The sequence below is a fragment of the Pseudomonas sichuanensis genome, assembly GCF_024749065.1.
GTDB classification, from domain to species: domain Bacteria; phylum Pseudomonadota; class Gammaproteobacteria; order Pseudomonadales; family Pseudomonadaceae; genus Aquipseudomonas; species Aquipseudomonas sichuanensis.
On sequence record NZ_CP087185.1, the window covers coordinates 5,932,746 to 5,989,564 of the forward strand.

The window sequence follows — 56,819 nt, forward strand, 5'->3', positions numbered from 1 at the left end:
CAACCGTGGCACGTCATCGACGTCTTCATCGCGCAGGGTGAACGACACCCAGAACGGCTTGCCATCGCGCGGCAGCTGCGCGTGGATGGCTTGCACTTCCGCGATCGAACTCTGGGTTTCCGCCAGCCACAGGTCGACATGCTCCGCCAGGCCTTCAAGCAACGGCGTCAGCACTGCGGCGACCTGTTGCGGCTGGAACAGGTCCGGGCGATAGGAACCGAACAGCGGCGGCAAGGAACCGGCAACCCGCACCTTACCCCCGGCAGCATCGGCAGCCGCCCGTGCCAATTGCCCTGCGGTTTGTGCCAGGGCGTAACCTTCTTTGGCAAAGCGCGCTTCGCCGATATGAAAGGGCACCACCGCATAGCTGTTGCTGGTGATCACTTCGGCACCCGCCGCGATGTAGGCGGCATGGACGGCCACCACGGCCTCCGGCGCTTCGCTCAGCGCCAGCGCCGACCACTCCGGCTGACGAAACGGCGCACCCCGGCGCTGCAATTCCCGCCCCATGCCGCCATCCAGAATAACCAACGACCGTTCGCCCATATGCCATTCACTTATATTGATATGAATAAAATTCACTAGTTAGTACATGCTTATAACTATTAAATATCAAACATCCTTTATTCAAGCACTTTTTCAGGTATCTCCATGCGTATACCAACCTTGCTGGGCGCCGGTCTCCTTGCCCTGAGCGCTGCCACTCAAGCCTTCGCAGGCGCCACGCTGGAACGTGTGGAAACCCGCAAGGAACTGGTCAATGTGCTGATGGAGAGCTACCCGCCGTTCTCTTTCCTCAACGAGCAGAATCAACTCGACGGCTTCGATGTGGACGTGGCCAAGGCAGTCGCCGAAAAACTGGGCGTGAAGCTGCGCCTGGAAACACCCTCCTGGGACGTGATCGCTGCTGGCCGCTGGAGCGGCCGCTACGACATCTGCATCTGCTCGATGACACCGAGCAAGGCGCGCGCCGAAGTGTTCGACTTCCCGGTGGAGTACTACGCCTCGCCGGCGGTGATCGTGGTCAATGCCAAGGACGAGCGCATCCACTCGGCCAAGGACCTGGACGGCCGCAAGGTCGGCCTGACCAGTGCCTCCAGCTACGAGAGCTACCTGAACAAGAACCTGGTGATCGAAGGCGCCGAAGACCGCAAGATCGACTACCCCTTCGACTTCGTCCAGGCCGCCCCGTACGACACCGACAACGTTGCCTTCCAGGACCTCGGCCTGGGCGCCGGCGTGCGCCTGGATGCAATCCTGACCAACCTGGTGACCGCGCAACCCCGCCTGGACCAGGACAAGCGTTTCAAGCTGGCCGGAGCGCCGTTGTATGAAGAGCCAAACTCGGTGGCCATCGAAAAAGGCGACCCAGAATGGGATGCCAAGGTGCGCCAGGTGTTCGCCGAGCTGAAAGCCGAGGGTACGCTGGCGAAGCTTTCGCAGAAGTGGATCGGCGCCGACATCAGTAAATGAGTGCACATCAAACTGCTCCCAAACCCGTCGCCACAACGACGGGCTCGCGCCTGCTGGGCTTTCGCAGCCGGCTGTACCTGACGTGGCTGGTATTGTTGCTGCTGTTCGTGGGCTTTTTCTTAAACTTTGATCTGAAATTTTCGATCATCGTGGAGAAATTCCCCAACCTTGCAGGCTTCCGGCTTGGCCCCAACGGCTTTTTGCAAGGCGCCGCGCTGACCCTGTTCCTGTGCATCTGCTCGATGTTCACCTCGGTGCTGCTGGGCTTTGCCGCCGCCTTGGCAAGGCTGTCCAGCAGTGCGGTGCTGTTTGGCGTGGCGAGTTTCTACACCTCGTTCTTTCGCGGCACACCGCTGTTGATCCAGATTCTGCTGATCTACCTGGGCCTGCCACAGCTGGGCCTGGTGCCGGGCGCCATCGCCGCCGGGATCATCGCGCTGTCGCTGAACTACGGCGCCTACCTGAGCGAGATCTTCCGCGCCGGCATCATCGGCGTCGCCGTCGGCCAGCGCCAGGCGGCCCTGGCCCTGGGCATGCGCCCGGCAGCGATCTTCTGGCACATCACCCTGCCCCAGGCCATGCGCACCATCATCCCGCCGAGCGCCAACCAGTTCATCTCGATGCTCAAGGACTCGTCGCTGATTTCGGTGATGGGGGTCTGGGAAGTGATGTTCCTGGCCCAATCCTACGGCCGCTCGAGCTATCGCTACCTGGAGATGCTGACCACCGCGGCGGTGATCTACTGGGTGCTGTCGATCCTGCTGGAGCTGGTGCAGGCCCGGCTGGAGCGGCATTTCGGCAAGGGTTACCAACGCTGAACGGCAGGCGAAAAAAAGGGGAGCATTCGCTCCCCAGAGGTTAACCGCTTGTAGATGAAGGCTTATCTCAGCCTTCGATCTCGATCAGGATCTCGCCCGGGGTGACCCGGTCGCCCTTGGCCACATGGATGGCCACGACCTTGCCGGCGATCGCCGCCTGCACTTCGGTCTCCATCTTCATGGCTTCGGTGATCAGCACCGCTTGACCGGCCTTGACCACGTCACCTTCCTTGACCAGCACATCGACGATGTTGCCCGGCATGGTGGTGCTGACGTGGCCAGGGGCGCTGGCCTGCTTGCGCTTGCTGCTGCCACCGCCGACGAACTCGTTGAGTGGCTCGAACACCACTTCTTCCGGCATGCCGTCGATGGACAGGTAGAAGTGACGCTTGCCTTCGGCCTTGACGCCCACGCCGGTGATATCGACGCGGTAGGTTTCGCCGTGCACGTCGATGACGAACTCGGTCGGCACGCCCTCACCGCCCACCGAGCCCACCGCGCCGGCTTCCGGAATCGGCAGCAGGGCTTCGGGGGTGAGGGTGCCGGCTTCGCGCTCTTCGAGGAACTTGCGCCCGATATCCGGGAACATGGCGAAGGTCAGCACGTCTTCTTCACTGCGCGCCAGGGCGCCGATGTCACTGCGCAGCTTGGCCATTTCCGGCTTGAGCAGGTCGGCCGGGCGCACGTCGATCACTTCTTCGCTGCCGATGGCCTGGCGGCGCAGCTGCTCGTTGACCACGCCCGGGGCCTTGCCGTAGCCGCCCTGCAGGTACAGCTTCACTTCGTTGGTGATGGTCTTGTAGCGCTCGCCGGCCAGCACGTTGAAGAACGCCTGGGTGCCAACGATCTGCGAGGTCGGGGTGACCAGCGGCGGGAAGCCGAGGTCTTCGCGCACCCGTGGGATCTCTGCCAGCACTTCGCCCATGCGGTTGAGCGCACCTTGCTCCTTGAGCTGGTTGGCCAGGTTGGAAATCATCCCGCCCGGGACCTGGTTGACCTGCACGCGGGTATCCACGGCGGTGAACTCGCTCTCGAACTGGTGGTACTTCTTGCGCACGGCATAGAAATACAGGCCGATTTCCTGCAGCAGCTCCAGGTCCAGGCCGGTGTCGAACTCGCTGCCCTTGAGCGCGGCGACCATCGATTCGGTGCCCGGGTGGCTGGTGCCCCAGGCGAAGCTGGAAATGGCGGTATCGATGTGATCGACACCGTTTTCAACGGCCTTGAGCTGGCACATTGCGGCCAGGCCGGCGGTGTCGTGGGAGTGAATGAACACCGGCAGCGACTGCTCGGCCTTGAGTGCCTTGACCAGCTCGCCGGTGGCGAACGGGGTCAGCAGGCCGGCCATGTCCTTGATCGCCACCGAGTCGCAACCCATGGCTTCCATCTGCTGGGCCTGCTTCACGAAGGCATCGATGGTGTGCACGGGGCTGGTGGTGTAGGCGATGGTGCCCTGGGCGTGCTTGCCGGCGGCCTTGACCGCCTCGATGGCCACGCGCAGGTTACGCACGTCGTTCATGGCGTCGAAGATGCGGAACACGTCGATACCGTTGACCGCAGCCTTGGCGACGAAGGCTTTGACCACGTCGTCGCTGTAATGGCGGTAGCCCAGCAGGTTCTGGCCGCGCAGGAGCATCTGCAGGCGGGTGTTGGGCAGCGCGCTGCGCAGCTTGCGCAGGCGCTCCCACGGGTCTTCTTTCAAGAAGCGCACACAGGCGTCGAAGGTGGCGCCGCCCCAGACTTCCAGCGACCAGTAGCCGACTTTGTCGAGCTTGTCGCAGATCGGCAGCATGTCTTCGGTGCGCATGCGGGTGGCCAGCAGGGACTGGTGGGCGTCGCGCAGGATCGTGTCGGTAACAAAGATTTTCTTGGACATTATTCTCTCCTCGTAGCGACAAGCTTCAAGCTACAAGCCGCAAGAAAAAGCCGATCCGCTTTTACTTGCAGCTTGCCGCTGACAGCTTGCAGCTGCATTCAAAGGCCTGCGTGGGCGGCGATGGCAGCGGCGATGGCCAGGGCCAGCTCTTCGGGTTTGCGCTTGATCGAGTAGTTGGTCAGTTCGGGGTGGCTTTCGACGAAGCTGGTGTTGAACTGGCCGCTACGGAATTCGGGGTTGCGCAGGATTTCCTGGTAATACGCGGCGGTGGTCTTCACCCCCTGCACACGCATGTCGTCCAGAGCCCGCAGGCCGCGGTCCATGGCTTCTTCCCAACTCAGCGCCCAGACCACCAGTTTCAGGCACATGGAGTCGTAGAACGGTGGAATGGTGTAGCCGGTGTAGATCGCCGTGTCAGTGCGCACGCCCGGGCCGCCGGGGGCGTAGTAACGGGTGATCTTGCCGAAGCTGGGCAGGAAGTTGTTCTTCGGGTCTTCGGCGTTGATGCGGAACTGCAGGGCGAAGCCGCGGTGCTGGATGTCTTCCTGCTTGATCGACAGCGGCAGGCCCGAGGCGATGCGGATCTGCTCGCGGACGATATCGATGCCGGTGATTTCCTCGGTGATGGTGTGTTCCACCTGCACCCGGGTGTTCATTTCCATGAAGTACACCTCGCCCTCGGCGAGCAGGAACTCCACGGTACCGGCGTTCTCGTAGTTCACCGCCTTGGCCGCGCGCACGGCCAGGTCGCCGATGTAGGCGCGCTGCTCGGGGGTGAGCTGCGGGCTGGGGGCGATTTCGATGAGCTTCTGGTTGCGGCGCTGGATCGAGCAGTCGCGCTCGAACAGGTGCACCACGTTGCCGAAGCTGTCACCGAGGATCTGCGCCTCGATGTGCTTGGGGTTGACGATGCATTTTTCCAGGAACACTTCTGCCGAGCCGAAGGCCTTGGTGGCTTCGGAAATGACCCGGGGGAAGTTCTGTTCCAGCTCTTCACGGCTGTTGCAGCGGCGAATGCCGCGCCCGCCACCGCCGGAAGTGGCCTTGAGCATCACCGGATAACCGATGCGGTCGCCTTCCTGCAGAGCTTCGTGGATGTCGGCAACGTTGCCTTCAGTGCCCGGGGTCACCGGCACACCGGCCTGGATCATGGTGCGGCGCGCTTCGGTCTTGTCGCCCATGCGGCGAATCACGTCAGCGGCCGGGCCGATGAACTTGACCCCGCGTTCGGCGCAGATCTCCGCCAGCTCGGCGTTTTCCGACAGGAAACCGTAGCCCGGGTGCAGGGCATCACAGCCGGTTTCCACAGCCAGGTTGACCAGCTTGCGCGGGTTCAGATAACCGGCCAGGGGCTCGGCACCAATGCTGTAGGCCTCATCGGCGCGCTTGACGTGCAAGGCGTGACGGTCGGCGTCGGAGTAGATCGCCACAGAGCGAATGCCCATCTCGGCGCAGGCGCGCACGATTCGAACTGCGATTTCACCCCGGTTGGCGATCAGGATTTTTTTTATCACTGGAGTCTTCCCAAAGCCGTAGGAACAGACGATCCGGTTTCACCGGTCGGCGCGTGACCAGACGTCGCTGGCCAGTCGCACAATCACCCTAGCGTTGTAGGTCGATAAACAAAAATCAATATTTGTTAGGGCCAGTATTAGCAAAGGCTTATAGTTCGGTAACAAGGTTTTGCCAAAACAGGTGAAAAGATGCGTAAGTCATTGATGCGTATGACATTGCGTCAGTTGCAGATCTTCAATGAAGTGTGTGATTTGCGCTCCTACAGCCGGGCGGCCGAGGAAATGGCGCTGACGCAACCCGCCGTAAGTCTACAAATACGTCAGCTCGAAGAACTGGTGGGCCAGCCGCTGTTCGAGTACGTCGGCAAGAAGCTCTACCTGACCGAGGCCGCCGAAGCGTTGCAACGCGCCAGCCGGGATATCTTCGGGCGCCTGGAGAACCTCGACATGCAGCTGTCGGACATGCAGGGCTCACTGCAGGGTCAGCTGAAACTGGCGATCGAATCCAGCGCCAAGTACTTCGTGCCACACCTGTTCGCCGCCTTCAAGCAGCGTCACCCGGAGGTCAACCTGACCTTGACGGTGGTCAACCGGGCTCAGGCGATCAGGCGCCTGTCGGACAACCGCGACGACCTGATCATCATGTCCATGGTGCCCCAGGACATGGGGCTGGAGTTCCTGCCCTTCCTCAACAACCCGATCGTCGCCGTGGCGCCGCCGGACCACCCGCTGTGCAAGCTCGAGAGCCTGCGCCTGCAGGACCTTGAACCTCATACCCTGCTGGTCCGCGAGCAAGGCTCGGGCACGCGCAAGGCCTGCGAGGAGTTCTTCAAGGACAAGCGCGTGCACTTCACCCAGACCCTGGAGGTCGCCTCCACCGATTCGCAGCGCGAATGCGTGGTGGCGGGCCTGGGCATAGCCCTGCTGACCCGCCATGCGGTCAACCTGGAACTGGCCACCGGCCTGCTCAAGGAGCTGCCGGTGGAGGAGCTGCCGCTGTACCGCAGCTGGTGCATCGTGCAGGCCAAAGCCAAGCGCCAGTCACCGGTGGCCTTGGCGTTCCAGGCATTCATCCGCAGCGAACGTGCGCAGATCAGCGCGCTTGTTGAGCGTTTTTCGGGGAAGTTGCCGCCGATACCTGCCACACCGTGATGTCCTGCAGCTCGGGGTAGTCGGCCAGCGAGCGCAGCAGTTCGCGGCGGTCGCAGTAGCTTTCGATCGCGCGGCGGAACTCCATGCGGCGCTGGTCCTTTTCCTGCTGCTTGCGAGCCTTGGCGTTGGGTTGGTACGAACCGTCGTGTTCACGTGCCATTGCCTGTCTCCCAGATAGGATGGGGGGGAGTTTCAGACTGGCGCTGCAGGTTTACCGTTTGGCGGTGGAAGGGTGACAGATTCGTGAATCTTCGCTGTCTTTACCGACCATATCGCAGGCTTTGACCGCTCCCACAGGCCTGGGCGCATATCCTGTGGGGGCGGCTTTAGCCGCGAAGCAAGCGACAGGGTGCATGGCACCGGCTTCGCCGGTGTTCGCGGCTGAAGCCGCTCCCACAGAGCCGGCGTCGCTTCAGAAGTTGGCGATGAGACCCGTGCCGGTCAGTCGTCTGTAGCCTTGATCGACTTGGGCGACAAACGCAGGCTGCGCAAGCTGCGCTTCACGCTCTTGAGGTGGTTGACCAGGCTCGGGCCACGGGCCATGGCCACGCCCATGGCCAGCACGTCGATCACTACCAGGTGAGCAATGCGCGACGTCAGCGGGGTGTAGATTTCGGTGTCTTCGTGCACGTCGATCGCCAGGTTGACCGTCGACAGCTCGGCCAGCGGTGTCTGGCTGGGGCACAGGGTGATCAGGTTGGCACCGCTCTCGCGCACCAGGTTGGCGGTGATCAGCAGGTCCTTGGAGCGCCCCGACTGCGAGATGCACACCGCCACGTCACCCGGCTTCAAGGTAACCGCCGACATCGCCTGCATGTGCGGGTCGGAATAGGCCGCCGCAGTGAGCAGCAGACGGAAGAACTTGTGCTGGGCGTCGGCGGCCACCGCGCCGGACGCGCCAAAACCATAGAACTCCACGCGCTGCGCCTGGGCCATGGCACTCACCGCTTGCTGCAGGGCTTGCGGGTCGAGGTGCTCACGCACTTCCATCAGGGTGTGCAAGGTGGTGTCGAAGATCTTCAGGCTGTAGTCGGCAACCGAGTCGTCTTCATGGATGGCGAACTGGCCGAAACTGGCCCCGGCGGCCAGGCTCTGCGCCAGCTTGAGCTTGAGGTCCTGGAAACCCGAACAACCGATCGCCCGGCAGAATCGCACGATGGTCGGCTCGCTGATCCCCACGTTGTGCGCCAGGTCGGCCATCGAACTGTGCATGACGGCAGCCGGATCGAGCAGCACGTGGTCGGCCACTTTGAGTTCCGATTTGCGCAACAGGTGGCGCGATTGGGCGATATGTTGCAACAGATTCACGGTCTGGACTCGGTTATGATCGGCTGGCCGGGATGTAGCTTTCTTGTAGTTATACTACATGCTCGCCAACCCGCCCAGTTAAACGAACGTGGAGAGTGGTGGTTTGACTATACCTTGCGACATCCTGGTCTTCGGCGGCACCGGCGATCTGGCCCTGCACAAGCTGCTTCCGGCGCTCTACCACCTGTATCGCGAGGCCCGCCTGCACAATGCCGTGCGGATCATCTCACTGGCCCGCCGCCCGTTGCCGCGCAACGACTACGTCAAGCTCGCCGAACGCCACTGCCGCGCACAGATCGCCCGCCAGGACTTCGACGAGGAGGTCTGGCAGCGCTTCTCGGCGCGCCTGGACTACTTCCCCATGGACGCCGCGCAAAGTGCCGACTTCGGCCGCCTGGCGCGCTACCTGGGCGAGCCCGGCGGGCTGACACGCATCTACTACCTGGCCACCGCGCCCCAGCTGTTCGTGCCCATCGCCAACCACCTGCGCATCGCCGGCCTGGCCGACAACGAGGCGCGCATCGTGCTGGAAAAGCCCATCGGCCATTCGCTGGAGTCGGCCACCGCGATCAACGAAGCGATCGGCGAAGTGTTCGACGAGTCCCAGGTGTTCCGCATCGACCACTACCTGGGCAAGGAAACGGTGCAGAACCTCATGGCCCTGCGCTTCGCCAATGCCCTGCTGGAGCCGGTATGGCGCAACAGCCAGGTGGACCATGTGCAGATCAGCGTCTGCGAAACCCTCGGCGTGGAGAGCCGCGGCGCCTACTACGACCGCGCCGGCGCCACCCGCGACATGTTGCAGAACCACCTGCTGCAGCTGCTGTGCCTGGTAGCCATGGAGCCGCCGGCGCAGTTCGACGCCGAAGCCGTGCGGGACGAGAAGGTGAAGATCCTGCGCGCCCTCAAACCGATCACTGGCCAGGACGTGCAGGACAAGACAGTGCGCGGCCAGTATGGCGCCGGCAAGATCGGCGGCCAGGAAGTACCCGCCTACTACTTCGAGAAAGATGTCGACAACGACAGCGACACCGAGACCTTCGTCGCCGTCCAGGCGCACGTCGACAACTGGCGCTGGGCTGGGGTGCCGTTTTACCTGCGCACCGGCAAACGCATGGCGCGGCGCTCGTCGCAGATCGTCATCCAGTTCAAGCCGGTGCCCCACGAGCTGTTCAGCGGCGGCCAGGTCAACCAGTTGCTGATCCAGCTACAACCGGACGAGCACATCAGCCTGCGCATGATGACCAAGAGCCCCGGCAAAGGCATGCGCCTGGCGCCCGTCGAGCTCGACCTCAACCTCGCCCAGGCGTTCGCCCAGACCCGCCGCTGGGACGCCTACGAGCGCTTGCTGCTGGATGTAATGGAAGGTGACTCCACGCTGTTCATGCGCCGAGACGAGGTGGAGGCCGCCTGGGCCTGGATCGACCCGATCCTGCAGGGCTGGGAAGAACACTTCCAGGCACCACGCCCTTACCCCGCTGGCAGCAACGGACCGGAGCAGGCCAATAGCCTGCTCGCGCGCCATGGCCAGGCCTGGCACCTGTAACGGCGCTGCAATCGCCTGGACAACGGCAGCGCCGCTCCCAGGCTAGCGCAACAGGTCGGCGGTCGGACGCTCAAGCAATACCTGGAACGAGGCCGCGTCCACCGGCCGGCTGATCAGGTAGCCCTGCACCTCGTCGCAACCCTGCTCGCGCAGGAACTGCAACTGCTCGCGGGTTTCCACACCCTCGGCCACCACTTGCAGTTGCAGGCTCTTGGCCATGGCAATGATCGCCCGGGTGATCGCCGCATCCTGGTTGCCGTCGTGCAGGCCACGGATGAATGCCTGGTCGATCTTCACGTAGTCCACCGGGAAGCGTTTCAGGTAGCTGAGCGATGAATAGCCGGTGCCGAAGTCGTCGATCGCCAATTTCACCCCCAGTTCATGGAGCTGCTCGAAAGTGGCGATGATGTGCTCGACGCTGTCCAGCAACTGGCTTTCGGTGAGTTCCAACTCCAGCAGGTGCGGCGCCAGCCCCGACTCCTGCAGCACCTGGCGCACCAGGCTGACCAGCTTGCCCTGACGCAGCTGGTACACCGACAGGTTGACCGAGACCCGCACTTCCAGCCCCTGGCGCAACCACTCACAGGCCTGCCAGCAGGCCTGGCGCAACACGAACTCGCCCATCGGCGCGATCAGCCCGGTCTCTTCCGCCAAACCGATGAATTCGCCCGGCGGCACCATGCCCCACTCCGGGTGCTGCCAACGCACCAGCGCCTCGGCAGCATGCAACTGGCCGGTGCGCAGGCACAACTTGGGCTGGTAGTAGACCAGCAGCTGGCCTTCGTCGATGGCCTTGCGCAGTTGGTTTTCAAGTTGCAGGCGCTCCAAGGTGCTGGCGCGCAGGCTCTCGGTGTAGAACTGGAAATTGTCGCCGCCCAGATGCTTGGCGTGCTGCTTGGCCATGTCGGCCTGGCTGACCAGCGCATTGAGGTCGAAGGTGGCATCCGACAGCACGCTGATACCCACCGACGCGCTGATCACTACTTCATGCCCACCCAAGCGCTGCGGCACCCGCAGCTTGTCGAGCAGACGCGTTGTGACCCGCACCAGGCTGGAAAGGTTGGTGTAACCGTCGAACAGGATGGCGAACTCGTCACCCGACAGCCGCGCCACGGTATCGGCCTCCGGTACCGCGTTGGCGATCCGCTGGGCCGTCTTCTTGAGCAACTGGTCGGCCAGCTCATGGCCGAGGCTCTCGTTGAGCAGCTTGAAGCGATCCAGGTCGACGTGCAGCAAGGCCAGGCTGCGCCCATTCAAGCGGATGCGCTGGGTGGCCTCGTGCAGGCGCAGGCGGAACAACGCCCGGTTGGCAAGCCCGGTCAGATCGTCGTAGTGCGCCAGGTAGCGCAGGCGCTCCTCTGACTCGCGGCGGGCCGATAGATCGGTGTAGAAGCCGACGATGTTGGCGATGCGACCGCGCGCATCACGCACGCTGTTGAGCTGCAACCACTGCGGGTAGAGCTCGCCGTTCTTGCGCGCTTCGACCAGTTCGCCCTGCCAGCGCCCCTGTTGCTCCAACGCCTGATCGATGGCCTGGCTGTGCCGCCGCGCATCGCGGCTGCAGGGCAGTTCCAGGGCGTTGCGAGCGATCAGTTCGGCACGGCCGTAGCCGGTAACGTCGCAGAACGCCTGGTTGACCGCCAACAACTGAAAGCTTGCGTCGAGGATCGCGATGCCTTCGCTGGCGGCCTCGAATACCGTGGCGGCCAGGCGTTGCTGTTCTTCCTGCTCCTTGTGCGCCGAGATGTCACGACGGGTGCCGAGCATGCGCACGACCTTGCCGTCGACATCGCGCTCTACCGCCCGGCCGCGGTCCTCGATCCAGCACCAGTGGCCCTGCGCATGGCGTACCCGGTACTCGACCCGGTAGTCCTCGGTGCGCCCCTTGAGATGCTCGACCAAGGTGCGCCGCAGCAGCGGCAGGTCATCGGGGTGCAGCCGGGGCTTGAGGTCGGCGCGGACCGAGCGGACCTGGTCGCCATCGAGGCCGAACAGGGCGTGCAACTGGGTGTGATGAACCTCGTCGCTTTCCAGGTTCCAGTCCCAAAGGCCCAGCTCGCTGGCCTGCAGCGCCAGGGCCAGGCGTTGCTCGCTCTTGCTCAGCGCCTGGTTGGCCAGGTCCAGCTCATGGCTGCGCTGGGCCACGCGCTGTTCGAGGCCGTCGTGGGCCAGGCGCAACTCGTCCTCGGCCTGGCGGCGTTGGCGAACTTCGGTGCTGAGCTGGTGGTTGAGGTCCTCGGCGTGGCGTTGGGTGCTTTGCAGGTGCTCGATCAATGCCTGGTTCTGGAAGCGCCGCAGCAGGCCGCGCTCGATCAGCCGATTGACCTGCCAGGCCACCACCATCAGGGCGCCCAGCAGGATCAGCCCCAGCCAACCCCAGCCACGCTGGTGGCCGGCGTCATAAGCGAACAGGAAAAGGGTCGGCGGCAACAGGCAGGGCAAGGCGAAACTCAGAAATGCCGGCAGGCTGACGGCATAAGCAACGCTGGCCGACAACGCCGCAGTGCCCAGCAGGCCGAACACCCAGGCCTGTTGCACGAAGTTGTCCACAGGCACCAGGGCAATCGCCGCGCTGGCCAGCGTCAGCCCGCTGAAGGCGGACCCGGCGAGGAACATGCGTCGCCAGTTTGGCCTGGCCTGGCGCGAGGGGGTCGCCGCCTCGAACGCCGCCACCTGGATCACCCGCAGGGCGACCAGCGCCAGCAGCCAGGCCAGCCATACGCTCACCAGCAGATAGCGCGCAGGGCTCCACAACAGCCAGGCGCAGAGCGTACCGGTCAGCAGCATGAACAGCGTGGGCAACAGGGAGCCCTGATACAGCAGGCGGGTGCGCTCGATAGACAGCTGAGTGGCGAATTGCCTGCGAACGCTCCGTGTCGTCTCTGGCGATGCTCCGATCGCCATGCAATCCTGGGTCATAGGGCTGGTTTCTTGTTGTGTTTTTGTTATGGCAGACCACAAATGTGCAGGGAGAATACACAAGCGCCGCGCCGGACCAAACTGCTCCAGGTCATGATTTTGAAATTGTCCCGCCCGTCCAAATGCGACCGCTCAACCACGCAGGCTGGCGAGCCATGCCGATGAACGGTAAATCGCCCGCCTGGTGATTTGCGTCGGCGGCGTTTGCCCCTGCCCCCTGCCCGGCCCTAGAATGGCCGGATGCGCAATGATGACCTCTCCCTCCTGCTGAACTCCCTCAACGACGCTCAACGCCAGGCCGTAGCGGCCCAGGTCGGGCGGCAATTGGTCCTGGCCGGTGCCGGCTCGGGCAAGACCCGGGTGCTGGTGCACCGTATCGCCTGGCTGATCCAGGTCGTAGGGGCCTCCCCACATTCGATCCTGTCGGTGACCTTCACCAACAAGGCGGCGGCGGAAATGCGCCAGCGGATCGAGCAACTGCTGGGCATCAACCCGGCCGGCATGTGGGTCGGCACGTTCCACGGCCTGGCCCACCGCCTGTTGCGAGCGCACTGGCAGGAAGCGGGGCTGGTGCAGAACTTCCAGATTCTCGACAGCGACGACCAGCAGCGCCTGATCAAGCGGGTGATCCGCGAGCTCGGCTTCGACGAGCAGAAGTGGCCGGCGCGCCAGGTCCAGTGGTTCATCAACGGCCAGAAGGACGAGGGCTTGCGCCCACGCCACATCCAGGCGGGCGGCGACCTCTACCTGACCACCATGCGCGACATCTATAGCGCCTACGAACAGGCCTGCGAGCGCGCCGGGGTCATCGACTTCGCCGAGCTGCTGCTGCGCGCCCTCGACCTGTGGCGTGACCAGCCGGGCCTGCTCGAGCACTACCAGCGCCGCTTCCGGCACATCCTGGTGGACGAGTTCCAGGACACCAACGCCGTGCAGTACGCCTGGTTGCGCCTGCTCGGCGCCGGTGGCGACAGCCTGATGGCGGTGGGCGACGACGACCAGTCGATCTACGGCTGGCGCGGCGCGAAAATCGAGAACATCCACCAGTACACCAGCGACTTCCCTGACGCCGAGATGATCCGCCTGGAGCAGAACTACCGCTCCACCGGTGGCATCCTCAAGGCCGCCAACGCCCTGATCGCCAACAACAGCGGGCGCCTGGGCAAGGAGCTGTGGACCGACATGGGCGAGGGCGAGCCGATCACCCTCTACGCCGCGTACAACGAGCACGACGAAGCGCGCTACGTGGTCGAGACCATCGAAGGCCTGATCAAGCAGGGCAATGCGCGCAACGAAATCGCCATCCTGTACCGCTCCAACGCCCAGTCACGGGTGCTGGAAGAGGCCCTGCTGCGCGAACGTATTCCCTACCGCATCTACGGCGGCCAGCGCTTCTTCGAACGCGCCGAGATCAAGAACGCCATGGCCTACCTGCGCCTGCTCGAGGGCCGCGGCAACGACGCCGCCCTGGAACGGGTGATCAACGTGCCGCCGCGCGGCATCGGTGAAAAAACCGTCGAGGCCATCCGCGACCATGCCCGCCACAGCCAGGTGTCGATGTGGGAAGCGATGTGCCAGCTGCTCGCCGGCAAAGCGCTGAAGGGCCGCGCCGCCAGCGCCCTGGGCGCGTTCATCGAGCTGATCGAGCAGCTTGCCGCCAAGGTGCTGGACATGCCGCTGCACCTGATGACCCAGACGGTCATCGAGCAGTCCGGCTTGATCATCTATCACCAGGAAGAAAAAGGCGAAAAGGGCCAGGCACGGGTAGAAAACCTTGAAGAACTGGTCAGCGCCGCACGCAACTTCGAGACCAGCGACGAAGATGCCGACCTGACGCCGTTGTCGGCGTTTCTCGGCCACGCTTCGCTGGAGGCCGGCGACACCCAGGCCGACGAGCACGAGGACAGCGTCCAGCTGATGACCCTGCACAGTGCCAAGGGCCTGGAATTCCCCTACGTGTTCCTGGTGGGCATGGAAGAAGGGTTGTTCCCGCACAAGATGAGCCTGGAAGAGCCTGGCCGTCTGGAAGAGGAACGCCGCCTGGCTTACGTGGGCATCACCCGGGCCATGCGCCAGCTGATCATGACCTACGCCGAGACCCGTCGCCTGTACGGCAGCGAAACCTACAACAAGGTGTCGCGTTTCGTACGCGAAATTCCGGCCGGTCTGGTTCAGGAAGTACGCCTGTCGAACTCGGTCAGCCGCCCGTTCGGCGGCGCCAAGGCCCCGGCCAGCAACCTGTTCGCCAACGCCAGCATTCCCGAGACCGCCTTCAACCTCGGCCAGCGCGTGCAGCACGCGGTGTTCGGTGAGGGCGTGATCCTCAACTTCGAGGGCGCAGGCGCGCAGGCAAGGGTGCAGGTGAACTTCGCTGAAGGCAGCAAGTGGTTGATGCTGGGGTATGCGAAGCTCGAGGCTATCTGAGCCAGATCGCGGGGCAATCCAACTCCCATGAAAGCTCGTGGGAGCGGGCTTGCCCCGCGATGATCTAGCAGGCTTGGAACATCGAAACTCGATACCTGTCAGGCAAAAGCTCGAAACATCTTGTCGCTAGCCATGTCCACAGCTTCATGTGCACCATGACGCGCGTGCAATCCACAAAATGGGAACCCCCAACTTATGCAACGTTTTCTTAGCATCGCTCTGGCGCTCTGCGTCGGCTTGACGCTGAGCCTCGACGCCAACGCCAAGCGCTTCGGCGGCGGCAAGAGCTCGGGCGCAGCGCCCATGCACCAGACTCGCCAGGCCGCACCGACCACACCTGCCGCCGCACCGACCGCTCCAGGCCGTGCACCGGCCGCCGCCAGCGGCGCTTCGCGCTGGCTGGGCCCTCTGGCCGGCCTCGCCGCCGGTGGCCTGCTGGCTTCCATGTTCATGGGTGACGGTTTCCAGGGCATGCAGATCATGGACTTCCTGATCATGGGCCTGATCGCCTTCCTGGTGTTCCGCTTCATCGCCGCGCGCCGTCGCCAGCAACAGCCGCAACACGCTGCTGCCGGCCACGCCCCGTACCAGCGCGAAGCCCAGCCGCAGGCCGCCCCGCAGTCGATCTTCGGCGGTTCCGCCGCGCCAGCCGCTGCCGCGCCGACCATCAACGCCCCGGCCTGGTTCAACGAAGCCAGCTTCCTCGCCGCCGCCCGTTCGCACTTCCAGTCGCTGCAGCAGCACTGGGACGCCAACGAGATGGACAAGATCGCCGAGTTCGTCACCCCGCAAATGCTCGACTTCCTCAAGCGTGAGCGCGCCGAACAGGGTGAAGGCTTCCAGTCCACCTATATCGACGACCTCGATGTACAGCTGGAAGGCGTCGACGACCGCGCCGACAAGACCATCGCCACTCTGACCTTCCGTGGCGTGTCGAAGACCTCGCGCTTCGACCAGGGCGAGGCTTTCAACGAGAGCTGGCACATGGAACGCGCCCAGGGCGAAAACCAGCCTTGGATGCTCGCCGGTATCCGCCAAAACGGTTAACCCGCGCACGTTGCACAAAAAACCCCGGGCCTGTCCCGGGGTTTTTGCTTTTGCCGGAGTCGGCTACTAGGGTATAACGCGCAGCGTTGTCATCAAGGCTAGAGGATGTGAACCGTGGAAGAAGTGATCGAACAACTGCGTGAAGCCAACGAGCCGGTACCGGTGCCGCTGGAGCTGCCCGACGAAGACCAACTGGTCGAAATCGAGGAACAGCTGTTCATCAACATTCCATTCGTGTTCAAGGAGTTCCTGCTGACCGTCAGCGATGTCGTGTACGGCTCGCTGGAACCTGTGACCGTCACCGACCCGCAATCCCATACCTACCTGCCGGACGTTGCCTCCAACGCCTGGGACGCCGGTGTACCGCGTGACCTGATCCCACTGTGCCAGGACGGCGACGACTACTACTGCGTCGAGGAAGACGGCACTGTTGTGCTGTGGTCCGCCGAAGAAGAAATCGTCACCGAAGAGAGCTGGGAATCAGTGTGGCACTGGGCACGGGATGTCTGGCTGGAAAGCTGAATGAGAAATACCCGCATAAAGTAATGGCTCATGGCCATTGAATACCCGTAAAATCGCCAGGCTTTCTGCGCCTGGCGACATCGCTACCGCTCCATCCCCTCGGACGACGATGAAATCTCGCGCAGAGAGCGTTCCCTCGCTCAGTGCGATTGATCGCGGTTGTTCTCCAGCGTCTCCAGCAAGGCGATCTGCATCCGCGTATGAACGCGGATGAACCAGCGCCACAGCAACGCCACCACCCCCGCCGCCACCACCGCAATGATCAGCAGCAGCTCGCTGGTTGGCAGGATGCTTGCCGACAGTGCCGACAGCAGCAGGAAAATCACCAGCAACGACAGCAGCGGGATCACTTCGGCGACCACCCTGCGCACACGTTGCGTGTGCCGCCCGGCCATCTCCGGCTTGACCCCCATCTCCGCCAGCAACATCGACAGCGCCTTGAGCTTGCGGTACGCCGCAATCAGGAACGGCAGCGACAGCAGCAACGCAGCCCCCCAGATCAGTGCCTTCTGCTGGCTGACATCCGCCACCCACTCGCTGAGCCATTCGCCGATGCGCCCGGCGAAATAACCGCCACTGAAGAAGATCGCGATCACCAGCGCCAGGTTGACCCCGACCTGCAACAGAATTCGCCGGATCATCGCCGCCAGCATCGCCCCCTCGCCCTGGGGCTGGATGCTGCGCAACCACTCGCCATACAGCGACAGCACCCGTGACAGGCGGCTCGGCATTACCTTGCCCAACTTGATCGACAGCGGGTCGGCCGCGCGGATCAGGTAGGGCGTGAGCAGCGTAGTGATGGCCGACACCGCCACCGCGACCGGATACAGGAAGTCACTGGTGACCTGCAGGGTCATGCCCAGCGCCGCGATGATGAAGGAGAACTCTCCGATCTGCGAAAGGCCCATGCCCACCCGCAGCGAAGTGCGCCCGTCATTGCCGGCGATGAATGCGCCCATGCCGCAGGAGAGCATCTTGCCCAGTACCACTGCCAGGGTGATCACCACGATAGGCCAGGCGTACTCGAGCAGAATCGAGGGGTCGATCATCAGGCCGATGGCAACGAAGAAGATGGCGCTGAACAGGTCGCGAACCGGCTCAATCAGCCGCTCGATCTTCAGCAACTGGCGCGATTCGGCCATGATTGCGCCGATCAGGAAGGCCCCCAGCACCATGCTGTACTCAAGCTTCACCACCAGCAGGCAGAAACCGAAGCACAGCCCCAGCACGGTGATCAGCAGCATTTCGTTGCTTTCGAATTTCGCCACATAGGCCAGCAGCCGCGGCACCAGCAGGATGCCGATGACCAGCGCGACGATCATGAACAGCGACAGCTTGCCCACCGTCGAGAACACTTCCCCGGAACTGACCGAGCCACTGACGGCGATGCCCGACAGCAACGCGATGATGCCGATGCCCAGGATGTCCTCGACGATCAGCACGCCGAAGATCAGCTGGGCGAAGCGCTCGTTCTTCATCTTCAGGTCGTTGAGCGCCTTGACGATGATGGTGGTCGAGGAAATGGCCAGGATGGCGCCGAGGAACAGCGAATCCATGGTGTTCCAGCCAAACCAGCGGCCGATCTCGAAGCCGATCCAGATCATCAGCACGATTTCCAGGAACGCGGCTATGAACGCCGTGGCCCCGACCTTGAACAGCTTGCGCAGGCTGAACTCAAGGCCCAGGCAGAACATCAGAAAGATCACCCCCAGTTCAGCGAGGGTCTTGATGGTGTCTTCGTCGTGGATCAGGCCGAAGGGAGGCGTGTGCGGGCCGATGATGAAGCCGGCAACGATGTAGCCCAGCACCACGGGCTGCTTGAGACGATGGAAGAGGATGGTCACCACCCCGGCGACCAGCATGATCACCGCCAGATCCTGGATGAAGCTGATGGCATGCATGGCGCGAGTACTCCTTGTGTCAATGCACGTAGCGGACCACTCCTCCGTCGGAAACGTCTGACGCAGAAAGCAGGCACATACTGTTGTAATAGATGGAAAAGCCCACGTTGCATGGGCCCCGTCAGGTTAACATCGCGCCTTGCCGCAAAATGCCGATGCAATATGCAGAAACAGATCGGCCGAACCGGCGCCGCTGATGGCAAGATCGGCGTGACGATGGAGCGTCAGCCGACGTCCCGTACCAGGATGGGAAACCTCTATGAGGGGAACAGAAGTGTCAGCAGATACCAGCCCCGCTTCAGCGCAACTTCACCGTGAGCTCACTATGGAACCTGGAAACGCCCAGTTGACTATGACTGTCCTGATGACACCGGACATGGCCAACTTCTCTGGCAACGTACACGGCGGCACCCTGCTCAAGTACCTCGACGAAGTCGCCTACGCCTGCGCCAGCCGTTATGCCGGCACCTACGTGGTCACCTTGTCGGTGGACCAGGTGATTTTCCGCGAGCCTGTGCACGTCGGTGAGCTGGTGACCTTCCTGGCATCGGTCAACTACACCGGCAATACCTCGATGGAGGTGGGCATCAAGGTGGTCACCGAGAACATTCGCGAGCGTTCGGTGCGCCATTCCAACAGCTGCTTCTTCACCATGGTCGCCGTGGACGATGATCGCCGCCCGGTGAAGGTGCCGCCGCGCCAACCGCTCAACAGCGAAGAGAAACGCCGCTTCCTTCAGGGCCAGCAGCGCCGCCAGATCCGCCAGGAGCTGGAGCAGCGCTATCAGGACCTTAAGACTGACGCCATTTAATAAACCAGGCGCTGCGCCTCGAAACGCACGCGCGGGTGGGCAATGCGGTCCTGGGCCCGCACCAGCTGCAGTTCGTAGCTGGCGCAGGCCTGGGTTTCCAGCAGCACCTCATGCACCGCGGCCGCTGCGAACTCGAACGCCTGCACCCAGCTGTCGCCAAGCAGCACCCGAGCCAGGAACAGCCCTGAGGTGAGGTCGCCCACCCCGACCGGCTGACGCGGGAAGGCCAGCAGCGGGCGACGCAGGTGCCAGCTTTCCTTGGCCGTCACCAACAGCATCTCGAACGCATCCTCCGCGCGCCCCGGGTAACTCAGGTGCTTGACCAGCACCACCTGCGGCCCACGCTCCAGCAGCCCACGGGCCATGCCGACGCAATCTTCAAGGGACTGCGCCTTGCGCCCGCAGAAGCTGTCCAGCTCCAGCTGGTTGGGGCAGAGGATGTCGGCCTGGGCGGCGGCCTGCTCGAGCAGGAATTCGCTCACCTCGGCGGGCACGATGCAGCCTTTCTCGGCGTGGCCCATGACCGGGTCGCACAGGTACAGCGCCTTGGGGTTGACCGCCTTGATCCGCGCGACACCGGCCAGGATTGCCCGCCCTTGCTCGGCACTGCCCAGGTAACCCGACAGCACCGCATCGCAATGGCCCAGTTCGCCGATGTTGGAAATGCCTTCCACCAACGCAGGAATTTGCGCTGGAGCAAGCACTTCCCCCGACCACTGTCCATACTGAGTGTGATTGGAGAACTGCACGGTGTTGAGTGGCCAGACGTTGACCCCGACCCGTTGCATCGGAAACACCGCGGCGCTGTTGCCGGCATGTCCAAAGACCACGTGGGACTGAATGGCGAGCAGATGCGGTGTACGTTTCATGCAGGACGATTCCGAAACTGTGTGAACAAATGTGCGGCCCGCAGTATGAACCCGAATGCCATCTGTACGACAGGCCAGCGGCACAGTTAAGCTGGCTCGACCTGTCTGGAGCTTACGCAAATGCTGACCCTCGAAAACGTCTTCGTCCTGATGCTGGTGGCGACCGCCGGCGCCTGGTTGTGGCACAACCACGGGCTGCGCGAAAAAGCCCAGGCCCGGGTAAAGCAGCATTGCGCAAAGCTAGACCTGGAGCTGCTGGACGACGCCGTGGCGCTCAAACGCATCGCATTCGTGCGTGACGCCAATGGCCGCAAGCGCCTGGCACGCATCTACAACTTCGAGTTCACCGTCACCGGCGAGCAACGCCACCCGGGTACCGTCACACAGTTCGGCGCGCACAGCGTACAGATCGAGCTGGCGCCCTACCCCTTCGAGATCAAGACCCCGCCACGCACCGATAACGTCATCGAGATGCAGCAGTGGCGCCAGGAGCACAACCGCTGGCACAACTGATCAGCCATCCAGGCGACACGCCGCCAGCGCGGCCTGCAGCTCGGCCAATGGCTGGGCCTCGGCGAAGATCAACTCCAGGCGTGAATCCCTGCGCCACTCGCTTGGCTGCCACTCGGGCTCGTGGCCTTCAAGGCCGTTGAATGACTGCCAGCCCTGTGGGCTGTGGATAACCCCTTTGGCCCGGCGCCATGGCCAGGCATGCAAAAAGGCGTTCAACTGCGCGGGCTCGAAACGCTGACTGGGGTGCCAGCGCCATCCCACGCTCCAACCCCCTTCACTCTCACTGGCCTGGCAGATCGGCTCGGATGGATCTGTCCACAGCGCTGATGGTGCGGCGATCGAGTTGCCCACAGCCAGCCGCTGCAAAGCCGCGTCGACGTCAGCGACTGTGGACAAACCTGGCAGGCGGTCCAACGGCAATGCCCCATGATCCGTCCAGACTGCAGGCAACCCGGGGAATCGCGCAGTTATCAACAGGCGCTTGGCTTCATCCACAGATGCCGACTTGTTGAAAACTAAAAGTGCAGTTGCCGATAAAGCCGCCTGCTGCGCTTCAGGCAGCAGTTCTTCCCTGGCCAGTGCCTGGGCATCCAGCACCATCAGCAGCGGCTGCACGGCCAGCACAGCCTGCCACGGCGCCTGCCCCAGTTGCTGCAGCAATTGCCGGGGATGGCCCAGCCCAGAGGGCTCGATGAACAGCCGGTCCGGGCGCGCCTTGCGCAGCAAGCGGCCAAGACCAACCTGGAACGGCATGCCGTTGACACAACACAGGCAACCCCCCGCCACTTCACCAATGGCAATGCCATCGTCATCACGCGCCAGCAGTGCCGCGTCCAGGCCGATCTGCCCGAACTCGTTGACCAGCACCGCCCAGCGCTCGTTGGCCGGGCGCTGCGCCAGCAGCTGGCGGATCAGGCTGGTCTTGCCGGCGCCCAGCGGGCCTGCGATTACATGGGTGGGAATGTTCTGCAACATAGGTAGGTATCAGGCAAGTGCGTGGCCCACTATGCCCCGTCAGGCCAGCCAGTCAAGGCTGAGCAGCAGGCGTCGCTCGCCGGGCGCCGTCAGCGGCGAGCGGTGGATAAGGCCTGCACCTTCATTGCCAATCCATTTCTCGCCCTTGAGCAGCGCTACGTCACCCGCCGCCAGCTGGCGGATGTTATCCACAGCAGGTTGATCGAGCTGCAACCTTGAACGGTCTATCACACCCTCCTCCAGCCATTGACTGCCGCTACCGGCATAGGTGGTGAGCAGGCGCACCGGCACGTTATCCACATGGAAGCGCGGGCACATCGCGCCATCCAGTACCCGCAGGCGCAAACCGATGCGCCGTGCACCGAGCAGGCAGGTGTAGGCCGCCACCAGCCACGCCACATCGGCGACGAAACCTTCGTAGCCATGCAGATCGGCCGCTTCCCTGAGCAGCCCCGGCAGCTGTGGCGGATGCTGCTCGTCGACATCGATCACCCGCTCGTCCGCCAGTGTCTGGCCAAGGCTCAGCACCAGCGCGCAGAAATCCTCGACCTGGGCGGGTAACTGGCGCTGCCAGACGGCCAGGTTGACGCCATCCTTGAGCATGTCGGTCATCACCTTGGGTGACGGCCCGAAGACCTGGCAGATATCCACAACCTGGGGCGCCAGCTTCATGCCGCCTGCTCCTCGATCCAAGGGCCGAACGGATCTTCCAACCGTAGCCAGCCCATGGGCCCCAAGGCCATTTCTTCCTCACTCAGCAGGCAGGCGTCCAACGCTGTGGATAACTGCGCAAAGTCGATGTTCTGCCCGATGAATACCAGCTCCTGACGGCAGTCACCGGTGTCCACCGACCATTGCTTGAGGATCGCCGCCATATCCGCTTCGTCTTGCGGCCATTGCTCGCGCGGGACGAAACGCCACCAGCGCCCGGCCAGGCCATGGCGCATCATGCCGCCCGCCTGTGACCAGCTACCGGCCTCCTGGTACTTGCTGGCCAGCCAGAAAAACCCTTTTGAGCGCAGCAGCCGGCCATTGCTCCAGGGCGTGTGGATAAAGTCGAAGAAGCGCTGCGGGTGAAACGGCCGGCGGGCCTGCCAGGTGGTCGCGGCGATGCCGTACTCCTCGGTTTCCGGCACGTGTTCACCACGCAGCTCCTGCAGCCAGCCCGGCGCTTGCGCCGCCTGGTCGAAGTCGAACAGGCCGGTATCGAGGATTCGCTCCAACGCAACCTGGCCCATGACCATCGGCACGATCTGCGCCCGGGCATTGAGGCTGCGCAGGATGGCGATCAGCTCTTCACGTTCGTGCTGGCCGATCAGGTCGATCTTGCTCAGCAGCAACACGTCGGCGAACTCGACCTGCTCGATCAGCAGGTCGCTGATCGAGCGTTCATCCTCTTCACCGAGGGTCTCGCCGCGGCTGGCCAGGCTGTCGGCAGCCTGGTAATCACGCAGGAAGTTGAGCCCGTCGACCACGGTGACCATGGTGTCCAACCGCGCCATGTCCGACAGGCTGCGCCCTTGTTCGTCACGGAAGGTGAAGGTCTCGGCCACCGGCAGCGGTTCGGAAATCCCGGTCGACTCGATCAAGAGGTAATCGAAGCGGCCCTCACGCGCCAGGCGCGCAACCTCTTCCAGCAGGTCTTCGCGCAGGGTGCAGCAGATGCAGCCGTTGCTCATCTCCACCAGTTTTTCTTCCGCGCGGTTGAGGCTGACGTTGCGCTGTACTTCGCTGGCATCGATGTTGATTTCGCTCATGTCGTTGACGATCACGGCAACCCGCAGATTATCGCGGTTGCGCAAAACGTGATTGAGCAGCGTGCTCTTGCCGGCGCCGAGGAAGCCGGACAGCACGGTGACAGGAAGACGGTTGGGCATGACGGACCTCATCGGGCAGGCGCATTCGAAACGATGCATTGCGTCATGTTATATTATAACAATACAATTTCGCCAAGCCGTCTCGACCGAAGGGTTGCCTGGAGTGCCTCATCGATGAAATTGCCCCGCGCCAGCGCATTGCTGCTGATTGCCCTGCCGACCTCGTTACTGGCCATGCCCCGCACCGACCTGGCGCTGTGTACTCGCAGCGCCACGCTATTGGCCTGCCAGGACAGCAAGGGCAACTACTACAGCGTGCGCAGCGCAGGCAGCACCTTCTACCTGCGCGGTTACGAAGTGCAGGGCAAACGGCTGTGGGCACAAACCAACAGCCGCTACGGCGCGCTCACCTTCTTCACGGGCCTGGCCAGCGATGGCGAAGCCTGGGTCGGTTACAGCCGGCGTGTCGGCTGGACCACCCTCAATCGCGTCTCGAGCTCCAGCGGCCAGCGCTTCGATCTGCACTGCAGCCTGCTCGGTGGTTGCCGTTGAGCCCTACTTTTTCAGGACACCATTCATGACCAGCCTTAGCCTTTCCCTGCCCGACATCGCCACGCAAAGCAGCCAACACAGCTTGCCGCTGGACTGGGTAGGCATGTGCGGTATCGCCCTGCCGCTGCAGGTGGAAGGTCGCAATCTGAGCGCCCATGCCAGCGCAGGCGTCAGCCTGGACGAAGGTGCTGCGCGTGGTATTCACATGTCGCGCTTGTACCTGGCGCTGGAAGCACTCGAACACCAGCCCTTGAGCCTGCCGCTGATGCGCCAGACCCTCGAGCAGTTTCTCTTCAGCCACCAGGGCCTTTCCAGAGCCGCATACCTGCGGCTGGAATTCGATCATCTGCTCAAACGCCCAGCGTTGATCAGCCCTCTGGCCGGATGGAAACGCTACCCGGTGCGGCTCGATGCACAGCTGAAAGATGAAATGTTCCACGTGGAACTATCCGTGGATATTCCCTATTCCTCCACGTGCCCCTGCTCGGCCGCACTGGCCAGGCAACTCATCCAGGCGCAGTTCGACCAGGATTTCGTCAGCCAAGCGCTGGACCGGGACAGCGTGCGCCAATGGCTGGGCAGCAGCAGTGGCATCGTCGCCACACCTCACAGCCAACGGAGCATGGCCAAGCTACAGGTGCGGCCAGGCACTGATGCGTGGCCACTGACTGAATTGATCGACCAGGCTGAGCAAGCCTTAGGCACAGCCGTGCAAACCGCCGTGAAGCGTGCCGACGAGCAGGCCTTCGCCCTGGCGAACGGGCAGAACCTGATGTTCTGTGAGGACGCCGCGCGGCGCCTGCACCTGGCGTTGCGCCAGTTGCCGTGGGTGAGCGCGTTCAGCGTGCGCGTGGAACATGCAGAGAGCCTGCATGCCCACGACGCAGTCGCCGTCAGCCGCTGGCGGTGGTAATCAGCTGCGGGGTTTCACGGTGCCGCAGTCGTTGCCCAACCATACCGCCCGTGTGTCCATGCTGCCCTGCTGCTGCACACCCGATGCGTTGAAGGTGCCGTTGACCTTGGTCAGGAACTCTTTGTCGCTGAGGAAGGTGGCCTGGCCCTGCCCCTGGGCTTTCGGGCAGCTGAACTGGAACTTCCAGACATTGCCGGTGCGGTCGGTGATCTTCTGGGTGCAGCCCGATTGAGGGTCTTGCAGCGGGATGTCGTTGGTCTTGACCTGCTCCGGGGTCAGGCATGAACGCACGCCCTTGCCACCCACGCTGATACCTTGCTTGGCCAAGGCGCCTTCCATCATCGCCCGCTGCTCCGGCGGCAGATTCTTCAACTGGCCGAGCATGAACTGCATGTCGGGTAACGGCTTGCCATCGACCTGCATGTTGCTGGTGGTCAGCTCCCACAGGCCGGGTTGCAGCATCTGCGCGTGAACCAACGGGCTACCCAGGCCCACGACCAGGGCAAGCAGTGGCAGACGAATCTTCATGGATGAAAGCTCCTCGAATTACCGGCTCTGGCCGGACTGTGCCGTTAGACGTCATTTTCCCTTGCAGGTTGCAGCCACCCCCACGAACGTGGTCTGTTAGCGACAGTGCTAACGGCAAGCAGGATGCGTATGGATTACCACAGCCCCTACTTCTTCGGTTACGTGCTCGGCCTGATTCATCTGCTCGGCATCATCGCGGCGCTGCATGCCGTGTTCACCGTGCGTACCGCCCAAGGTGCGATCGCCTGGGCCATGCCCCTGTTCTTCATCCCCTACTTTGCGCTCATCCCCTACCTGATCTTCGGTGCCCGTTCGTTCTATGCGTACATCAACGCGCGCCGGCATGCCAACCAGGAGATGCACGTGGCCATGGCCAATCTCAACTGGCGGCCGTGGGTGGAGGAAGCCCTGACCGCCCGCGAGTCCGACAGCTATGCGGCGCTGCGCGCCATGCCCAAGCTGGGGCGCATGCCATGTCTGGCCAACAACGAGGTGAAGCTGCTGATCGATGGCGAAGCCACCTTCAAGGCGATCTTCGCTGCCATCGACAAGGCCCGTGACACCGTACTGGTGCAGTTCTTCATCATCCACGACGACGTGCTCGGCCGAGAGCTCCAGCAGTTGCTGTTGCGCAAGGCGGCGGAAGGCGTAAGGGTCTTCGTGCTTTACGACCGGGTCGGCAGCCACGCATTGCCGGCCAGCTACAGCCAGGTGCTGCGCGACGGCGGTGTGCAGATACAGGCATTCGCCACCCGCCGCGGCTTGTTCAACCGCTTCCAGGTCAACTTTCGCAACCACCGCAAGATCGTCGTGGTGGATGGGCTGCTGGGCTTTCTCGGTGGGCACAACGTGGGCGACGAGTACCTCGGCGCGCACCCGCGCCTGTCGCCGTGGCGCGACACCCATGTGCAGATCAGCGGCCCGGTACTGGCTTGCCTGCAGGAATCGTTCGCCGAGGACTGGTACTGGGCCACGCGCCAGCTGCCTCCGCTGATCCTGCCCGACACCTACCCTGAAGATGGCGTGCTGTGCCAGGCCCTGGCCAGTGGCCCGGCCGACCCCCAGGAAACCTGCGCGCTGTTCTTCCTCGAAGCCATCCACTCGGCCACTCGCCGGGTCTGGATCACCAGCCCGTATTTCATCCCCGACGAAGCGATCTTTGCCGCCTTGCGCCTGGCCGTGCTGCGCGGCGTCGATGTACGCATCCTCATCCCCGCACGCCCCGACCACCGTATCGTCTACGCCGCCTCCAGCCTGTTTGCCTTCGAGGCGGTGCGCGCGGGCGTGCGGATGTTCCGCTATCAGCCGGGGTTCCTGCATCAGAAAGTGGTGCTGGTGGATGATGAGGTCACGGCCATTGGCAGCGCCAACCTGGATAACCGTTCCTTCCGCCTGAACTTCGAGATTACCCTGCTCACCGTGGACCGCGCCTTCGCCGACCAGGTCGAGCAGATGCTGGTGAACGACTTCGAACAGGCCAGGGAGATCACCGCCGAGGACAGCCGCGACACCCATCGCCTGCAGCAACTGGGGATGCGTATTGCGCGTTTGATTTCGCCGATCCTGTAGCGCCTCGGCGTGCCCCACAGGGGCACGCCGGGCAGCCCGTCAGCGATAGAGGTCCTCACGCGTCCACGGCAGGTCGTGATGGCCATCGGCGAAAGGTTTCACGGCGAGGATCTGGTGCAGGTTCATCCAACCCTTGCTGAAGGCGTAGGCGCAGCCGGCCAGGTACAGGCGCCAGATCCGCAGGGTCTTCTCCGGCACCAGCGCGGCGGCGCGGTGCAGCTGGTTCTCAAGGTTCTCGCTCCAGTGGTTGAGGGTCTTGGCGTAGTGCAGGCGCAGGCTCTCCACGTCCACCACCTCCAGCCCCGCTTCACAGATGCGCGCGCTGATCATCGAGATGTGCGGCAGCTCGCCGTGGGGGAATACGTAGCGGTCGATGAACGCACCCGCGCCACGGCCCACCGGGCGACCGTCCACGTGCTTGGCGGTGATGCCGTGATTCATCACCAGCCCGCCTTCGCGCACCGCACTGAACAGCTTGCGGCAATAGAGTTCGAGGTTGGCGTGGCCGACGTGCTCGAACATGCCGACGCTGACCACCTTGTCGAAGCGGCCATCCTCGGGCAGGTCACGGTAATCGAGAATGTGCAGGTCGACCTTGTCGGCCAGCCCCTCCTCCTTGACCCGCTGTCGGCCAAGTTTCAGCTGCTCTTTGCTCAGGGTGATGCCGTACACCTTGGCGCCGTACTCACGGGCGGCAAAACGCGCCAGCCCGCCCCAACCGCAACCAACGTCCAGCAGGTAGTCACCGCCCTGCAGGCGCAACTTGCGGCACAGGTGATCGAACTTGTCCTGCTGGGCCTGGGCCAGGGTGTTGTCCGGCTCTTTGAAATAGGCACAGGAATAGACCATGTCCGGGTCCAGCCACAGCTGGTAGAACGCATTGGACAGGTCGTAGTGGTAGGAGATGGCCTCGGCGTCGGTGCTCTTGTCGTGAGAGGTGCGCTGCGGCAGCACGTCGTCCTCGTCCTTGAGCAGCGTTTGGCTAAGCTCGTCACACACCCGGATGACTTCACCGATATCGCCTTCGAGCTCCAGTTGGCCTTCGACGAAAGCCGAACCCAGTGCTTCCAGGTTGGGGTGGGTCAACTGGGCGATCAGCTTGGGGTCCTTGACCACGATGGTGACCTGCGGACTGGGCCCCAGATCGAACTGGTTGCCGTCCCACAGCTTGACCCGCAACGGTATGTCCAGGCTCTGCAAAACGGGTGGAAGTTGCGCAAGCATTCATGACCCTCCCTTTCACGGATTCGGAACGCCACGTCTTATCAAGTCGGACGCTACCGCATGAGGGTAGTTCATTCGTGCGAAGTTTCCGTTAACCGCGACCATGGTCTAGAACTATCTGGCACGGCCAACGCAGCAGATTGTATACAATCCTCCACGCTCAGACTAACCTTATGCCCCTCTTCGCTTCCTCACCCTTGGAGTAACTAACCCATGAAATCCTATGACGTGGTGATCATCGGCGGCGGCCCCGGCGGCTACAACGCAGCTATCCGGGCCGGCCAGCTGGGCATGAGCGTGGCCTGCGTGGAAGGCCGATCGACCCTCGGCGGCACCTGCCTGAACGTCGGTTGCATGCCCTCCAAGGCATTGCTGCACGCCTCCGAACTGTTCGAGGCGGCCAGCGGTGACGAGTTCGCGCACCTGGGCATCGAGGTCAAGCCGAGCCTGAACCTGGCGCAGATGATGAAACAGAAGGATGAAAGCGTGACCGGCCTGACCAAGGGCATCGAGTACCTGTTCCGCAAGAACAAGGTCGACTGGGTCAAGGGCTGGGGCCGCCTGGACGGCGTCGGCAAGGTCGTCGTCAAGGCCGAGGACGGCAGCGAAACCACCTTGCAGGCCAAGGACATCGTCATCGCCACCGGCTCCGAACCGACCCCGCTGCCGGGCGTGACCATCGACAACCAGCGCATCATCGACTCCACCGGCGCCCTCTCCCTGCCCCAGGTGCCCAAGCACCTGATCGTGATCGGCGCCGGCGTGATCGGCCTGGAGCTGGGTTCGGTGTGGCGCCGCCTCGGCGCCGAGGTGACGGTGATCGAGTACCTCGACCGCATCTGCCCGGGCACCGATGCGGAAACCGCCAAGACCTTGCAGAAGGCCCTGGCCAAGCAAGGCATGACCTTCAAGCTGGGCAGCAAGGTCACCCAGGCCACGCCATCGGCCGATGGCGTCAGCCTCACCCTGGAACCAGCAGCCGGTGGCGCCGCCGAAACCCTGCAAGCCGACTATGTACTGGTGGCCATCGGCCGTCGCCCGTACACCCAGGGCCTGAACCTGGAGAGCGTGGGCCTGGAGACCGACAAGCGCGGCATGCTGAGCAACGACCATCACCGCAGTTCGGTCCCGGGCATCTGGGTGATCGGCGACGTCACCTCCGGCCCGATGCTGGCGCACAAGGCCGAGGACGAAGCCGTGGCCTGCATCGAACGCATCCACGGCAAGCCGCACGAGGTCAATTACAACCTGATCCCGGGCGTCATCTATACCCGCCCGGAGCTGGCCACTGTCGGCAAGACCGAAGAGCAGCTCAAGGCCGAAGGCCGCGCCTACAAGGTCGGCAAGTTCCCCTTCACCGCCAACAGCCGCGCCAAGATCAACCATGAGACCGAAGGCTTCGCCAAGGTTCTCGCCGACGCCAACACCGACGAGGTGCTGGGTGTGCACCTGGTCGGCCCGAGCGTCAGCGAGATGATCGGCGAGTTCTGCGTGGCCATGGAGTTCTCGGCCTCGGCCGAAGACATCGCCCTCACCTGCCACCCGCACCCGACCCGTTCCGAGGCCCTGCGCCAGGCGGCGATGAATGTGGATGGGATGGCGATGCAGATCTGATCTGAGGGGGTGAGAGCAACAGTCCTGTGTTGCTTGCTCTGGCCTCATCGCTGGCAAGCCAGCTCCCACAGGTAGGTCGTTGACCTTGAAGATCGCGCAATCCTGTGGGAGCCGGCTTGCCGGCGATGGGCCGCACAGCGGCCCCTGCAGCCTCTAGCCGTGCACGACTTTTTTATCCACGCCCTCACCGAACCGCGACGCCAGGAACGGCGTGATATCCAGCGGCAACGCCTCGTTGTGGACAACCTTGTCCAGCAGCACCCCGGTGATCGCCGACGTCAGGATCCCGGTGCGGAAGTGTCCACAGGCATTGAAGTACCCCTCGACATTATCCACAGGCCCGAGGATCGGCAGCTCATCCGGCGACCCTGGGCGTAGCCCGGCCCAGGTGCGCTTGAGGTTCACCTGCGCCAGCTCCGGCACGCACCGGATTGCCCCCTGCACCAGCCCACTGATCTCCGGGAAGGTGTTGCTGACATCGAAGCCTTTCTCTTCAGTGGTACTGCCGATCAGGATCTCGCCATTGTCCTTCTGCGCCATGTAGCAATCGCTGGTGGTGATGCAGCCGTCCAGCAGCTTGGGCAGGCGCTCGGTCAGCACGATCTGGCCCTTTACCGGCTTGACCGGAATGCTCAGGCCCGTCACCCACTCGCTCAGCTCGGCAGCCCAGGCGCCCGCGGCGTTGATCAGTGTGTGGCAGTGAAACTCGCCGGCTTCGGCAGTACGCACGCCCTTGATCCGCGAGCCCTCATGCAGCACCCCGGTGACATTCACGTTGGGGTACAGGTCGACACCGTTCTGCCGTGCCGCCTCCAGGAAAGCGTCGCCCAGGCGGAACGGGCTCACCTGGTGATCGCAGAGGAACTCCAGCGCGCCATTGGCCTGCTGCGTCACCGCCGGCTCCGAGGCCCGCAGCGCGTCGCGGTCGAGCCAGCGCACCTGGTCGGCCAGGTGGGGGATCTGCTTGACGATGTGCTCGGCGTACAGCTGGTCCTCGTCATCCTGGATGATGTACTTGAGCCCGGTGCGCTCGAACTTGAAGTCCATGCCGTGACGCTCGATCAGCTCGCGGTGCAGTTGTGGATAAATCGCGTTGGACTGCAGGGCGAAGTCAAAGAAACACGGCGGCAGGATATGCGGGGTACTGGAGTCGACCACCACCGCCGCGCCATTGGCCTCGCGCTTGCTGCGCGAGGACATCATGCGAAAGAAGATCACCCCACAGCCCAGCCCCACCGATTCGCCGATGGCCCACAGGCCGCCCGCCGATGCGCGCGTGGCGTTGCCCGGGCGCTTGCTGTCGATCAGGGCGATTTTCAGGTTGCTGCGTTTGGACAGCTGGTAGGCGCAGGACGCGCCGATCACGCCGCCGCCGGCGATGATGATGTCGTAGTGCTTGGCCATGCTCAGGCCTCCGTGCCGAGGTGTGCGAATGCGGAAAACGGGATCGGGTCTACCGGGAAACGTGGGCGCAGCCAGCCGACATCCTGGCGCCCGGTGGCGCTACGCAGGCGATCACTGCAGTAACCGACGCACATGCGCCCCTGGCAGTCGCCCATGCTCACCCGGGTGCGCATCTTCAGGCTGGCCATGTCCTGCACGCCCTGTTCCAGCGCCAGGTCGATCTGCTCGCGGGTGACGTGTTCGCAACGGCAGATCACCGTGTCGGCCTGGGGCAGTTCGACCTGCGCCGCCCCCCGTGCGGTGAAGCGTTCCACGCCCGCGCGGAAACGCTTGATCGCGGCGAGCTTGCCCAGGTACAGCTCGCGCCGTTCGATGGCCTGTTCGGCATCGAGCTTGCCCATCTGCAGGAGCATCGACAGCGCAGCGATACGCCCGGTCAGCATCGCCGCCTCGCCGCCACGGATACCGGCCATGTCACCCGCCAGGTGGGTGTTCGGGCGGCTGCTCTGCTGCCACACGTTGCACACCGCGCGCAGGTAGCCGTCTTCGCTGAAACCGTGTTCCAGGCCCAGTTGCTGGCTGAGCTGGGTGCGTGGGATGAAGCCGTAGCCCACCGCCAGCGTCTGCACCGTCTCGCGCTGGACGCGGGTCATGTCCGGCTTCCAGTCCTGGGTGTAGGGCGCGACGCTGACCTCGCACAACTCATCCTCGCCCGTGGCCCCTACCACGCCCCAACCGTAGTGCATGGGGATGCCGTTGAGCTTCATGTAGGCGAGCATGCTCAAGCCATCGAGGAACAGCTGCGGCTTGTTCATCAGCGCCAGGCTTTCCTTGGCGATGCGGTTGAACGCGCAGGCTTCATATACCCCGCTGACCTTGGCCCCGGCGGCATGCAGCTGGCACGCAACCAAGGGCAGCAACGGCCCGGTGCCGGCGATCAAGGTGCTGCCCAGCGGCTTGACCACGCCGCTCTTGATCTGCAGCTGCAGCCCGCCCAGCAGGATCACTCCCGGCAGGGTCCAGCCGGGGAACGGCACATTGCGCTCATGGCAGCCGGCGGCCAGCAGCAGGTGGGAATAGTCGATCTCGTGCAGTTGCTCGTCGCCATCGAGCACCATCAGGCGCTGGTCATCGCCGCCCACCACGCGGTGGTTGAGGCGTAGGTCGATATGGCTGGCGCTGGCGGCAAAGTCTTCGTGCAGGGTGTTGAGGGCCTTGGCGTAGCGAGGGCCTAGGTAACCGAGGTCGATGCCGGCACGCAACGGGCCGCGGTAAACCACCCCGCCAGGACGCGAGGCTTCATCGAACAGCAGGCTGTCGACGCCGTGGTCGGCCAGCTCGATGGCCGCCCCCATGCCAGCTGAGCCAGCACCGACGATCACTGGGCGAAGGCTCATGAGCGGGCCTCCCCGTGCATGCGGTTCACTTCGGTCTCGATCTGCATGCCCGGCTTGACCACCGTCTGGCACGCCCGGCGCTTGGGCCGCCCGTCAATCTGCACCAGGCAGCAGTGGCACACACCCATGCCGCAAAAGGCGCCGCTGAGCTGGTCGTGGTCATTGCGCGCCAGCTGGCGCAGGCCAATGGCATTGAGCACGCTGAGGACGGTCTCCCCCGCGCTGGCCACTGCCGGCAGGCCATTGACCAGCAGGGTCATTTCCGCGCCTTCCAATGGCTGGATATCGTGCTTTCGTTGCAACGTCTGCATTTCCTGTCGTCCTTGGTGACTGGTGGGTCGGGGGACGTTAGGGCAAACGCTGAGGGAAAACATTGATCCATGCCAGACGCATGATGTAGGAAAGTTCCGGGGCGACGGACGTGCGACGAACTTCACGTAAGTCGTGGGATTCGAGAACGTCGTTCAGGAATGCCTGCGACCTGGAGCAACCATATCCAGTGTCGCCATCAGCCACGGCATCAATACCAACGCCATCCGTAAATGGATCGTCCAGTGCTTCCCTGCTGGCCAATACGAGGGTTTTGCCGAAGGCCAGACAGGGGGGCTACTTTTTCAACAGAATCGACCCATAGCAGCCAGTCGGCATAATAGTTTTCAACCAATCGCCGGAACAATATGGCTACTCCACCCAACCCCTTCTCGTATCATCTGCGCCTCAGAATCTGGAACGAACTGTGTGAAATCACCAACTGAAAAAGCTCCGGCTGCCCCTGATGGGACGAAGTGGGACGTAGGCGAGGCTGTCAATCAGCTCTCGTGGGACGACTTGCGCATCATCAAGACGCTCAGTGATTGCGGCAATCGTTCGGCTACGGCCAAGAAGCTTGGCATCAATGTATCCACCGTTTCGCGCCGAGTTGCTCAAGTTGAGCGAACGCTCGGCATCGCGCTGTTCGATCACCGCAAATCAGGGTATCTGCTCACCGCCGAGGGTGCTGAATTGCGAGCACTCGCCGAGCGAGTGGAGCTGGATATCGTCAGCGTCACGCGGCGTGTTTCACGTTCAGGCCAAGGCCCCCTCGGGAAACTTCGCATTACCACCAGCGACTCGCTGCTGCTGTACTTCCTCACCCCCATCATCGCGGACTTCAAGGCCCTGAACGAGGGGATCACCATCGAGGTGCTGGTGGGCAATGAAACCCTCAGCCTCGCCCGGGATGAATCGGATATCGCCATTCGAGCGACGAGAAAACCTGCAGAAAGCCTGGTGGGCCGTAAACTGGCGAACATTGCCTGGGCACCCTACTGCAGCGCCAAGCAGATGACTGCCTTGCCCCTTTTCGAAGAGGGCCAGGCCTGGGTGTCATATTCCGCAGCGCTCTGCGGTTTGAAGGCGACAAGCTATGTCGAAAGCAGAGTCGCTGCTGAGCGCATAGCGTACCGCACCGATTCTGTTGCAGCCGCAAGCGCTGCAATCGCGGCGGGTCTGGGCTTTGGATTCCTTCCCTGCATGTTGGGCGACATCACCCCAGGGTTGGTACGCGCCGGCCCGGTGGTGCCGGAGCTTCAGGATGAGTTGTGGCTGCTGACTCACCAGGACATTCGAAAATCGTGGCGGGTCAAAGCCTTCATGACCTTCTGCGCCGCTGCCGTGGCCAGTCAAAAGCCCTTGGTCGAGGGGCAATTGATACTCCCGGTTCCCTAGATCAAAACCGGGAGTGCCGCTCAGATGTCTCGGGCGCCAATCACGGCCTTGCACACGATCTCGATCAGCTGCGGACGCTGGGCAAGTCTCGACACTCCAATGATATTGCTCGCGCACTGAGGCCGCTCAGTGCCAAAGGCCGCCTTGCGCACTTTGCCGACCACCGCGAACGCAGCGTCCATGTCCAGCACATAAAGCGTTTCCTCGACAACGTCCTGCAGAGTCGCGCCATACAAGGCGAGCAGCTTCGAAATGTTGTCGTAAGAGATCCGCATCTGCTCTCCCATCGAAGAGAAATCACTGGGCTTACCGTCGGCGTTCAGAGGCGCCGGGGCTACCAGATGACCTTCCTCATCATGGTTGAATTGACCTGATACATAGATCTCGTTTCCTACCCGCCGTGCCTGCGGATAGCCGTAAGCCTCCTCCCAGGAAACGCCCCAGTAGGCGGTCTGCTTGTTGAACGGTTGTGAAGCTGCCATTGCATTCTCCTGCACATGACGGACCGGCTTGATCCGAATGGGTGGGCGAATGCTAGCAGCGCGATCGCGTATTCCATGGCGCAAAAATGAGCCATCAGGAACGCAAAAGTGCGCCACCGACAGTCGCGTTGTTTCGTTATCGTTTGCTCGTCCTCAAGCAATGACGCTGAGGGGGCACTCGTGGCTACGGTAATGCCTGCAACGTGCGGGCCCCGAGACAGGTGCGATTGAACATCATCAAGCTGAAAGGAAACAAAAATGAACAATCCTAAAACTGAAGTCCTGACCCCGCTTAACAGCCAACTGATCTTCATCGATCAGCAGCCACAGATGGCCTTCGGCGTTCAGAGCATTGACCGGCAAACACTGAAAAACAACACCGTTGCCTTGGCCAAGGCCGCGAAGATTTTTAATGTCCCCACCACCTTCACCACGGTCGAGACAGAAAGCTTCTCAGGTCACACTTACCCCGAGCTGCTCGCTGTATTCCCGGACGCTCCGCTGCTGGAGCGCACCTCCATGAATTCCTGGGATGATCAGAAGGTGCGCGACGCACTCAAGAGAAATGGTCGCAACAAGATCATCGTCTCCGGTTTGTGGACCGAGGTATGCAACGCCACCTTCGCCCTGTCGGCAATGAACGATGCCGGCTATGAAATCTATATGGTTGCAGACGCCTCCGGCGGCACCACCAAAGAAGCCCACGATTACGCCATGCAGCGCATGATCCAAGCCGGCGTGGTACCGGTGACCTGGCAGCAGGTGCTGCTGGAATGGCAACGCGACTGGAAGAACCGCGACACCTACGACGCCGTAATGGAACTGGTAAAGGAACATTCCGGTGCATATGGCATGGGCGTCGACTACGCCTACACCATGGTGCACAAGGCACCTGAGCGCGTTCAGCATGGCCCCACCTTGGCGCCTGTCGCTGCATCTGTCTGAGCCATCGCCAGCCCCTGCCCTAGGGGCTGTTCACAGACTTGCGAAGGGTGCGCAGTCGACCGAACCGAGTCAACGAGCCTGGCCTGGAACCTCTGTGGATTTCCAATGCCCAGCGCTGCTCGAGTCAGGCGCTCGCATCCTGTTCCCGAAGACATTCAAAAGTAAGGAAAGCCATGAAAGTTCTCTACACCGCAGTCGCAACCGCAACCGGTGGTCGTGATGGCCGAGCCATCTCCAGCGACAAGAACCTCGACGTGAAACTGACCACTCCGAAGGAATTGGGCGGTGCCGGTGGTAATGCCACCAACCCTGAGCAACTGTTCGCCGCTGGTTACTCGGCCTGCTTCATCGGTGCACTGAAGTTCGTCGCCAGCCAGAGCAAACGCAGCATTCCAGCCGACGCCTCAATCACTGCGCGGGTCGGCATTGGCCAGATCCCAGGCGGCTTTGGCCTGGATATCGATCTGAACATCAACCTGCCAGGTCTGGAACAAGCCGATGCACAAGCGTTGGTGGAGGCGGCCCACCAAGTGTGCCCGTACTCCAACGCAACCCGTGGCAACGTCGATGTCCGTCTGCACGTCACCGTCTAACTTCCTGCCTCACCAGAAACAGGAGATATGAAATGAACGTTTTGACCAAAGCACTCGTTGGCTCGCTCCTTACCTTGTCGATCGGTAACGCATTCGCTGACTCTGGCGTCGAACACAACACCCAGGCATTCCTCGATGTACTGAACTCAGGCAGTGGTAAACCCATCGAGCAGCTTTCGCCGAAAGACGCCCGCGCGGTACTGACCGGCGCTCAGGCCGGAGTGAAACTGACACTGCCCGAGGCGGATGTCAGCGAGAAGACCATCACTGTCGACGGCCAGGACATCAGCTTGACCATCGTGCGTCCGGCGGGTGTGAAGGGGACCTTGCCTGTGTTCATGTACTTCCACGGCGGTGGCTGGGTGCTCGGCGACTTCCCGACCCATGAGCGCCTGGTCCGCGATCTGGTCGCCGGTTCCGGGGCGGTGGCGGTGTTCGTCAATTACACCCCGTCCCCTGAAGCGCACTACCCGACAGCAATCAACCAAGCCTACGCGGCAACCAAATGGGTGGCCGAGCACGGCAAGGAAATCAATGTCGACGGTAAGCGCCTGGCTGTAGCAGGCAACAGCGTCGGCGGCAACATGGCAGCCGTGGTCAGCCTGATGGCCAAGGATAAAGGTACCCCGGCCATCAAGTACCAGGTGCTGCTGTGGCCAGTGACCGACGCCAACTTCGAGACAGCTTCGTACAACCAGTACGCCGAGAGGCACTTCCTCACCAAGAACATGATGAAGTGGTTCTGGGACAACTACACCACCGACCCCAAGCAACGTGCCGAGATCTACGCCTCGCCGTTGCGCGCTACCACTGAGCAGTTGAAAGGCCTGCCGCCAGCGCTGGTCCAGACCGCGAGTGCCGATGTGCTGCGTGACGAAGGGGAAGCCTACGCTCGCAAACTGGACCAAGCCGGCGTGCCGGTCACTGCGCTGCGCTACAACGGCATGATCCATGACTACGGCTTGCTGAACGTGGTCAGCCAGGTTCCAGCAGTACGCTCTGCAATGCTGCAGGCTTCCGAAGAGCTGAAGGTTCATTTGAAGTGACCCCCACTCAAGACCGGAGATGTATGCCATGGAAGAAGAGTTCGACGTGTTCGTGGTCACCGATGTCTCCGGCACTTTCAACGCCATGACCTGTGACGCCGCCCATGACCGCATGAGCCAGGCCGGCGCACAACTGATGACCAGCTACAACGCCTTCAACGCCAACAAGTAAGCCGACCGCCCCGGGCACCGCCAGTCGGTACCCGCTATGGGCAGCATCTCCATCTCAATCTCTGCCCGTTCACTGTTGCACGGTGGATGCGGGCAAGCTCATCCCAAGGAACGTCGATGAACACCGCACTCCAGGCCAACCGCAACGTGGTCACTTTGGTTATCCAACACAAGGCTCGTGCTGACTCGCTGGCAAATTACGAGCAATGGCTCAAGCGCACGGTAAGCGCTGCGCGTCGCCAGCCTGGTCATTTAGATGCCAACGTTATCCGTCCCGACGATGGTGGCTTGCTTTACACCACCGTGGTCCGCTTCGCCGACTCCAGCCTGCTGCAGGCCTGGGTCAATTCAACGGAACGCCAAGCGCTGGTAGAGGAAGTTCTGCCGCTAATCGAAGGTGGCGACCATATCCAGGTACATGAGGACCCAGAGTTCTGGTTCACCCCGCCGAGCGTCAGCGCGCCGCAACCGCCGCGCTGGAAGCAAGCGCTGCTGACCTACCTCGTGATTTGCCCGATGACCATGATCATCCCGCAGCTACTGGCCCCGTTCTTTGCACGCCTTCCGCAGCTGGGCGGCGTAATCACTAGCAACCTGATCGTCAACGTGTTCGTCATCTTGCCCGTGGTGTTCTACATCATGCCTTGGGTAACTCGTCGCTGTGCAAACTGGCTGCGTGGCTGAGCAATAGTCAACCGCACATCCCTCCAATCCTCAGCCATATGGCAGCTGGCATGCTCTACGGTTACGCCTGTCGCCGCCGCACTCACACTGAGTTGAATATGTCCCTGGATCAAAACGACAAGACTCGTCGCCAGTTCCTCGCCACCAGCACCGTGCTCTGTGCCGCCGGCGCGGTCTGGTCTGCATTGCCCTTCACCGGCGCAGCCGGTTCCGCCCAAGCATCCATTCAAGGAGGTTCCATGACCGCCGACCTCATCCTGTTCAACGGCAAACTGCACACCGTCGACCGTGAAAACCCCACTGCCACCGCCGTCGCCATCAAGGACGGCAAGTTCATCGCGGTGGGCAACGATGCCCAGGCCATGGCCCACAAAGGCGCCACCACGCAGATCATCGACCTCAAACAGCGCACGGTGATCCCGGGGCTCAATGACTCGCACCTGCACCTGATCCGCGGCGGCCTCAACTACAACCTGGAACTGCGCTGGGAAGGCGTGCCATCGGTGGCCGACGCCCTGCGCATGCTCAAGGACCAGGCGGCCCGCACGCCGACCCCGCAGTGGGTACGGGTGGTCGGCGGCTGGAACGAATTCCAGTTCGCCGAAAAGCGCATGCCCACCCTGGAAGAAATCAACCAGGCCGCCCCCGACACCCCGGTGTTCCTGCTGCACCTGTACGACCGTGCCCTGCTCAACCGCGCCGCGCTCAAGGCAGTGGGCTACAGCAAGGACACGCCCAACCCGCCGGGTGGCGAAATCCAGCGCGACAAGTTCGGCAACCCGACCGGCATGCTCATCGCCCGGCCCAACGCGATGATCCTCTACGCCACCCTGGCCAAGGGGCCGAAGCTGCCGCTGGAGTACCAGGTCAACTCGACCCGCCAGTTCATGCGTGAGCTCAACCGTCTGGGCCTGACCAGCGCCATCGATGCCGGCGGCGGTTATCAGAACTTCCCCGACGACTACTCGGTGATCCAGGAGCTGGCCGACAACAACCAGCTGACCGTGCGCATCGCCTACAACCTGTTCACCCAGAAGCCCAAGGAAGAGCTGGACGACTTCAAGAAGTGGACCGCCAGCGTCAAGCTGCACAGCGGCACCGACTTCCTGCGCCACAACGGTGCCGGCGAGATGCTGGTGTTCTCCGCCGCCGACTTCGAGGACTTCCTCGAACCGCGCCCGGACCTGCCGCAGACCATGGAGCAGGAACTGGAGCCTGTGGTGCGCCACCTGGTGGAGCAACGCTGGCCGTTCCGCCTGCACGCCACCTACAACGAATCGATCACGCGCATGCTCGACGTGTTCGAGAAGGTCAACCGCGACATCCCGTTCAATGGCCTGCCGTGGTTCTTCGATCACGCCGAGACCATCACCCCAGAGAACATCGAACGTGTGCGGGCGCTGGGCGGCGGCATCGCCATCCAGGATCGCATGGCCTTCCAGGGCGAATACTTCGTCGACCGCTATGGCGCCAAGGCGGCCGAGCAGACCCCACCGATCCAACGCATGCTCGACATGGGCGTGCCAGTGGGTGCCGGTACCGACGCCACCCGCGTGTCCAGCTACAACCCGTGGACCTCGCTGTACTGGCTGGTCAGCGCCAAGACCGTGGGCGGCATGGCGCTGTACCCCGAAGGCCTGAGCCGCGACACCGCGCTGCAGCTGTTCACCCAGGGCAGCGCCTGGTTCTCCAGCGAGCAGGGCAAGAAGGGCCAGATCAAGGTGGGCCAGCTGGCAGACCTGGCGGCGTTGTCGCTGGACTTCTTCAGCGTCGATGAAGAGGCCATCAAGGGCATCGAGTCGGTGCTGACGGTGGTCGATGGCAAGGTGGTGTACGGCGCTGCCGAGTTCGACAAGCTGGGCCCGCCACAGGTACCGGTGCTGCCCGAATGGTCTCCTGTGGCCAAGGTGCCGGGGCACTGGCGTGTGGGTACGCCGTCGCTGGCGGCCGCCGTGCACCAGTGTTCGGGGCCATGCGGGGTGCATGCGCACAGCCATGAACAGGCGCGCCACTCCAAGGTGCCAGTCAGCGACTTCCAGGGGTTCTGGGGGGCATTGGGTTGTTCGTGCTTTGCTTTCTAAGCTGATGTGATGATCGTGAGGCGAGCGATTCATCGGGTTGGATTTGGAGAGGCATGGACGAGCGCCGACACAGGTTTCAGTGAGCGCAACAGCTGAAAGGATGGGCGCAACGAAGAAGGGAGCCGGTTAAGGCTCCCTCCGTCAGCGACAGTTTTTATTGCGGTGCGACAGCTTTAATTCTCAGAACCAACTTGAGCGCAGAGCCTGTCTGTTACTCCACCGTCACCGACTTGGCCAGGTTGCGCGGCTGGTCGACGTCGGTGCCCTTGAGCACGGCAACGTAGTACGACAGCAGTTGCAGCGGGATGGTGTAGAGGATCGGTGCCAGGGCGTCAGCGATGTGCGGCACCTTGATCACGTGGGTGCCCTCGCCGTTGCTCATGCCGGCGTTCTCGTCCGCGAACACCACCAGCTCGCCGCCACGGGCGCGCACTTCCTGCAGGTTGGACTTGAGCTTTTCCAGCAGCTCGTTGTTCGGCGCCACGGTGACCACCGGCATGTCGTTGTCGACCAGCGCCAAGGGGCCGTGCTTGAGCTCACCGGCCGGGTAGGCTTCGGCGTGGATATAGGAAATTTCCTTGAGCTTGAGCGCACCTTCCATGGCCACCGGGTACTGGGCGCCACGGCCAAGGAACAGGGTGTGGTGCTTGTCGGCGAACAGCTCGGCGATCTTCTCCACCACGCCGTCCATCGCCAGGGCTTCGCTCAGGCGGGCCGGCAGGCGGCGCAGTTCTTCAACCAGTTCGGCTTCGACGCCGTCCTGCAGCGTGCCGCGCACCTGGCCCAGGGCCAGGGTCAGCAGCATCAGCGACACCAACTGGGTGGTGAAGGCCTTGGTGGAGGCGACGCCGATTTCCGGGCCGGCCAGGGTCAGCAGGGTCAGGTCGGATTCGCGCACCAGCGAGCTGATGCCCTTGTTGCAGATCGCCAGGCTGCCGAGGAAGCCCAGTTCCTTGGCATTGCGCAGGGCGGCCAGGGTATCGGCGGTTTCGCCGGACTGCGAGATGGAGACGAACAGGGTGTCCTGCTGCACCACCACCTTGCGGTAGCGGAACTCGCTGGCCACTTCCACCTGGCAGGGAATGCCGGCCAGCTCTTCGAGCCAGTAACGGGCGACCATGCCGGCGTGGTAGCTGGTACCACAGGCGACGATCTGCACGTTGCGCACCTTGGCGAACAACTCGGCGGCCTGCGGGCCGAAAGCCTGGACCATCACGTGGTCCTTGGCCAGACGGCCTTCGAGGGTGCGCTGCACCACGGTCGGTTGCTCGTGGATCTCCTTGAGCATGAAGTGGCGATAGTTGCCCTTCTCTGCGGCTTCGGCGCCTTCGTGGTACTGCACCGTCTCGCGCTGAACCGGCTGGCCGGCCTGGTCCCAGATCTGTACCTGGTCACGGCGGATCTCGGCGATGTCACCCTCTTCCAGGTACATGAAGCGGTCGGTGACCTGGCGCAGGGCCAACTGGTCGGACGCCAGGAAGTTCTCGCCATGGCCCAGGCCGATCACCAGCGGGCTGCCGCTGCGGGCAGCGACCAAGCGGTCTGGCTGGCTGGCGCTGATCACGGCCAGGCCATAGGCGCCATGCAGGCGCTTGACCGCGGCCTTGAGGGCATCGGTCAGGTCTGGAATGGTCTTGAGCAGGTGGTGGATCAGGTGAACGATCACCTCGGTGTCGGTTTGCGAGGTGAACACGTAACCCAGCTGCTTGAGCTCTTCGCGCAGGGCTTCGTGGTTTTCGATGATGCCGTTGTGCACCACGGCCACGTCATGGCCAGAGAAGTGCGGGTGGGCGTTGGCCTCGGTCGGTGCACCGTGGGTGGCCCAACGGGTGTGGGCGATACCCAGCTGCCCGGCCAGCGGTTCGGCGCTGACGGCGGCTTGCAGCTCGCTGACCTTGCCGATACGGCGGCGACGCTCGAGGCCGCCCTGCTGGCTGTAGACGGCCAGGCCGGCACTGTCATAGCCACGGTACTCGAGCCGCTTGAGGCCTTCGATGAGGATTGCTGTGATATTGCGCTCGGCAACGGCACCAACGATTCCACACATAAGTTGTTGCTCCTAGCTGATAGCGGCGCAGATCAGATTGATGCCGCGGGCTTGAATGCGGTCGCGTGCCTCGGCGGGCAGGCGATCATCGGTAATAAGGGTGTTGACGCTGCTCCAGGGCAGCTCCAGGTTGGGGATCTTGCGGCCAACCTTGTCCGACTCGACCATCACGATCACCTCGCGGGCCACCTCGGCCATGACCCGGCTCAGGCCCAGCAATTCGTTGAAGGTGGTGGTGCCACGTTCCAGGTCGATGCCGTCGGCACCGATGAACAGCTGGTCGAAATCGTATGAGCGTAGAACCTGCTCGGCCACCTGGCCCTGGAACGACTCCGAATGCGGGTCCCAGGTGCCGCCAGTCATCAGCAGCACCGGCTCGTGTTCCTGCTCGCTGATGGCGCGGGCCACGTTGAGCGAGTTGGTCATCACCACCAGGCCAGGCTGGCGCCCGAGCTGGGGGATCATTGCCGCGGTGGTGCTGCCGCTGTCGATGATGATGCGCGCGTGCTCACGGATGCGTTCGACTGCGGCCCGGGCGATGGCCTGCTTGTACTGCGACACCGGCTGTACCGTCTCCGCCAGCAGCTCCTGGGGCATGGTCACGGCACCACCGTAACGGCGCAACAGCAGGCCGTTGGCTTCCAGGGCAGCGAGGTCCTTGCGGATGGTCACTTCCGAGGTTTCGAAACGTTTGGCCAGAGCATCGACGCTCACCTCGCCCTGCTCGGAGAGCAAAGCCAGGATGTTGTGGCGACGCTGGGGGGTGTTTCGTTTCGACATGGCCGCTTTAAGTTTCGATTCGAAAGTTAAGTGGCGCAATCAAAACCTAAAATCGATGTTCAGTCAAGACACGGGTACACATCGTGAGAAATGGCTTGCTTCGCGAATGGCCATCGACGTTATCGCGGGGCAAGTCCGCTCCCACAATGATCGAGCAAGCATCGACAAAAAAGCCGGCTTATTCACATAAGCCGGCTTTCGATCGAAACCGCTGTGGATAACTCAGCTCTTCTTGATCTTCTCCGGCCGTTTCCAGCCTTCGATGTTGCGCTGGCGCGCACGTGCCACACCCAACTGCCCGGCCTCAACCGTCTGGGTGATGGTCGAGCCCGCCGCAGTAGTGGCCCCAGCCTGGATTTCCACAGGCGCGACCAGTGAGTTGTTGGAGCCGATGAACACGTCCTCGCCCATCACAGTGCGGAACTTGTTGGCACCGTCGTAGTTGCAGGTGATGGTGCCCGCACCGATGTTGGTACGCGCGCCGATCTCGGCATCGCCCAGGTAAGTCAGATGGCCAGCCTTGGCACCTTCGCCGAGGTGGGCGTTCTTCAGCTCGACGAAGTTACCCACATGGGCCTTGGCCTCCAGCACGCTGCCCGGGCGCAGGCGAGCGAACGGGCCGGCATCGCTGCCTTCGCCCATCACGGCACCGTCAAGATGGCTGTTGGCCTTGATCACCACACCCTTGCGCAGGGTACTGTCCTTGATCACGCAATTGGGGCCGATCTGCACGTTGTCCTCGATGACCACCTTGCCCTCGAGGATGACGTTGATATCGATCAGCACATCACGCCCAACGCTGACCTCACCACGCACATCGAAACGCGCCGGGTCGCGCAGGGTGACGCCCTGGGCCATCAGACGGTGGCCAGCGCGCAGTTGATAGTGACGCTCAAGCTCCGCCAGCTGGCGGCGGTCGTTGGCACCCTGCACTTCCATCGGGTCGTGGGGCTGCTCGGTGGCGACCACCAGGCCATCGGCCACAGCCATGGCGATGACGTCGGTAAGGTAGTACTCGCCCTGGGCGTTGTTGTTGGACAGGCGGCCCATCCAGTCGGCCAGGCGAGCCGCTGGCATGGCGAGGATACCGGTGTTGCCCTCTTTGATCGCCTTCTGCGCTTCGCTGGCATCCTTATGCTCGACGATTGCGGTGACCGCGCCTTGCTCGTTACGCACAATGCGGCCATAGCCGGTCGGGTCGGCGAGGTTGACCGTCAGCAGGCCCAGCTGGCTGGCGCTGACCTTGGCCAGCAGGCGCTGCAGGGTTTCCACCTCGATCAGCGGCACATCGCCATACAGCACCAGTACGGTATCGGCGGTGACTGCCGGCAGGGCCTGGGCGACAGCGTGGCCAGTGCCCAGCTGCTGGTCCTGCATGACGAAGTTCAGGTCGTCCGCGGCCAAACGTTCACGCACAAGCTCGGCACCGTGGCCAATGACCACGTGGATGCCCGTGGGCTGCAGTTGGCGAGCGCTGTGGATAACATGGCCAAGCATGGAGTTGCCGGCTACCGGGTGCAGCACCTTCGGCAGTGCCGAGCGCATGCGGGTGCCTTGGCCTGCGGCGAGAATGACGATATCGAGGGACATTGACTGGCTACCAATCCTGGGCGGTCAGGGAAATGACCGGGGACTAAATTCTTGAAAAAGAAAAAGGGTAGCCGAGGCTACCCTTTAACTCAATCGCAGCGGAAGTGACCGGCAAAAGCCAGGTTACTTGCCTTTGCGCAATTGCTGGACAGTACGCAGCTGAGCTGCAGCCTCGGCCAGACGTGCGGCAGCAGCGCCGTAGTCGAAGTCCGAGCCTTTAGTGTTCAGCGCGTTCTCAGCAGCCTTGAGGGCTTCCTGAGCCTGAGCTTCGTCCAGGTCGGCAGCGCGCTGCACGGTGTCGGCAAGAACCTTGACCATGTTCGGCTGCACTTCGAGGAAGCCACCGGAGATGTAGAACACCTCTTGAGTGCCACCCTGCTTGGTCAGCGTGATCGGACCAGGCTTGAGATTGGTGATCAGCGGCGCGTGGCCCGGAGCGATACCAAGATCACCCAGGTTACCGTGCGCAACTACCATCTCGACCAGGCCGGAGAAGATCTCTCCTTCCGCGCTGACGATGTCGCAATGGACTGTCATAGCCATCTGCTTGCCTCAACCTGATAGCGCCCCTTGCGGGGCGCATGAATTACAGTTTCTTGGCTTTCTCGATCGCTTCGTCGATGCTGCCGACCATGTAGAACGCTTGTTCTGGCAGGTGGTCGTAGTCACCTTTGAGGATGCCGCTGAAGCCAGCGATGGTGTCCTTGAGCGAAACGTACTTGCCTGGCGAGCCGGTGAAGACTTCGGCCACGAAGAACGGCTGCGACAGGAAGCGCTGGATCTTACGAGCGCGGGCTACCAGTTGCTTGTCGGCTTCGGACAGTTCGTCCATACCCAGGATGGCGATGATGTCTTTCAGCTCTTTGTAGCGCTGCAGAACATACTGAACGCCACGAGCGGTGTCGTAGTGCTCGTTGCCGATCACGTTCGGGTCCAGCTGACGCGAAGTCGAGTCCAGTGGGTCGACCGCTGGGTAGATACCCAGGGAGGCGATGTCACGGGACAGAACGACGGTGGCGTCCAAGTGGGCGAAGGTGGTCGCTGGCGACGGGTCGGTCAAGTCGTCCGCAGGTACGTATACGGCCTGAACGGAGGTGATCGAACCTTCCTTGGTGGAGGTGATGCGCTCTTGCAGAACGCCCATCTCTTCAGCCAGGGTCGGCTGGTAACCTACTGCCGAAGGCATACGGCCCAGCAGTGCGGATACTTCGGTACCGGCCAGGGTGTAACGATAGATGTTGTCGACGAACAGCAGAACGTCGTTACCTTCGTCACGGAACTTCTCAGCCATGGTCAGGCCGGTCAGCGCTACGCGCAGACGGTTTCCTGGTGGCTCGTTCATCTGACCGTAGACCAAGGCTACTTTGTCGAGAACGTTGGAGTCCTTCATCTCGTGGTAGAAGTCGTTACCCTCACGAGTACGCTCACCCACACCAGCGAACACGGAGTAACCGCTGTGTTCCATGGCGATGTTACGGATCAGTTCCATCATGTTTACGGTCTTGCCGACACCGGCACCACCGAACAGACCAACCTTACCACCCTTGGCGAACGGGCAAACCAGGTCGATAACCTTGATGCCGGTTTCCAGCAGGTCGTTGCCGCCTGCCTGGTCAGCGAACGAAGGCGCTGGCTGGTGGATACCGCGACGCTCTTCTTCGCCGATCGGGCCGGCTTCGTCGATTGGGTTGCCCAGAACGTCCATGATACGGCCCAGAGTGGCCTTACCAACTGGAACGGAAATGGCAGCGCCGGTGTCGACGACATCCAGACCGCGCTTCAGGCCTTCGGTCGAGCCCATCGCAATGGTACGAACCACGCCGTCGCCCAGCTGCTGCTGAACTTCCAGGGTGGTTTCCGCGCCTTGTACTTTCAGCGCGTTGTAAACACTCGGCACGACGTCACGTGGGAATTCCACGTCGATGACGGCGCCGATGATTTGAACGATACGTCCGCTACTCATAGCTGGATCCTCTGAATTTTTGAACCGTTAAACCGCGGCAGCGCCGCCGACGATTTCCGAGATCTCCTGGGTGATCGCAGCCTGACGCGCCTTGTTGTAGATCAACTGCAGCTCTTTGATCAAATCACCGGCGTTGTCTGTGGCGTTCTTCATGGCGATCATCCGGGCCGCTTGTTCAGCAGCGTTGTTCTCGACCACCGCCTGGTATACCTGCGACTCCACGTAACGCACCATCAAGCCGTCCAGCAGCTCTTTTGCGTCGGGTTCGTACAGGTAATCCCAGTGATGCTTGAGATCCTGATCCGGGGTTGCCACCAACGGTACCAATTGCTCGACCGTCGGTTTTTGGGTCATGGTGTTGATGAACTTGTTCGAAACCACCGAAAGGCGATCGATACGGCCGTCCAGGTAGGCGTCCAGCATCACTTTGACGGAGCCGATCAGATCGTTGATCGATGGCTCTTCGCCCAGGTGGCTGATCGCTGCTACGACGTTGCCGCCAAAGATGCGGAAGAAAGTCGCACCCTTGCTGCCGATCACGCACAGGTCGATTTCCACGCCCTGTTCGCGGTTTGCGCTCATGTCCTTGACCAGGGCCTTGAACAGGTTGGTGTTCAAGCCACCGCACAGACCACGGTCACTGCTCACCACGATATAACCGGCGCGCTTTACAGGGCGCTCGATCATGAACGGGTGGCGGTATTCCGGGTTGGCGTTGGCCAGATGACCGATCACCTGGCGGATACGCTCCGCGTAAGGACGGCTAGCAGCCATGCGCATTTGTGCCTTGCGCATCTTGCTTACCGCCACTTTCTCCATGGCGCTGGTAATTTTTTGCGTGCTTTTGATGCTCGCAATCTTACTGCGAATCTCTTTTGCGCCTGCCATGTATCACCTATCAGGTTAGCAAGCGGGGGCCGGAGCCCCCGCTGCGGCTTACCAGGTCTGGGTGGCCTTGAACTTCTCGATACCGGCTTTCATGCCAGCGTCGATTTCGTCGTTGAAGTCACCCTTCACGTTGATCTTGGCCATCAGTTCGGCGTGATCACGGTTGAAGAAGGCGATCAGCGCTTGCTCGAAGCTGCCGACCTTGGAGACTTCTACGTCAGTCAGGAAACCACGCTCAGCGGCGTACAGCGACAGGGCCATGTCGGCGATCGACATTGGCGCGTACTGCTTCTGCTTCATCAGCTCGGTTACGCGCTGACCATGCTCCAGCTGCTTGCGGGTCGCTTCGTCCAGATCGGAAGCGAACTGGGCGAATGCAGCCAGTTCACGGTACTGAGCCAGAGCGGTACGGATACCACCGGACAGCTTCTTGATGATCTTGGTCTGAGCGGCACCACCTACGCGGGATACCGAAACACCGGCGTTCACTGCAGGGCGGATGCCCGAGTTGAACATGGCCGATTCCAGGAAGATCTGACCGTCGGTGATCGAGATCACGTTGGTCGGAACGAACGCGGAAACGTCGCCAGCCTGGGTTTCGATGATCGGCAGAGCGGTCAGGGAACCGGTTTTGCCGGTGACTGCGCCGTTGGTGAACTTCTCTACGTACTCTTCCGAAACGCGCGATGCACGCTCCAGCAGACGGGAGTGGAGATAGAACACGTCGCCTGGGTACGCTTCACGTCCTGGTGGACGGCGCAGCAGCAGGGAGATCTGACGGTAGGCAACGGCCTGCTTGGACAGGTCATCGTAAACGATCAGGGCATCTTCACCGCGGTCACGGAAGAACTCGCCCATGGTGCAGCCGGCGTATGGCGCCAGGAACTGCAGTGCGGCGGATTCCGAAGCACTGGCAACGACCACGATGGTGTTGGCCAAGGCGCCGGCTTCTTCCAGCTTGCGAACGATGTTGGCAACGGTGGAACGCTTTTGGCCGACTGCAACATAAACGCAGAAAATACCGGAGTCTTTCTGGTTGATGATGGCGTCGATGGCCATGGCGGTCTTGCCGATCTGGCGGTCACCGATGATCAGCTCGCGCTGGCCACGGCCGACAGGGATCATGGCGTCGACGGACTTGTAGCCAGTCTGTACAGGCTGGTCTACCGACTTACGCCAGATCACGCCTGGTGCCACTTTCTCGACTGCGTCGGTCTGGGTGTTGCCCAGAGGACCTTTACCGTCGATCGGGTTGCCCAGTGCGTCAACGACGCGACCCAGCAGTTCCTTACCAACCGGAACTTCCAGGATGCGGCCGGTGCACTTGGCGCTCATGCCTTCGGCGAGGGTGTCATAGGCACCCAGGATCACTGCACCTACGGAGTCTTGCTCCAGGTTCAGGGCCATACCGAAGACGCTGCCCGGGAACTCGATCATTTCGCCGTACATTACGTCGGCCAGACCGTGGATCCGCACGATACCGTCGGAAACCGAAACGACGGTACCTTCGTTACGGGCTTGGGAGCCGACATCGAGTTTCTCGATGCGACCCTTGATGATTTCACTAATTTCGGAAGGATTGAGTTGCTGCATTGCTCTGCTGCCCCTTCAAACTCAAGATTTCAATGCTTCGGCCAGTTTCGCGATTTTGCCGCGAACCGAGCCATCGATTACCAGGTCGCCGGCGCGGATAACGACGCCGCCGATCAGGCTGGCATCCTCCGTCGCGTGCAGGCGCACTTCCCGGCTGAGCCGTGCACTGAGAACCTTGGCGAGTTTGTCTTGCTGTTCTTGGTTCAACGCAAAAGCACTGGTGACTTCCACGTCCACGGATTTCTCTTGCTCGGCCTTGTACAGGTCGAACAGAGCGGCAATCTCCGGCAGAAGCAGGAGACGGTCGTTTTCCGCGGCAACATGAATGAAATTCTGTGCCTGAGTGTCGAACTTGTCACCGCATACTTCGATGAATGCGGCGGCCTTGTTTGCGCTAGTCAGTTGCGGGGCCTTGAGCAGGCGCTGCATGGTGTCGTCTTGCGACACCGCAGCAGCCAGGCCGAGCATGGCTGACCAATTGGCCAGTTGCTGATGGGCCTGGGCGTGCTCGAAGGCAGCCTTAGCGTAAGGTCGGGCCAACGTGGTCAGTTCTGCCATGATCGCCCTCGCTTAAATTTCAGCGGCCAGTTTGTTAACCAGCTCCGCATGCGCGTTTTGATCGATTGTGGCGCCAAGGATCTTTTCAGCACCGCCAACAGCCAGGGCACCCACTTGGGCACGCAGGGCGTCTTTGACGCTGTTCAGTTCCTGTTCGATCTCGGCTAGAGCCTGGGCCTTCACACGGTCAGCTTCGACGCGAGCCTGTTCACGGGCCTCGTCTACAAGCTGAGCAGCGCGCTTCTTGCTTTGCTCAATGATTTCGGCTGCCTGTGCCTTCGCTTCACGCAGTTGCTGACCCGCTTTCTCTTGGGCCAGCTCCAGGTCGCGAGCTGCGCGGTTGGCAGCGTCCAAGCCGTCGGCGATCTTCTTTTGACGCTCTTGCAGGGCAGTGATGACCGGAGGCCATACGTACTTCATGCAGAAAGCTACGAAAATGAAGAAAGCAACGGTTTGGCCAATCAGGGTTGCATTAATGTTCACGCCAACACCTCGCTCGGTCTTTGTCCATCACAGCAATCAACTCGTAAAAACGAGTGATTAGCCGGCGATCTGACCAACGAAGGGATTCGCGAAGGTGAAGAACAGAGCGATACCAACACCGATCATGGTTACGGCGTCGAGCAGACCGGCAACGATGAACATTTTAACCTGCAGCATTGGAACCATTTCTGGCTGGCGAGCAGCGCCTTCCAGGAATTTGCCGCCCAGCAGGCCGAAACCAATGGCGGTACCCAGAGCACCCAGGCCGATCAGCAGAGCAACAGCGATAGCGGTCAGACCAACTACAGTTTCCATCTTTCCTCCCGACTTTTACGTCGTATTGGTTAGGTTTTTAGTTTGAAGCGGTAAAACAAATCGTTTGGTACAGCATGCCCTTGCGGACTTTTTAAGCCCTCCCCCCAAACGGGCGGGGAAGGCTATCAGACACGCCAGGCGGTCTTAATGGTTATCTTCGTGCGCCATCGACAGGTAGACGATGGTCAGCATCATGAAGATGAAGGCTTGCAGGGTGATGATCAGGATGTGGAACACCGCCCACGCCCATTGCAGCACCACACCCAGGCCGGACAGCCACAGCAGGCCGGAACCGAACATCACCGCGATCAGGATGAACACCAGTTCGCCGGCATACATGTTGCCGAACAGACGCAGTGCCAGCGAGATCGGCTTGGCGATCAGGGTGACGAATTCGAGCAGGAAGTTCACCGGGATCAGCAGGATCTTGACGAAGATGTTCTTGCTGCCGAACGGGTGCAGGGTCAGCTCGCCGATGAAGCCGCCGAGGCCCTTGACCTTGATGCTGTAGAAGATGATCAGGGCGAACACGCTGAAGGCCATGGCCAGGGTCGCATTCGGGTCAGTGGTCGGCACGGCGCGGAAGAAGATGTGCTCGTTGCCCGACAGCTTCTGTGCGGCAAATGGCAACCAGTCGACCGGTACCAGGTCGATGGCGTTCATCAGGAACACCCAGACGAAGATGGTCAGCGCCAGCGGGGCGATCACCGCGCTGCGGCCGTGGAAGGAGTCCTTCACGCTGCCGTGGACGAAGTCCACCAGAACTTCGACGAAGTTCTGCAGGGCGCCAGGCTGGCCGGAAGTCGCCTTCTTGGCGGCCATGCGGAAGATGATCAGGAAGATCAGACCCATCGCAACGGACCAGCCCAGGGTGTCCAGGTGGAACGCCCAGAAGCCCATTGCCTTGGCTTCTGCAGCCGAATGGGCCAAGCCCCAGCTGCCGTCTGGTAGTTGACCGTAGGTCAGGTTCTGCAAGTGGTGCTGGATATAACCCGAAGCGGTTTCTTCTGCCATGGTTGCCTCAAACGCCCTAAGGTCTCGAAAGTCTTTTATTCATCAGCAGGGGCGCGAACCAGCTGACCATAAGGGTCAGCACGAAGACGCCGAATACTGCCAACGGCGCCAATGGCTTCACTCCTGCGAAGGTCAGTGCGAACAGCACTGCCGTCAAAATCATCTTGCCTGCCTCGCCAGCGTAAAACGACTTGACGATGGCCTGCGCCGCTCGGGCTCCGCTGAAGCGAAAAGCCTTCCAGGCGAAATACATATTGGGCAGCCAGGCAATCAGTCCCCCGCAGAGGCCTGAATATCCACTGACTCCCCCTTTCCACTGCCACAACACCAATGTTGCCAGCAGCAGTACAACAAATTGAGCCAGCAGTACCGGAAAAACCGCCCAGCGATGGAAAGGCAGGCGGTTTGGCGTGCGGATTTCCATCACAACTGCTCCTCGGAAGTCGACTACCTGGTCAGCAATGACTTGGCATAATTTGTGCCGACAAAATGCGCGCAGAGTATAGGGGCGGATTAACCCCTATTCAACTATTGGGTAGTGATTTCCGACTGCACGCTACAACGGGAATTGTTTCAGCGGATGTGAGCAAGCACACCTTGCAACTCGTCAAGCGAGTTGTAACGGATGACCAACTGGCCCTTGCCCTTGTTGCCATGGCGGATTTGCACCGCCGAGCCCAGGCGCTCTGCCAGACGCTGTTCGAGGCGGGCGATATCCGGATCAGGTTTGCTCGGTTCGACCGGATCAGGTTTGCCGTTGAGCCACTGGCGCACCAGTGCCTCAGTTTGGCGCACGGTAAGGCCACGTGCGACAACATGACGCGCCCCTTCTTCCTGTCGAGCTTCGTCCAGGCCGAGCAAGGCACGGGCATGGCCCATCTCCAGGTCGCCGTGGGCGAGCATGGTCTTGATCGCCTCGGGCAGCGAGATCAGGCGCAGCAAGTTGGCCACGGTCACCCGCGACTTGCCGACGGCATCGGCCACCTGCTGCTGGGTGAGTTCGAACTCGTGCTGCAGGCGCTGCAGGGCAATCGCCTCCTCCAGCGGGTTGAGGTCTTCACGCTGGATGTTCTCGATCAGCGCCATGGCGATGGCGGCTTCGTCGGGCACCTCGCGGACCATGGCCGGGATGCTGTCCAGGCCGGCCTGCTGGGTGGCGCGCCAGCGGCGCTCACCGGCGATGATCTCGTAACGGTTGTCGCCGATCGGGCGGACCACGATCGGTTGCATGACGCCGTGGTTGCGGATCGAGTGCGCCAGTTCTTCCAGCGCCTCGGGGTCCATGTCACGGCGAGGCTGGTACTTGCCGCGCTGGATCAGCTCGACCGGCAGATGTTGCAGTTCTTTCTGGTCGATCTTGACAGCCTGCTCTTCGAGCGCGCTGACGGAAGGACCACTGAGCAGTGCATCCAACCCACGTCCGAGACCTCGTTTCTTGATGGCCATGCGGATTCCTTAAGTTGTTTGTGCAGTGCGTGATGGACGGCGCTGACGGCGAACCAGTTCCCCGGCAAGCGCAAGATAGGCGAGCGCGCCACGGGATTGCTTGTCGTAAGCCAGCGCCGGCATGCCGAAGCTCGGCGCCTCGGCCAGGCGGATGTTGCGGGGGATCACCGTGTCGTACAGCTGGTCGCCGAAGTGTTCCTTGAGCTGCGCCGAAACATCGTTGTTCAGGCTCAGGCGCGGGTCGTACATGGTCCGCAGCAGGCCTTCGATCTTCAGCGCCGGGTTCAACCGTGCGGCGATGCGCTTGATGTTATCCACAAGGTCGCTGAGACCTTCCAGTGCGTAGTACTCGCACTGCATGGGGATGATCACGCCATCGGAGGCAACCAGGGCATTGAGGGTCAGCATCGACAGCGACGGCGGGCAGTCGATGAGGATGTAGTCGTAGCTCTCGCGGATCGGCGCCAGGGCGTTGCGCAGACGGCTTTCCTTCATCTGCATCTCGAGCAGTACCACCTCGGCGGCGGTCAGGTCGCGGTTGGCCGGCAGCAGTTGGTAACCACCGTGCTCGGAGTAGTGCATGGCCTGGGTCAGGTCGCACTCCCCGATCAGCAGGTCGTACACCGAATGTTCGAGCTCGTGTTTATCCACACCGCTGCCCATGGTGGCGTTGCCCTGCGGATCGAGGTCGATCAGCAGCACGCGGCGCTTGGTCGCGGCCAGCGATGCGGCGAGATTGATACAGGTGGTGGTCTTGCCCACACCACCTTTCTGGTTCGCGATTGCGAATACCTTAGCCATTGTTGCGTGTGTTCCCAGTCATGCCTTGCGGCGCAGTATCAGCAGATGGCGCTGGCCCTGGCAACCTGGAACGGTCAGGGCCTGCTCGCTTTCCACTGTGAAGTCTGCGGGCAATGCTACCAGTTCATCGGCAGGATGCAGCCCTTTCATTGCAAGCCATTGCGTGCGGGCGTCACCCAGGTGGCGGGTCCAGTTGGTGAAATTTTCCATGCTGCTGAAAGCGCGCGAGATGATCCCGCAGAACGGCTGCTCGGGCTGAACCTCTTCTACCCGGCTGTGGATAACCGTGAGGTTGTCCAGCTTCAGCTCCATTTTCACCTGGGTCAGGAAGCGGGTCTTCTTGCCGTTGCTGTCGAGCACCGTCACTTGCTTGTGCGGATGCAGGATAGCCAACGGGATGCCGGGCATGCCGCCACCGCTGCCGACATCCAGCCAACGCTGGGTGTCATTGTGGATAAACGGCATGACGCTGAGGCTGTCGAGCAGGTGGCGCGACACCATCTCGTCCGGGTTACGCACAGCGGTGAGGTTGTAGGCCTTGTTCCATTTGATCAACAGGGCCAGGTAGCCCAGCAGCAGTTCGTGCTGCTGGGCGCTCAGCTCGACGCCGAGCTGACGCGCACCTGTGGACAACTCTTCGGCGTGTTGCGGGGTGACCAGGGAACTCAAGCGCTTTGCTCCAATTCGCGGCCTGCGCCGCGTTTTTTCAAGTGAATCAGCAACAGGGAAATCGCCGCAGGCGTGACACCCGGGATACGTGAAGCCTGGCCAAGCGTTTCTGGACGGGTTTCGCCAAGCTTGCCCTGGATCTCCTTGGACAAGCCGGAAATCGAGGTGTAGTCGATATCCACAGGCAGGCGAGTGTCTTCACTGGCACGCAGCCGGGCGATCTCGTCCTGCTGACGGTCGATGTAGCCGGCGTACTTGGTCTTGATCTCGACCTGCTCGGCAACCTGTGGATCGATCACTTCGCCGCCGGTGGCTTCGATCAGGCCAGCGTAGTCGACTTCCGGGCGAGCCAGCAGGTTGAGCAGGCTGTACTCATGGTTCAGTGGGGTCGCGAACTTATCCACAATGGCCTGGCCTTGTGGCGTGCCCGGGCGCACCCAGGTGCTTTTCAGGCGCTGCTCTTCGCGCTCGATGCCTTCGCGCTTGGCGCTGAAGGCGGCCCAGCGCTCGTCGTCGATCAAACCCAGCTCGCGGCCTTTTTCGGTCAGGCGCAGGTCGGCGTTGTCTTCGCGCAGGATCAGCCGGTATTCGGCGCGCGAGGTGAACATGCGGTAAGGCTCTTGGGTACCCAGGGTGATCAGGTCGTCGACCAGCACACCGATGTAGGCCTCGTCACGGCGCGGGCACCAGCTTTCGCGGCCCTGCGCGCGCAACGCAGCGTTGGTCCCGGCCAGCAGGCCCTGTGCGCCGGCCTCTTCGTAACCGGTGGTGCCGTTGATCTGGCCCGCGAAGAACAGCCCGCCGATGACCTTGGTCTCGAGGCTGTACTTGAGGTCGCGCGGGTCGAAGTAGTCGTACTCGATGGCGTAGCCCGGGCGAACGATGTGGGCGTTTTCCATGCCGCGGATCGAGCGGACAAGCTCCAGCTGCACGTCGAACGGCAGCGAAGTCGAGATGCCGTTGGGGTACAGCTCATGGGTGGTCAGGCCTTCCGGCTCGATGAACACCTGGTGGCTTTCCTTGTCGGCGAAGCGATGGATCTTGTCTTCGATCGACGGGCAATAGCGCGGGCCGATGCCTTCGATCACACCCGAGTACATCGGCGAACGGTCGAGGTTCGAGGCAATGATTTCGTGGGTGCGCGCATTGGTGTGGGTAATCCAGCAGCTCACCTGGCGCGGGTGCATCTGGGCATTGCCCATGAACGACATCACCGGGATCGGCGTGTCGCCGGGCTGCTCGGTCATTACCGAGAAATCCACCGAGCGGCCATCGATGCGCGGCGGTGTGCCGGTTTTCAGCCGGCCGACGCGCAGCGGCAGTTCGCGCATGCGATGGGCCAGGGCAATCGAAGGCGGGTCGCCGGCGCGACCGCCGGAATGGTTCTGCAGGCCGATGTGGATAAGTCCACCGAGGAAAGTGCCGGTGGTCAGTACCACGCTCTCGGCGAAGAAACGCAGGCCCATCTGCGTGACCACACCCTTCACCTGGTCCTGCTCAACGATCAGGTCATCGCAGGACTGCTGGAATATCCACAGGTTCGGCTGGTTTTCCAGGATTTCGCGCACCACCGCCTTGTAGATGGCGCGGTCGGCCTGTGCCCGGGTGGCGCGTACGGCCGGGCCCTTGCGGTTGTTCAGGATGCGGAACTGGATGCCGCTCTTGTCGGTGGCCAGCGCCATGGCGCCACCGAGCGCATCGATTTCTTTGACCAGATGGCTTTTACCGATGCCACCGATGGCCGGGTTGCAGCTCATGTGACCGAGGGTTTCCACGTTATGGGTCAACAGCAGGGTTTTCACACCCATGCGTGCAGACGCAAGCGCAGCCTCGGTACCGGCATGGCCGCCGCCGATGACGATCACTTCAAAACGGGAAGGGAAATCCACCACGCACCTCGTGCCTGTTTTTACGAATAGAGAAGGTAAGCGGACAAGTATAGGGACTTACCCCCCTTCAAAGAAACCGTCTGAGCAAATTTTGACCAGGCTGTGGATGAGTGGCAGGCAATAGAAATCAAAGAAGAAAAATTTATAAAAGCTTTGTTTTTATGTTTATGTTTAGGGCCCCATCCGTCTGTTGATAACTACCTGTAGGCCTTTAACCACGGGATGTACAGCGATTCATAACCCTGGGCCTAAGTAGCCCTGTGGGGTCTGGACAAGGTTGTTTAACCTGTGGATGAAAGTGCTGGTTACCCACAGGCCGCGTTTTCCTCAACAAAAAAGCGCGGTTATCAACGGCGCTGAAGGTGAGTTTTCCACAGAGCACAGGCGA

The 56,819-nt window shown here is 62.2% G+C and carries 52 protein-coding genes and 1 pseudogene (1 of these 53 only partly in view); 20 read left to right on the top strand and 33 right to left on the bottom strand.

Going from position 1 to position 56,819, the window contains the following annotated elements; all coding sequences use genetic code 11:
• Positions 1-546, bottom strand: the 5' portion of a protein-coding gene (locus LOY51_RS26660; RefSeq protein ID WP_125861169.1) for a homocysteine S-methyltransferase family protein. 354 nt of this gene lie to the left of the window's left edge; 546 of the gene's 900 nt are visible here — the first part of the coding sequence; its start codon is at positions 544-546; its stop codon lies off the left edge, out of view.
• A gap of 105 nt (positions 547-651) precedes the next feature.
• Here LOY51_RS26660 and LOY51_RS26665 point away from each other — a divergent pair, with 105 nt between their 5' ends.
• Both LOY51_RS26665 and LOY51_RS26670 read left to right on the top strand, forming a co-directional pair.
• Complete coding sequence (locus tag LOY51_RS26665; protein WP_258643780.1) at positions 652-1,473, top strand: ABC transporter substrate-binding protein; 822 nt, start codon at positions 652-654, stop codon at positions 1,471-1,473.
• Positions 1,470-2,291 (top strand): amino acid ABC transporter permease, encoded by an 822-nt coding sequence (locus LOY51_RS26670; protein ID WP_125861173.1) that lies wholly within the window; start codon positions 1,470-1,472, stop codon positions 2,289-2,291. The genes LOY51_RS26665 and LOY51_RS26670 overlap by 4 nt, the downstream gene beginning before the upstream one ends.
• 67 nt (positions 2,292-2,358) lie before the next feature.
• On the opposite strand, the gene oadA is transcribed toward LOY51_RS26670, so the two are convergent.
• Together oadA and LOY51_RS26680 are read right to left on the bottom strand one after the other, a co-directional pair.
• A complete protein-coding gene (gene oadA / locus LOY51_RS26675) occupies positions 2,359-4,167 on the bottom strand; it encodes a sodium-extruding oxaloacetate decarboxylase subunit alpha (RefSeq protein WP_110995085.1) in 1,809 nt (602 codons plus the stop codon).
• Positions 4,168-4,265: 98 nt separating this feature from the next.
• The gene (locus LOY51_RS26680; protein ID WP_125466102.1) at positions 4,266-5,681 is read right to left on the bottom strand and encodes an acetyl-CoA carboxylase biotin carboxylase subunit; all 1,416 of its coding nucleotides are present in this window, start codon (positions 5,679-5,681) and stop codon (positions 4,266-4,268) included.
• Between the two features lie 204 nt (positions 5,682-5,885).
• Between LOY51_RS26680 and LOY51_RS26685 the strand changes: the two genes are divergently transcribed.
• Positions 5,886-6,833 (top strand): LysR family transcriptional regulator, encoded by a 948-nt coding sequence (locus LOY51_RS26685; protein WP_189654583.1) that lies wholly within the window; start codon positions 5,886-5,888, stop codon positions 6,831-6,833.
• On the opposite strand, the gene LOY51_RS26690 is transcribed toward LOY51_RS26685, so the two are convergent.
• Together LOY51_RS26690 and hexR are read right to left on the bottom strand one after the other, a co-directional pair.
• Positions 6,775-6,993: a PA3496 family putative envelope integrity protein gene (locus tag LOY51_RS26690; protein ID WP_125861177.1), complete on the bottom strand. Its 219-nt coding sequence runs from the start codon at positions 6,991-6,993 to the stop codon at positions 6,775-6,777. The two genes, LOY51_RS26685 and LOY51_RS26690, sit on opposite strands and share 59 nt — an antisense overlap.
• 281 nt (positions 6,994-7,274) lie before the next feature.
• Entirely contained in the window at positions 7,275-8,141 is an 867-nt protein-coding gene (gene hexR, locus LOY51_RS26695) for a transcriptional regulator HexR (protein ID WP_110995081.1), read from the bottom strand.
• A gap of 103 nt (positions 8,142-8,244) precedes the next feature.
• On the opposite strand from hexR, the gene zwf reads away from it, so the two are divergent.
• Positions 8,245-9,687: a glucose-6-phosphate dehydrogenase gene (gene zwf / locus LOY51_RS26700; protein ID WP_125466104.1), complete on the top strand. Its 1,443-nt coding sequence runs from the start codon at positions 8,245-8,247 to the stop codon at positions 9,685-9,687.
• Between the two features lie 42 nt (positions 9,688-9,729).
• Here zwf and LOY51_RS26705 read toward each other — a convergent pair whose 3' ends face one another.
• Positions 9,730-12,606, bottom strand: a complete 2,877-nt coding sequence (locus LOY51_RS26705; protein ID WP_258643781.1) for a putative bifunctional diguanylate cyclase/phosphodiesterase — start codon at positions 12,604-12,606, stop codon at positions 9,730-9,732.
• 240 nt (positions 12,607-12,846) lie between these two features.
• Here LOY51_RS26705 and uvrD point away from each other — a divergent pair, with 240 nt between their 5' ends.
• From uvrD to LOY51_RS26720, 3 genes are all read left to right on the top strand, one after another.
• The gene (gene uvrD / locus LOY51_RS26710; RefSeq protein ID WP_125861181.1) at positions 12,847-15,030 is read left to right on the top strand and encodes a DNA helicase II; all 2,184 of its coding nucleotides are present in this window, start codon (positions 12,847-12,849) and stop codon (positions 15,028-15,030) included.
• 195 nt (positions 15,031-15,225) lie between these two features.
• Positions 15,226-16,077 (top strand): Tim44 domain-containing protein, encoded by an 852-nt coding sequence (locus tag LOY51_RS26715; RefSeq protein WP_110995077.1) that lies wholly within the window; start codon positions 15,226-15,228, stop codon positions 16,075-16,077.
• Positions 16,078-16,191: 114 nt separating this feature from the next.
• On the top strand, positions 16,192-16,599 hold the full coding sequence (locus LOY51_RS26720; RefSeq protein ID WP_125466107.1) for an SMI1/KNR4 family protein: 408 nt from the start codon (positions 16,192-16,194) through the stop codon (positions 16,597-16,599).
• A gap of 140 nt (positions 16,600-16,739) precedes the next feature.
• On the opposite strand, the gene LOY51_RS26725 is transcribed toward LOY51_RS26720, so the two are convergent.
• Positions 16,740-18,500, bottom strand: a complete 1,761-nt coding sequence (locus LOY51_RS26725; RefSeq protein ID WP_125466108.1) for a cation:proton antiporter — start codon at positions 18,498-18,500, stop codon at positions 16,740-16,742.
• 325 nt (positions 18,501-18,825) lie between these two features.
• On the opposite strand from LOY51_RS26725, the gene LOY51_RS26730 reads away from it, so the two are divergent.
• Complete coding sequence (locus LOY51_RS26730; RefSeq protein WP_110995074.1) at positions 18,826-19,311, top strand: acyl-CoA thioesterase; 486 nt, start codon at positions 18,826-18,828, stop codon at positions 19,309-19,311.
• Here the strand turns inward: LOY51_RS26730 and pdxY are convergent.
• Positions 19,308-20,180 (bottom strand): pyridoxal kinase PdxY, encoded by an 873-nt coding sequence (gene pdxY / locus LOY51_RS26735; protein WP_110995073.1) that lies wholly within the window; start codon positions 20,178-20,180, stop codon positions 19,308-19,310. The two genes, LOY51_RS26730 and pdxY, sit on opposite strands and share 4 nt — an antisense overlap.
• Before the next feature lie 120 nt (positions 20,181-20,300).
• Here pdxY and LOY51_RS26740 point away from each other — a divergent pair, with 120 nt between their 5' ends.
• Entirely contained in the window at positions 20,301-20,693 is a 393-nt protein-coding gene (locus LOY51_RS26740) for a DUF3301 domain-containing protein (protein WP_258643783.1), read from the top strand.
• On the opposite strand, the gene LOY51_RS26745 is transcribed toward LOY51_RS26740, so the two are convergent.
• From LOY51_RS26745 to zigA, 3 genes are read right to left on the bottom strand one after another with little or no spacing between them, the layout of a single operon-like run.
• Positions 20,694-21,668, bottom strand: coding sequence for a CobW family GTP-binding protein (locus tag LOY51_RS26745; protein ID WP_258643785.1), 975 nt, complete (start codon positions 21,666-21,668; stop codon positions 20,694-20,696).
• A 39-nt stretch (positions 21,669-21,707) separates the two neighbouring features.
• Entirely contained in the window at positions 21,708-22,340 is a 633-nt protein-coding gene (locus tag LOY51_RS26750) for a DUF1826 domain-containing protein (RefSeq protein WP_125466111.1), read from the bottom strand.
• Positions 22,337-23,545: a zinc metallochaperone GTPase ZigA gene (gene zigA, locus LOY51_RS26755; protein WP_258643788.1), complete on the bottom strand. Its 1,209-nt coding sequence runs from the start codon at positions 23,543-23,545 to the stop codon at positions 22,337-22,339. Before zigA ends, LOY51_RS26750 begins: the two co-directional genes overlap by 4 nt.
• A 114-nt stretch (positions 23,546-23,659) precedes the next feature.
• On the opposite strand from zigA, the gene LOY51_RS26760 reads away from it, so the two are divergent.
• Positions 23,660-24,037 (top strand): glutamine synthetase, encoded by a 378-nt coding sequence (locus tag LOY51_RS26760; protein WP_258643790.1) that lies wholly within the window; start codon positions 23,660-23,662, stop codon positions 24,035-24,037.
• Positions 24,038-24,062: 25 nt separating this feature from the next.
• Positions 24,063-24,950, top strand: a complete 888-nt coding sequence (gene folE2 / locus LOY51_RS26765) for a GTP cyclohydrolase FolE2 (RefSeq protein WP_258643792.1) — start codon at positions 24,063-24,065, stop codon at positions 24,948-24,950.
• Here folE2 and LOY51_RS26770 read toward each other — a convergent pair whose 3' ends face one another.
• Positions 24,951-25,478 (bottom strand): DUF3617 domain-containing protein, encoded by a 528-nt coding sequence (locus LOY51_RS26770; RefSeq protein ID WP_125466115.1) that lies wholly within the window; start codon positions 25,476-25,478, stop codon positions 24,951-24,953.
• Between the two features lie 129 nt (positions 25,479-25,607).
• On the opposite strand from LOY51_RS26770, the gene cls reads away from it, so the two are divergent.
• Positions 25,608-27,047 (top strand): cardiolipin synthase, encoded by a 1,440-nt coding sequence (gene cls, locus LOY51_RS26775; RefSeq protein ID WP_125861195.1) that lies wholly within the window; start codon positions 25,608-25,610, stop codon positions 27,045-27,047.
• 39 nt (positions 27,048-27,086) lie between these two features.
• On the opposite strand, the gene cfaB is transcribed toward cls, so the two are convergent.
• On the bottom strand, positions 27,087-28,271 hold the full coding sequence (cfaB, locus tag LOY51_RS26780) for a C17 cyclopropane fatty acid synthase CfaB (RefSeq protein ID WP_258643794.1): 1,185 nt from the start codon (positions 28,269-28,271) through the stop codon (positions 27,087-27,089).
• Between the two features lie 213 nt (positions 28,272-28,484).
• Here cfaB and lpdA point away from each other — a divergent pair, with 213 nt between their 5' ends.
• On the top strand, positions 28,485-29,885 hold the full coding sequence (gene lpdA / locus LOY51_RS26785) for a dihydrolipoyl dehydrogenase (RefSeq protein WP_258643796.1): 1,401 nt from the start codon (positions 28,485-28,487) through the stop codon (positions 29,883-29,885).
• A gap of 153 nt (positions 29,886-30,038) precedes the next feature.
• On the opposite strand, the gene hcnC is transcribed toward lpdA, so the two are convergent.
• The 3 genes from hcnC to hcnA are packed head-to-tail and all read right to left on the bottom strand — an operon-like array spanning position 30,039 to position 32,997.
• Positions 30,039-31,289 (bottom strand): cyanide-forming glycine dehydrogenase subunit HcnC, encoded by a 1,251-nt coding sequence (gene hcnC, locus LOY51_RS26790; protein ID WP_258643798.1) that lies wholly within the window; start codon positions 31,287-31,289, stop codon positions 30,039-30,041.
• 2 nt (positions 31,290-31,291) lie between these two features.
• The gene (gene hcnB / locus LOY51_RS26795) at positions 31,292-32,686 is read right to left on the bottom strand and encodes a cyanide-forming glycine dehydrogenase subunit HcnB (protein ID WP_258643799.1); all 1,395 of its coding nucleotides are present in this window, start codon (positions 32,684-32,686) and stop codon (positions 31,292-31,294) included.
• Positions 32,683-32,997: a cyanide-forming glycine dehydrogenase subunit HcnA gene (gene hcnA, locus LOY51_RS26800; protein ID WP_125466121.1), complete on the bottom strand. Its 315-nt coding sequence runs from the start codon at positions 32,995-32,997 to the stop codon at positions 32,683-32,685. Before hcnA ends, hcnB begins: the two co-directional genes overlap by 4 nt.
• 427 nt (positions 32,998-33,424) lie before the next feature.
• Here hcnA and LOY51_RS26805 point away from each other — a divergent pair, with 427 nt between their 5' ends.
• Positions 33,425-34,393, top strand: a complete 969-nt coding sequence (locus LOY51_RS26805) for a LysR family transcriptional regulator (protein ID WP_190306025.1) — start codon at positions 33,425-33,427, stop codon at positions 34,391-34,393.
• 20 nt (positions 34,394-34,413) lie between these two features.
• Here LOY51_RS26805 and LOY51_RS26810 read toward each other — a convergent pair whose 3' ends face one another.
• Positions 34,414-34,875, bottom strand: coding sequence for a RidA family protein (locus LOY51_RS26810; RefSeq protein WP_125861202.1), 462 nt, complete (start codon positions 34,873-34,875; stop codon positions 34,414-34,416).
• A 258-nt stretch (positions 34,876-35,133) separates the two neighbouring features.
• Between LOY51_RS26810 and LOY51_RS26815 the strand changes: the two genes are divergently transcribed.
• From LOY51_RS26815 to LOY51_RS26840, 6 genes and pseudogenes are all read left to right on the top strand, one after another.
• Complete coding sequence (locus LOY51_RS26815; protein WP_085717858.1) at positions 35,134-35,820, top strand: hydrolase; 687 nt, start codon at positions 35,134-35,136, stop codon at positions 35,818-35,820.
• A gap of 173 nt (positions 35,821-35,993) precedes the next feature.
• Entirely contained in the window at positions 35,994-36,413 is a 420-nt protein-coding gene (locus LOY51_RS26820) for an organic hydroperoxide resistance protein (protein ID WP_125861204.1), read from the top strand.
• Positions 36,414-36,445: 32 nt separating this feature from the next.
• A complete protein-coding gene (locus LOY51_RS26825; protein WP_258643803.1) occupies positions 36,446-37,459 on the top strand; it encodes an alpha/beta hydrolase in 1,014 nt (337 codons plus the stop codon).
• Positions 37,460-37,472: 13 nt separating this feature from the next.
• Positions 37,473-37,631: pseudogene (locus LOY51_RS26830) on the top strand (hydrolase); the annotation flags it as partial.
• A gap of 116 nt (positions 37,632-37,747) precedes the next feature.
• Complete coding sequence (locus LOY51_RS26835; protein WP_125861207.1) at positions 37,748-38,314, top strand: antibiotic biosynthesis monooxygenase; 567 nt, start codon at positions 37,748-37,750, stop codon at positions 38,312-38,314.
• 239 nt (positions 38,315-38,553) lie between these two features.
• A complete protein-coding gene (locus tag LOY51_RS26840) occupies positions 38,554-40,395 on the top strand; it encodes an amidohydrolase (RefSeq protein ID WP_258646726.1) in 1,842 nt (613 codons plus the stop codon).
• Positions 40,396-40,606: 211 nt separating this feature from the next.
• Here the strand turns inward: LOY51_RS26840 and glmS are convergent, their stop codons facing one another.
• From glmS to mnmG, 16 genes are all read right to left on the bottom strand, one after another.
• Entirely contained in the window at positions 40,607-42,442 is a 1,836-nt protein-coding gene (glmS, locus tag LOY51_RS26845) for a glutamine--fructose-6-phosphate transaminase (isomerizing) (RefSeq protein WP_258643805.1), read from the bottom strand.
• 12 nt (positions 42,443-42,454) lie between these two features.
• Positions 42,455-43,222, bottom strand: coding sequence for a DeoR/GlpR family DNA-binding transcription regulator (locus tag LOY51_RS26850; RefSeq protein ID WP_125466127.1), 768 nt, complete (start codon positions 43,220-43,222; stop codon positions 42,455-42,457).
• Positions 43,223-43,444: 222 nt separating this feature from the next.
• Positions 43,445-44,812: a bifunctional UDP-N-acetylglucosamine diphosphorylase/glucosamine-1-phosphate N-acetyltransferase GlmU gene (glmU, locus tag LOY51_RS26855; RefSeq protein ID WP_125466128.1), complete on the bottom strand. Its 1,368-nt coding sequence runs from the start codon at positions 44,810-44,812 to the stop codon at positions 43,445-43,447.
• A gap of 123 nt (positions 44,813-44,935) precedes the next feature.
• The gene (locus LOY51_RS26860; protein ID WP_054893003.1) at positions 44,936-45,355 is read right to left on the bottom strand and encodes a F0F1 ATP synthase subunit epsilon; all 420 of its coding nucleotides are present in this window, start codon (positions 45,353-45,355) and stop codon (positions 44,936-44,938) included.
• Positions 45,356-45,398: 43 nt separating this feature from the next.
• Positions 45,399-46,775 (bottom strand): F0F1 ATP synthase subunit beta, encoded by a 1,377-nt coding sequence (atpD, locus tag LOY51_RS26865; RefSeq protein WP_016394322.1) that lies wholly within the window; start codon positions 46,773-46,775, stop codon positions 45,399-45,401.
• Positions 46,776-46,802: 27 nt separating this feature from the next.
• Positions 46,803-47,663 carry a F0F1 ATP synthase subunit gamma gene (gene atpG / locus LOY51_RS26870; RefSeq protein ID WP_003253195.1) on the bottom strand — a complete coding sequence of 287 codons (861 nt, stop codon included), beginning with the start codon at positions 47,661-47,663 and terminating at the stop codon, positions 46,803-46,805.
• A 48-nt stretch (positions 47,664-47,711) separates the two neighbouring features.
• Positions 47,712-49,256: a F0F1 ATP synthase subunit alpha gene (gene atpA, locus LOY51_RS26875; protein ID WP_110994047.1), complete on the bottom strand. Its 1,545-nt coding sequence runs from the start codon at positions 49,254-49,256 to the stop codon at positions 47,712-47,714.
• 21 nt (positions 49,257-49,277) lie between these two features.
• A complete protein-coding gene (locus LOY51_RS26880) occupies positions 49,278-49,814 on the bottom strand; it encodes a F0F1 ATP synthase subunit delta (protein ID WP_110994048.1) in 537 nt (178 codons plus the stop codon).
• Positions 49,815-49,826: 12 nt separating this feature from the next.
• Entirely contained in the window at positions 49,827-50,297 is a 471-nt protein-coding gene (locus LOY51_RS26885) for a F0F1 ATP synthase subunit B (RefSeq protein WP_125466129.1), read from the bottom strand.
• 57 nt (positions 50,298-50,354) lie between these two features.
• Positions 50,355-50,612, bottom strand: a complete 258-nt coding sequence (gene atpE / locus LOY51_RS26890) for a F0F1 ATP synthase subunit C (RefSeq protein ID WP_003097235.1) — start codon at positions 50,610-50,612, stop codon at positions 50,355-50,357.
• A gap of 144 nt (positions 50,613-50,756) precedes the next feature.
• Positions 50,757-51,626, bottom strand: a complete 870-nt coding sequence (gene atpB, locus LOY51_RS26895) for a F0F1 ATP synthase subunit A (protein ID WP_125466130.1) — start codon at positions 51,624-51,626, stop codon at positions 50,757-50,759.
• 16 nt (positions 51,627-51,642) lie between these two features.
• A complete protein-coding gene (locus LOY51_RS26900; RefSeq protein ID WP_110994051.1) occupies positions 51,643-52,050 on the bottom strand; it encodes a F0F1 ATP synthase subunit I in 408 nt (135 codons plus the stop codon).
• Positions 52,051-52,199: 149 nt separating this feature from the next.
• Positions 52,200-53,072, bottom strand: coding sequence for a ParB/RepB/Spo0J family partition protein (locus tag LOY51_RS26905; RefSeq protein ID WP_125466131.1), 873 nt, complete (start codon positions 53,070-53,072; stop codon positions 52,200-52,202).
• 9 nt (positions 53,073-53,081) lie between these two features.
• Positions 53,082-53,873 carry a ParA family protein gene (locus tag LOY51_RS26910; RefSeq protein WP_110994053.1) on the bottom strand — a complete coding sequence of 264 codons (792 nt, stop codon included), beginning with the start codon at positions 53,871-53,873 and terminating at the stop codon, positions 53,082-53,084.
• Between the two features lie 18 nt (positions 53,874-53,891).
• Positions 53,892-54,542 (bottom strand): 16S rRNA (guanine(527)-N(7))-methyltransferase RsmG, encoded by a 651-nt coding sequence (gene rsmG / locus LOY51_RS26915; RefSeq protein WP_125861211.1) that lies wholly within the window; start codon positions 54,540-54,542, stop codon positions 53,892-53,894.
• Entirely contained in the window at positions 54,539-56,431 is a 1,893-nt protein-coding gene (gene mnmG / locus LOY51_RS26920; protein ID WP_110994055.1) for a tRNA uridine-5-carboxymethylaminomethyl(34) synthesis enzyme MnmG, read from the bottom strand. The genes rsmG and mnmG overlap by 4 nt, the downstream gene beginning before the upstream one ends.
• Positions 56,432-56,819: the final 388 nt, after the last annotated feature.

Excerpts from the sequence above, each read along its gene's own strand:
- LOY51_RS26665 (WP_258643780.1), top strand. The coding sequence starts at position 652 with ATGCGTATACCAACCTTGCTGGGCGCCGGTCTCCTTGCCCTGAGCGCT.
- LOY51_RS26670 (WP_125861173.1), top strand. The coding sequence starts at position 1,470 with ATGAGTGCACATCAAACTGCTCCCAAACCCGTCGCCACAACGACGGGC.
- oadA (WP_110995085.1), bottom strand. The coding sequence starts at position 4,167 with ATGTCCAAGAAAATCTTTGTTACCGACACGATCCTGCGCGACGCCCAC.
- LOY51_RS26685 (WP_189654583.1), top strand. The coding sequence starts at position 5,886 with ATGCGTATGACATTGCGTCAGTTGCAGATCTTCAATGAAGTGTGTGAT.
- LOY51_RS26690 (WP_125861177.1), bottom strand. The coding sequence starts at position 6,993 with ATGGCACGTGAACACGACGGTTCGTACCAACCCAACGCCAAGGCTCGC.
- LOY51_RS26705 (WP_258643781.1), bottom strand. The coding sequence starts at position 12,606 with ATGACCCAGGATTGCATGGCGATCGGAGCATCGCCAGAGACGACACGG.
- uvrD (WP_125861181.1), top strand. The coding sequence starts at position 12,847 with ATGCGCAATGATGACCTCTCCCTCCTGCTGAACTCCCTCAACGACGCT.
- LOY51_RS26715 (WP_110995077.1), top strand. The coding sequence starts at position 15,226 with ATGCAACGTTTTCTTAGCATCGCTCTGGCGCTCTGCGTCGGCTTGACG.
- LOY51_RS26725 (WP_125466108.1), bottom strand. The coding sequence starts at position 18,500 with ATGCATGCCATCAGCTTCATCCAGGATCTGGCGGTGATCATGCTGGTC.
- LOY51_RS26730 (WP_110995074.1), top strand. The coding sequence starts at position 18,826 with ATGGAACCTGGAAACGCCCAGTTGACTATGACTGTCCTGATGACACCG.
- pdxY (WP_110995073.1), bottom strand. The coding sequence starts at position 20,180 with ATGAAACGTACACCGCATCTGCTCGCCATTCAGTCCCACGTGGTCTTT.
- LOY51_RS26740 (WP_258643783.1), top strand. The coding sequence starts at position 20,301 with ATGCTGACCCTCGAAAACGTCTTCGTCCTGATGCTGGTGGCGACCGCC.
- LOY51_RS26745 (WP_258643785.1), bottom strand. The coding sequence starts at position 21,668 with ATGTTGCAGAACATTCCCACCCATGTAATCGCAGGCCCGCTGGGCGCC.
- LOY51_RS26750 (WP_125466111.1), bottom strand. The coding sequence starts at position 22,340 with ATGAAGCTGGCGCCCCAGGTTGTGGATATCTGCCAGGTCTTCGGGCCG.
- zigA (WP_258643788.1), bottom strand. The coding sequence starts at position 23,545 with ATGCCCAACCGTCTTCCTGTCACCGTGCTGTCCGGCTTCCTCGGCGCC.
- LOY51_RS26760 (WP_258643790.1), top strand. The coding sequence starts at position 23,660 with ATGAAATTGCCCCGCGCCAGCGCATTGCTGCTGATTGCCCTGCCGACC.
- folE2 (WP_258643792.1), top strand. The coding sequence starts at position 24,063 with ATGACCAGCCTTAGCCTTTCCCTGCCCGACATCGCCACGCAAAGCAGC.
- LOY51_RS26770 (WP_125466115.1), bottom strand. The coding sequence starts at position 25,478 with ATGAAGATTCGTCTGCCACTGCTTGCCCTGGTCGTGGGCCTGGGTAGC.
- cls (WP_125861195.1), top strand. The coding sequence starts at position 25,608 with ATGGATTACCACAGCCCCTACTTCTTCGGTTACGTGCTCGGCCTGATT.
- cfaB (WP_258643794.1), bottom strand. The coding sequence starts at position 28,271 with ATGCTTGCGCAACTTCCACCCGTTTTGCAGAGCCTGGACATACCGTTG.
- lpdA (WP_258643796.1), top strand. The coding sequence starts at position 28,485 with ATGAAATCCTATGACGTGGTGATCATCGGCGGCGGCCCCGGCGGCTAC.
- hcnC (WP_258643798.1), bottom strand. The coding sequence starts at position 31,289 with ATGGCCAAGCACTACGACATCATCATCGCCGGCGGCGGCGTGATCGGC.
- hcnB (WP_258643799.1), bottom strand. The coding sequence starts at position 32,686 with ATGAGCCTTCGCCCAGTGATCGTCGGTGCTGGCTCAGCTGGCATGGGG.
- hcnA (WP_125466121.1), bottom strand. The coding sequence starts at position 32,997 with ATGCAGACGTTGCAACGAAAGCACGATATCCAGCCATTGGAAGGCGCG.
- LOY51_RS26810 (WP_125861202.1), bottom strand. The coding sequence starts at position 34,875 with ATGGCAGCTTCACAACCGTTCAACAAGCAGACCGCCTACTGGGGCGTT.
- LOY51_RS26815 (WP_085717858.1), top strand. The coding sequence starts at position 35,134 with ATGAACAATCCTAAAACTGAAGTCCTGACCCCGCTTAACAGCCAACTG.
- LOY51_RS26820 (WP_125861204.1), top strand. The coding sequence starts at position 35,994 with ATGAAAGTTCTCTACACCGCAGTCGCAACCGCAACCGGTGGTCGTGAT.
- LOY51_RS26825 (WP_258643803.1), top strand. The coding sequence starts at position 36,446 with ATGAACGTTTTGACCAAAGCACTCGTTGGCTCGCTCCTTACCTTGTCG.
- LOY51_RS26835 (WP_125861207.1), top strand. The coding sequence starts at position 37,748 with ATGAACACCGCACTCCAGGCCAACCGCAACGTGGTCACTTTGGTTATC.
- LOY51_RS26840 (WP_258646726.1), top strand. The coding sequence starts at position 38,554 with ATGACCGCCGACCTCATCCTGTTCAACGGCAAACTGCACACCGTCGAC.
- glmS (WP_258643805.1), bottom strand. The coding sequence starts at position 42,442 with ATGTGTGGAATCGTTGGTGCCGTTGCCGAGCGCAATATCACAGCAATC.
- LOY51_RS26850 (WP_125466127.1), bottom strand. The coding sequence starts at position 43,222 with ATGTCGAAACGAAACACCCCCCAGCGTCGCCACAACATCCTGGCTTTG.
- glmU (WP_125466128.1), bottom strand. The coding sequence starts at position 44,812 with ATGTCCCTCGATATCGTCATTCTCGCCGCAGGCCAAGGCACCCGCATG.
- LOY51_RS26860 (WP_054893003.1), bottom strand. The coding sequence starts at position 45,355 with ATGGCTATGACAGTCCATTGCGACATCGTCAGCGCGGAAGGAGAGATC.
- atpD (WP_016394322.1), bottom strand. The coding sequence starts at position 46,775 with ATGAGTAGCGGACGTATCGTTCAAATCATCGGCGCCGTCATCGACGTG.
- atpG (WP_003253195.1), bottom strand. The coding sequence starts at position 47,663 with ATGGCAGGCGCAAAAGAGATTCGCAGTAAGATTGCGAGCATCAAAAGC.
- atpA (WP_110994047.1), bottom strand. The coding sequence starts at position 49,256 with ATGCAGCAACTCAATCCTTCCGAAATTAGTGAAATCATCAAGGGTCGC.
- LOY51_RS26880 (WP_110994048.1), bottom strand. The coding sequence starts at position 49,814 with ATGGCAGAACTGACCACGTTGGCCCGACCTTACGCTAAGGCTGCCTTC.
- atpE (WP_003097235.1), bottom strand. The coding sequence starts at position 50,612 with ATGGAAACTGTAGTTGGTCTGACCGCTATCGCTGTTGCTCTGCTGATC.
- atpB (WP_125466130.1), bottom strand. The coding sequence starts at position 51,626 with ATGGCAGAAGAAACCGCTTCGGGTTATATCCAGCACCACTTGCAGAAC.
- LOY51_RS26900 (WP_110994051.1), bottom strand. The coding sequence starts at position 52,050 with ATGGAAATCCGCACGCCAAACCGCCTGCCTTTCCATCGCTGGGCGGTT.
- LOY51_RS26905 (WP_125466131.1), bottom strand. The coding sequence starts at position 53,072 with ATGGCCATCAAGAAACGAGGTCTCGGACGTGGGTTGGATGCACTGCTC.
- LOY51_RS26910 (WP_110994053.1), bottom strand. The coding sequence starts at position 53,873 with ATGGCTAAGGTATTCGCAATCGCGAACCAGAAAGGTGGTGTGGGCAAG.